The 57,671-nt window shown below is 57.5% G+C and carries 54 protein-coding genes and 1 pseudogene (1 of these 55 running past the window's edge); 32 read left to right on the top strand and 23 right to left on the bottom strand.

The features are described from left to right. On the top strand, positions 1-521 hold the end of the coding sequence (locus LIX91_RS19950) for an FdhF/YdeP family oxidoreductase (protein WP_226489023.1). 1,843 nt of this gene lie to the left of the window's left edge; 521 of the gene's 2,364 nt are visible here — the last part of the coding sequence; its start codon lies beyond the left edge, outside the window; the stop codon is at positions 519-521. A 68-nt stretch (positions 522-589) separates the two neighbouring features. Here LIX91_RS19950 and LIX91_RS19945 read toward each other — a convergent pair whose 3' ends face one another. Together LIX91_RS19945 and LIX91_RS19940 are read right to left on the bottom strand one after the other, a co-directional pair. After that, positions 590-1,477, bottom strand: coding sequence for a lysophospholipid acyltransferase (locus tag LIX91_RS19945; protein ID WP_226489022.1), 888 nt, complete (start codon positions 1,475-1,477; stop codon positions 590-592). A 38-nt stretch (positions 1,478-1,515) separates the two neighbouring features. After that, positions 1,516-2,067, bottom strand: a complete 552-nt coding sequence (locus tag LIX91_RS19940; RefSeq protein ID WP_226489021.1) for a DNA-3-methyladenine glycosylase I — start codon at positions 2,065-2,067, stop codon at positions 1,516-1,518. 80 nt (positions 2,068-2,147) lie between these two features. Here LIX91_RS19940 and glyQ point away from each other — a divergent pair, with 80 nt between their 5' ends. From glyQ to hopBF1, 5 genes are all read left to right on the top strand, one after another. After that, entirely contained in the window at positions 2,148-3,095 is a 948-nt protein-coding gene (gene glyQ / locus LIX91_RS19935; RefSeq protein ID WP_002551326.1) for a glycine--tRNA ligase subunit alpha, read from the top strand. Beyond that, the gene (glyS, locus tag LIX91_RS19930) at positions 3,092-5,146 is read left to right on the top strand and encodes a glycine--tRNA ligase subunit beta (protein ID WP_003413776.1); all 2,055 of its coding nucleotides are present in this window, start codon (positions 3,092-3,094) and stop codon (positions 5,144-5,146) included. Before glyQ ends, glyS begins: the two co-directional genes overlap by 4 nt. Before the next feature lie 12 nt (positions 5,147-5,158). After that, positions 5,159-5,701 carry a D-glycero-beta-D-manno-heptose 1,7-bisphosphate 7-phosphatase gene (gene gmhB / locus LIX91_RS19925; protein ID WP_003413774.1) on the top strand — a complete coding sequence of 181 codons (543 nt, stop codon included), beginning with the start codon at positions 5,159-5,161 and terminating at the stop codon, positions 5,699-5,701. Positions 5,702-5,766: 65 nt separating this feature from the next. Then, complete coding sequence (locus LIX91_RS19920) at positions 5,767-6,537, top strand: lysophospholipid acyltransferase family protein (RefSeq protein WP_003315938.1); 771 nt, start codon at positions 5,767-5,769, stop codon at positions 6,535-6,537. Positions 6,538-7,109: 572 nt separating this feature from the next. Continuing rightward, positions 7,110-7,715 (top strand): T3SS effector protein kinase HopBF1, encoded by a 606-nt coding sequence (hopBF1, locus tag LIX91_RS19915; RefSeq protein ID WP_003413772.1) that lies wholly within the window; start codon positions 7,110-7,112, stop codon positions 7,713-7,715. A 142-nt stretch (positions 7,716-7,857) separates the two neighbouring features. Here the strand turns inward: hopBF1 and gyrB are convergent, their stop codons facing one another. From gyrB to dnaA, 4 genes are read right to left on the bottom strand one after another with little or no spacing between them, the layout of a single operon-like run. Further along, complete coding sequence (gene gyrB / locus LIX91_RS19910; protein ID WP_003340175.1) at positions 7,858-10,275, bottom strand: DNA topoisomerase (ATP-hydrolyzing) subunit B; 2,418 nt, start codon at positions 10,273-10,275, stop codon at positions 7,858-7,860. 4 nt (positions 10,276-10,279) lie between these two features. Next, positions 10,280-11,383: a DNA replication/repair protein RecF gene (gene recF, locus LIX91_RS19905; protein WP_003340176.1), complete on the bottom strand. Its 1,104-nt coding sequence runs from the start codon at positions 11,381-11,383 to the stop codon at positions 10,280-10,282. Between the two features lie 22 nt (positions 11,384-11,405). Continuing rightward, a complete protein-coding gene (dnaN, locus tag LIX91_RS19900) occupies positions 11,406-12,509 on the bottom strand; it encodes a DNA polymerase III subunit beta (protein ID WP_003421522.1) in 1,104 nt (367 codons plus the stop codon). 38 nt (positions 12,510-12,547) lie between these two features. Next, complete coding sequence (dnaA, locus tag LIX91_RS19895; protein WP_003437057.1) at positions 12,548-14,083, bottom strand: chromosomal replication initiator protein DnaA; 1,536 nt, start codon at positions 14,081-14,083, stop codon at positions 12,548-12,550. Positions 14,084-14,667: 584 nt separating this feature from the next. On the opposite strand from dnaA, the gene rpmH reads away from it, so the two are divergent. The 21 genes from rpmH (at position 14,668) to glmS (ending at position 35,107) form a co-directional block, all read left to right on the top strand. Then, positions 14,668-14,802 carry a 50S ribosomal protein L34 gene (rpmH, locus tag LIX91_RS19890; RefSeq protein ID WP_002551315.1) on the top strand — a complete coding sequence of 45 codons (135 nt, stop codon included), beginning with the start codon at positions 14,668-14,670 and terminating at the stop codon, positions 14,800-14,802. Positions 14,803-14,818: 16 nt separating this feature from the next. Next, positions 14,819-15,220, top strand: a complete 402-nt coding sequence (rnpA, locus tag LIX91_RS19885; RefSeq protein WP_002551314.1) for a ribonuclease P protein component — start codon at positions 14,819-14,821, stop codon at positions 15,218-15,220. Beyond that, complete coding sequence (gene yidD / locus LIX91_RS19880) at positions 15,213-15,458, top strand: membrane protein insertion efficiency factor YidD (RefSeq protein WP_226489020.1); 246 nt, start codon at positions 15,213-15,215, stop codon at positions 15,456-15,458. The genes rnpA and yidD overlap by 8 nt, the downstream gene beginning before the upstream one ends. A 2-nt stretch (positions 15,459-15,460) precedes the next feature. Continuing rightward, complete coding sequence (gene yidC, locus LIX91_RS19875; protein ID WP_100073118.1) at positions 15,461-17,152, top strand: membrane protein insertase YidC; 1,692 nt, start codon at positions 15,461-15,463, stop codon at positions 17,150-17,152. 78 nt (positions 17,153-17,230) lie between these two features. Next, positions 17,231-18,601, top strand: coding sequence for a tRNA uridine-5-carboxymethylaminomethyl(34) synthesis GTPase MnmE (mnmE, locus tag LIX91_RS19870; RefSeq protein WP_226489019.1), 1,371 nt, complete (start codon positions 17,231-17,233; stop codon positions 18,599-18,601). A 576-nt stretch (positions 18,602-19,177) separates the two neighbouring features. After that, the gene (gene mnmG, locus LIX91_RS19865) at positions 19,178-21,070 is read left to right on the top strand and encodes a tRNA uridine-5-carboxymethylaminomethyl(34) synthesis enzyme MnmG (RefSeq protein ID WP_226489018.1); all 1,893 of its coding nucleotides are present in this window, start codon (positions 19,178-19,180) and stop codon (positions 21,068-21,070) included. After that, positions 21,067-21,711: a 16S rRNA (guanine(527)-N(7))-methyltransferase RsmG gene (gene rsmG / locus LIX91_RS19860; RefSeq protein WP_003367844.1), complete on the top strand. Its 645-nt coding sequence runs from the start codon at positions 21,067-21,069 to the stop codon at positions 21,709-21,711. The genes mnmG and rsmG overlap by 4 nt, the downstream gene beginning before the upstream one ends. Before the next feature lie 18 nt (positions 21,712-21,729). After that, positions 21,730-22,521 carry a ParA family protein gene (locus LIX91_RS19855; RefSeq protein ID WP_002555991.1) on the top strand — a complete coding sequence of 264 codons (792 nt, stop codon included), beginning with the start codon at positions 21,730-21,732 and terminating at the stop codon, positions 22,519-22,521. 9 nt (positions 22,522-22,530) lie between these two features. Beyond that, positions 22,531-23,403 (top strand): ParB/RepB/Spo0J family partition protein, encoded by an 873-nt coding sequence (locus LIX91_RS19850; RefSeq protein ID WP_003315951.1) that lies wholly within the window; start codon positions 22,531-22,533, stop codon positions 23,401-23,403. 146 nt (positions 23,404-23,549) lie between these two features. Beyond that, entirely contained in the window at positions 23,550-23,957 is a 408-nt protein-coding gene (locus LIX91_RS19845) for a F0F1 ATP synthase subunit I (protein WP_002555989.1), read from the top strand. A 16-nt stretch (positions 23,958-23,973) separates the two neighbouring features. Continuing rightward, the gene (gene atpB, locus LIX91_RS19840; RefSeq protein WP_003315954.1) at positions 23,974-24,843 is read left to right on the top strand and encodes a F0F1 ATP synthase subunit A; all 870 of its coding nucleotides are present in this window, start codon (positions 23,974-23,976) and stop codon (positions 24,841-24,843) included. 138 nt (positions 24,844-24,981) lie between these two features. After that, positions 24,982-25,239, top strand: a complete 258-nt coding sequence (gene atpE / locus LIX91_RS19835; RefSeq protein ID WP_002555987.1) for a F0F1 ATP synthase subunit C — start codon at positions 24,982-24,984, stop codon at positions 25,237-25,239. A gap of 57 nt (positions 25,240-25,296) precedes the next feature. Further along, a complete protein-coding gene (locus LIX91_RS19830) occupies positions 25,297-25,767 on the top strand; it encodes a F0F1 ATP synthase subunit B (protein ID WP_003315955.1) in 471 nt (156 codons plus the stop codon). A 12-nt stretch (positions 25,768-25,779) separates the two neighbouring features. Beyond that, on the top strand, positions 25,780-26,316 hold the full coding sequence (locus LIX91_RS19825) for a F0F1 ATP synthase subunit delta (RefSeq protein WP_003315956.1): 537 nt from the start codon (positions 25,780-25,782) through the stop codon (positions 26,314-26,316). A 21-nt stretch (positions 26,317-26,337) separates the two neighbouring features. Then, positions 26,338-27,882, top strand: coding sequence for a F0F1 ATP synthase subunit alpha (atpA, locus tag LIX91_RS19820; protein WP_003315957.1), 1,545 nt, complete (start codon positions 26,338-26,340; stop codon positions 27,880-27,882). Between the two features lie 50 nt (positions 27,883-27,932). Next, the gene (atpG, locus tag LIX91_RS19815; protein ID WP_003367855.1) at positions 27,933-28,793 is read left to right on the top strand and encodes a F0F1 ATP synthase subunit gamma; all 861 of its coding nucleotides are present in this window, start codon (positions 27,933-27,935) and stop codon (positions 28,791-28,793) included. Between the two features lie 27 nt (positions 28,794-28,820). Continuing rightward, a complete protein-coding gene (gene atpD, locus LIX91_RS19810) occupies positions 28,821-30,200 on the top strand; it encodes a F0F1 ATP synthase subunit beta (RefSeq protein ID WP_002555982.1) in 1,380 nt (459 codons plus the stop codon). A gap of 43 nt (positions 30,201-30,243) precedes the next feature. Continuing rightward, positions 30,244-30,669, top strand: a complete 426-nt coding sequence (locus tag LIX91_RS19805) for a F0F1 ATP synthase subunit epsilon (RefSeq protein WP_003413751.1) — start codon at positions 30,244-30,246, stop codon at positions 30,667-30,669. A gap of 125 nt (positions 30,670-30,794) precedes the next feature. Then, positions 30,795-32,162: a bifunctional UDP-N-acetylglucosamine diphosphorylase/glucosamine-1-phosphate N-acetyltransferase GlmU gene (gene glmU, locus LIX91_RS19800; protein WP_226489017.1), complete on the top strand. Its 1,368-nt coding sequence runs from the start codon at positions 30,795-30,797 to the stop codon at positions 32,160-32,162. A gap of 332 nt (positions 32,163-32,494) precedes the next feature. Then, positions 32,495-33,262, top strand: a complete 768-nt coding sequence (locus LIX91_RS19795) for a DeoR/GlpR family DNA-binding transcription regulator (RefSeq protein WP_100073121.1) — start codon at positions 32,495-32,497, stop codon at positions 33,260-33,262. Positions 33,263-33,271: 9 nt separating this feature from the next. Then, positions 33,272-35,107: a glutamine--fructose-6-phosphate transaminase (isomerizing) gene (glmS, locus tag LIX91_RS19790; protein ID WP_074955079.1), complete on the top strand. Its 1,836-nt coding sequence runs from the start codon at positions 33,272-33,274 to the stop codon at positions 35,105-35,107. A gap of 160 nt (positions 35,108-35,267) precedes the next feature. Here the strand turns inward: glmS and LIX91_RS19785 are convergent, their stop codons facing one another. From LIX91_RS19785 to LIX91_RS19725, 13 genes are all read right to left on the bottom strand, one after another. Continuing rightward, positions 35,268-36,248: an SdiA-regulated domain-containing protein gene (locus LIX91_RS19785; protein WP_226489016.1), complete on the bottom strand. Its 981-nt coding sequence runs from the start codon at positions 36,246-36,248 to the stop codon at positions 35,268-35,270. Between the two features lie 40 nt (positions 36,249-36,288). Further along, positions 36,289-37,818 (bottom strand): ArnT family glycosyltransferase, encoded by a 1,530-nt coding sequence (locus LIX91_RS19780; protein ID WP_226489015.1) that lies wholly within the window; start codon positions 37,816-37,818, stop codon positions 36,289-36,291. Further along, positions 37,815-38,099: a lipid-A-disaccharide synthase N-terminal domain-containing protein gene (locus tag LIX91_RS19775; protein ID WP_003367870.1), complete on the bottom strand. Its 285-nt coding sequence runs from the start codon at positions 38,097-38,099 to the stop codon at positions 37,815-37,817. Before LIX91_RS19775 ends, LIX91_RS19780 begins: the two co-directional genes overlap by 4 nt. Further along, positions 38,096-38,839: a glycosyltransferase family 2 protein gene (locus LIX91_RS19770; RefSeq protein ID WP_003408244.1), complete on the bottom strand. Its 744-nt coding sequence runs from the start codon at positions 38,837-38,839 to the stop codon at positions 38,096-38,098. Before LIX91_RS19770 ends, LIX91_RS19775 begins: the two co-directional genes overlap by 4 nt. Before the next feature lie 11 nt (positions 38,840-38,850). Further along, positions 38,851-39,846, bottom strand: a complete 996-nt coding sequence (locus LIX91_RS19765; RefSeq protein WP_226489014.1) for an NAD-dependent epimerase — start codon at positions 39,844-39,846, stop codon at positions 38,851-38,853. Beyond that, positions 39,843-41,171 (bottom strand): UDP-glucose dehydrogenase family protein, encoded by a 1,329-nt coding sequence (locus LIX91_RS19760; RefSeq protein WP_226489013.1) that lies wholly within the window; start codon positions 41,169-41,171, stop codon positions 39,843-39,845. Before LIX91_RS19760 ends, LIX91_RS19765 begins: the two co-directional genes overlap by 4 nt. A gap of 184 nt (positions 41,172-41,355) precedes the next feature. Continuing rightward, a complete protein-coding gene (locus LIX91_RS19755) occupies positions 41,356-42,399 on the bottom strand; it encodes a FecCD family ABC transporter permease (RefSeq protein ID WP_226489012.1) in 1,044 nt (347 codons plus the stop codon). Further along, on the bottom strand, positions 42,396-43,346 hold the full coding sequence (locus tag LIX91_RS19750; protein WP_226489011.1) for an ABC transporter substrate-binding protein: 951 nt from the start codon (positions 43,344-43,346) through the stop codon (positions 42,396-42,398). Before LIX91_RS19750 ends, LIX91_RS19755 begins: the two co-directional genes overlap by 4 nt. 1 nt (position 43,347) lies before the next feature. After that, entirely contained in the window at positions 43,348-44,127 is a 780-nt protein-coding gene (locus LIX91_RS19745; RefSeq protein WP_065088191.1) for an ABC transporter ATP-binding protein, read from the bottom strand. After that, positions 44,127-44,294 (bottom strand): hypothetical protein, encoded by a 168-nt coding sequence (locus LIX91_RS25920; RefSeq protein WP_371676490.1) that lies wholly within the window; start codon positions 44,292-44,294, stop codon positions 44,127-44,129. Before LIX91_RS25920 ends, LIX91_RS19745 begins: the two co-directional genes overlap by 1 nt. Before the next feature lie 423 nt (positions 44,295-44,717). Then, positions 44,718-44,840: a transposase gene (locus LIX91_RS25915; protein ID WP_143524634.1), complete on the bottom strand. Its 123-nt coding sequence runs from the start codon at positions 44,838-44,840 to the stop codon at positions 44,718-44,720. Positions 44,841-44,957: 117 nt separating this feature from the next. Continuing rightward, on the bottom strand, positions 44,958-45,512 hold the full coding sequence (locus LIX91_RS19730) for a hypothetical protein (protein WP_100073140.1): 555 nt from the start codon (positions 45,510-45,512) through the stop codon (positions 44,958-44,960). Beyond that, a complete protein-coding gene (locus LIX91_RS19725; RefSeq protein ID WP_024649875.1) occupies positions 45,509-46,522 on the bottom strand; it encodes a hypothetical protein in 1,014 nt (337 codons plus the stop codon). The genes LIX91_RS19730 and LIX91_RS19725 overlap by 4 nt, the downstream gene beginning before the upstream one ends. A gap of 193 nt (positions 46,523-46,715) precedes the next feature. Between LIX91_RS19725 and LIX91_RS19720 the strand changes: the two genes are divergently transcribed. Then, positions 46,716-48,569 (top strand): type VI secretion system Vgr family protein, encoded by a 1,854-nt coding sequence (locus LIX91_RS19720; RefSeq protein WP_103696158.1) that lies wholly within the window; start codon positions 46,716-46,718, stop codon positions 48,567-48,569. 92 nt (positions 48,570-48,661) lie between these two features. Here LIX91_RS19720 and LIX91_RS19715 read toward each other — a convergent pair whose 3' ends face one another. The 4 genes from LIX91_RS19715 to LIX91_RS19700 all read right to left on the bottom strand — a co-directional run bounded on the left by LIX91_RS19715 (position 48,662) and on the right by LIX91_RS19700 (position 52,373). Further along, positions 48,662-49,606, bottom strand: coding sequence for a methyltransferase (locus tag LIX91_RS19715; RefSeq protein WP_226489010.1), 945 nt, complete (start codon positions 49,604-49,606; stop codon positions 48,662-48,664). Continuing rightward, positions 49,603-51,054: an iron-containing redox enzyme family protein gene (locus LIX91_RS19710; RefSeq protein WP_226489009.1), complete on the bottom strand. Its 1,452-nt coding sequence runs from the start codon at positions 51,052-51,054 to the stop codon at positions 49,603-49,605. Before LIX91_RS19710 ends, LIX91_RS19715 begins: the two co-directional genes overlap by 4 nt. 203 nt (positions 51,055-51,257) lie before the next feature. Further along, entirely contained in the window at positions 51,258-51,455 is a 198-nt protein-coding gene (locus tag LIX91_RS19705) for a hypothetical protein (protein ID WP_046271058.1), read from the bottom strand. 36 nt (positions 51,456-51,491) lie between these two features. Further along, the gene (locus tag LIX91_RS19700; protein ID WP_226489008.1) at positions 51,492-52,373 is read right to left on the bottom strand and encodes a manganese catalase family protein; all 882 of its coding nucleotides are present in this window, start codon (positions 52,371-52,373) and stop codon (positions 51,492-51,494) included. Positions 52,374-52,801: 428 nt separating this feature from the next. Here LIX91_RS19700 and LIX91_RS19695 point away from each other — a divergent pair, with 428 nt between their 5' ends. From LIX91_RS19695 to LIX91_RS25905, 4 genes and pseudogenes are all read left to right on the top strand, one after another. Next, positions 52,802-53,026 carry a DUF6555 family protein gene (locus LIX91_RS19695; protein WP_003316018.1) on the top strand — a complete coding sequence of 75 codons (225 nt, stop codon included), beginning with the start codon at positions 52,802-52,804 and terminating at the stop codon, positions 53,024-53,026. Between the two features lie 426 nt (positions 53,027-53,452). Next, the gene (locus tag LIX91_RS19690) at positions 53,453-55,483 is read left to right on the top strand and encodes a methyl-accepting chemotaxis protein (RefSeq protein ID WP_226489007.1); all 2,031 of its coding nucleotides are present in this window, start codon (positions 53,453-53,455) and stop codon (positions 55,481-55,483) included. A 181-nt stretch (positions 55,484-55,664) separates the two neighbouring features. Further along, positions 55,665-56,684, top strand: a pseudogene (locus LIX91_RS25910) (methyl-accepting chemotaxis protein); the annotation flags it as partial. A gap of 39 nt (positions 56,685-56,723) precedes the next feature. Continuing rightward, positions 56,724-57,587: a methyl-accepting chemotaxis protein gene (locus tag LIX91_RS25905; RefSeq protein WP_370737590.1), complete on the top strand. Its 864-nt coding sequence runs from the start codon at positions 56,724-56,726 to the stop codon at positions 57,585-57,587. Positions 57,588-57,671 lie beyond the last annotated feature (84 nt).

Raw genomic sequence — 57,671 nt, 5'->3', positions numbered from 1 at the left:
TCCGTCTGCCCAATGCTGCCAGTGAGCGCAAGTGGGACACCGAGTCGGGCAAGGCCAACTTCCTCTTTCCCGAAGGCATCTACGACGAAGACGACACGCCGCCGGGCGCCGAGCATTTGCAGTTGATGACGATCCGCAGCCATGACCAGTTCAACACCACGGTGTATTCCAACGATGACCGTTATCGGGACATATTTGGCGACCGCATGGTGGTGATGCTCAACCCGCAGGACATCGAACGCCTGGGGCTGAAGGCAGGGGACTACATCGAGTTTCAGACGGCGCTCGACCCGACTACGGCGCGGCGTGCAGCGGGTTTCAAGGTCATACCCTACGACGTGCCGCAGGGTTGCTGCGCCGCGTACTACCCGGAAACCAACGGCCTGCTACCACTGGCCAACCGGGATAAACACGGCAACACCCCTGCGGCCAAATCCATCCCGGTGAACCTGGTGCGAATGAGTCCGGAAGGGACTCAGGTGGCGCTGGAGCGACGCGGATTGATTGCGGCGGCCAGTTGAGGGAAACACTATCGTGCCCATGCTCCAGCGTGGGCACGCCGTTCCGGATGCTCCGCGTCCGGTCTTTCCTAATACCAGCGCGCTTCGCCTGGCGGACGTTTCTTGAAGCGCTTCATGGTCCACATGTACTGGCTCGGGTACGCCCGCACGTATTTCTCGACCACTTTGCTCATCGCCGCTGCCGAGGTTTCGGTGTCGGTGCTGTACATGGCTTCCGGAGCCGCTTCGAGTACCACTTTGTAACCCGAGCCGTCCGGCAGGCGCATGGCGTGCAGGAATACGCCGACTGCCTTGCCACCGGCCAGCATGTTCGGTACGAACTTGCTGGTCAGGGCCATGGTGCCGCAGAAGGGCACGAAGATGCCGGCTGATTCGGCCGGCTCCGGATCGGCCGGAATACCCACCGAGCCGCCTTTGCGCACTTCCTTGATGACACTGAGAATGCCTTCCTTGGTTGACGCCGCCACGCGGTTGCCCAACTGCACACGCTGCTTGCGCAACAGGTCGTCCACGGCTTTCAGCTTGGGTGGACGATAGAAAATGATCGGCTTGCACTGGCTGCAGTAGAAGTGATTGAGCACTTCCCAGTTGCCCAGGTGACTGGTGATGCCAACCACGCCCTTGCCGGACGCCAGCGCGTCCTTGAGCACATCGAGCCCTTCGACTTTACGCACCAGGTCGATCGATTTCTGTGCCGGCCAGATCCACGCACAGGCGCTTTCGGTCAGGGTCTTGCCGATGTCCATGAGGCTGCGGCCGACGAGCTTTTCCAGCTCCGGCTCGCTCAACTCGGGAAAGCACTTGGACAGATTGATCCGCGCCACTTCCCGCGAACGGTTGGGCAGCTTCCACATCAGCCAGCCAATCGCGGTGCCTGTCCACTGCACCGCGCGCCACGGCAACAGCGCAAACAATCGCAACGCCCCGACCATTACGGCGCCTTTGAACTTATCCACAGATGACTCCCAGATTCTCGAGGCGGGTAGTGTAACCGTCAGCGGCTCAGGATCGCATACCGATCGCAATCGACAGTGTGGTCCATGACCATGCCGCTGGCCTGCATGTAGGCGTAACAGATGGTCGGGCCGACAAAGGTGAAACCGGCCTTTTTCAGTGCCTTGCTCATCGCTTCGGCCTCGGCGGTAATCGCCGGGACTTCGCTGCGGTCCTTGAAGTGATTGATCTTCGGTGTACCGCCGACAAACGACCAGAGCAGCGCGACCGGATCTTCCAGCGCCAGCCAGGCCTGCGCATTGGTGCGCACCGCCTTGAGCTTGAGGCGGTTGCGGATGATGCTCGGATCAAGCATCAGCGCCTCTATTTCAGCATCGCTCAACTGCGCCAGGCGCTCAACGTCAAAGCCGTGCAGCACTTCGCGATAACGCGCCCGCCGCTTGAGAATCGTGATCCACGACAGCCCGGCCTGGAACCCTTCGAGCAAAAGCAACTCGAAGAGCTTCTGCGCATCGCGCAGCGGCACTCCCCACTCCTGATCGTGATATGCGATGTACAGGGGGTCTTCGTTGCACCAAAAGCAGCGTGTCATAGGGCTCCCAACGAGTGGACGTGCGGCCGAATCGGGTATACTCCCGCTCTTTGAATCGCAGCCCAGCACAGGTGAAATTTGTGAGCCAGCCTACGCCAGCCGTGCGTACCTTCCAAGACTTGATCCTCGCCCTCCAGCAATACTGGGCAGAACAAGGTTGCGTGGTACTTCAGCCCTACGATATGGAAGTAGGCGCCGGCACGTTCCACACTGCCACGTTTCTGCGCGCCGTAGGCCCGGAAACCTGGAACGCCGCTTACGTACAGCCAAGCCGTCGCCCGACTGACGGCCGTTACGGCGAAAACCCGAACCGCCTGCAACACTATTACCAGTTTCAGGTGATTCTCAAGCCGAACCCGGACAACTTCCAGGAACTGTACCTGGGCTCGCTCAAGCACATCGGCCTCGATCCGCTGGTGCACGACGTGCGCTTCGTCGAAGACAACTGGGAATCGCCGACGCTGGGCGCCTGGGGTCTGGGCTGGGAGATCTGGCTCAACGGCATGGAAGTCTCGCAGTTCACCTACTTCCAGCAGGTCGGTGGTCTGGAGTGCTACCCGGTCACCGGCGAAATCACCTACGGCCTCGAGCGTCTGGCGATGTACCAGCAGGGCGTGGACTCGGTCTACGATCTGGTCTGGGCTGACGGCCCGTTCGGCAAAGTGACCTACGGCGACGTGTTCCACCAGAACGAGGTGGAGCAGTCGACCTACAACTTCGAACACGCCAACGTCGACAAGCTGTTCGAGCTGTTCGACTTCTACGAAAGCGAAGCCGCACGCCTGATCGAGCTGGAGCTGCCATTGCCCGGCTACGAAATGGTCCTCAAGGCCTCGCACACCTTCAACCTGCTGGATGCCCGTCGCGCGATTTCCGTGACGGCGCGTCAGCAATACATCCTGCGCGTACGCACGCTGGCCCGCTCGGTGGCTCAGGCCTACCTGCAGGCCCGGGCCCGTCTCGGCTTCCCGATGGCGCCGCCCGATCTACGCGATGAAGTGTTGGCCAAGCTGGAGGCAGCGCAATGAGTGCTCAAGATTTTCTGGTCGAACTGGGCACCGAAGAACTGCCACCCAAGACCCTCGTCTCGCTGGCCGATGCGTTTCTCGCCGGTATTGAAAAAGGCCTCGCAGGCGCAGGTCTGACCTACAGCGCCAAACAGGTCTACGCCGCACCGCGTCGTCTGGCCGTGCTGATTACCGCACTGGCCACGCAACAACCGGATCGCAGCGTCAACCTCGACGGCCCACCGCGTCAGGCAGCGTTCGATGCCGACGGCAACCCGACTCAGGCCGCCCTGGGCTTCGCCAAGAAGTGCGGCGTCGACCTGAGCGAAATCGATCAGAGCGGCCCGAAACTGCGTTACAGCCAGACCATCCTCGGCAAGCCGACGACGTCGCTGTTGCCAACCATCGTCGAAGACTCGCTGAACGACCTGCCGATTGCCAAGCGCATGCGCTGGGGTGCTCGCAAGGAAGAGTTCGTGCGGCCGACCCAGTGGCTGGTGATGCTGTTTGGTGATCAGGTCGTCGATTGCACGATCCTCGCCCAGAGCGCGGGTCGTCATTCCCGCGGTCATCGCTTCCACCATCCGCAAGACGTGCGCATTTCCTCGCCTGCCGGTTACCTCAGTGACCTGCGCGCCGCTCATGTACTGGCCGACTTCAACGAACGTCGCCAGATCATCAGCAAGCGCGTCGACGAACTGGCCACCCAGCAGGAAGGCACCGCCATCGTGCCGCCAAGCCTGCTGGACGAAGTGGCCGGTCTGGTCGAGTGGCCGGTTCCGCTGGTGTGCTCGTTCGAAGAGCGCTTCCTGGAAGTGCCTCAGGAAGCCTTGATTACCACCATGCAGGACAACCAGAAATATTTCTGCCTGCTGGATGTCGACGGCAAGCTGCTGCCGCGCTTCATCACCGTGGCCAACATCGAGAGCAAGGACCCGGCACAGATCATCGCCGGTAACGAGAAGGTGGTGCGTCCACGCCTGACCGACGCCGAGTTCTTCTTCAAGCAGGACAAGAAGCAGAAGCTGGAAACCTTCAACGATCGTCTGAAGAACGTCGTGTTCCAGGCGCAGTTGGGCAGCGTGTTCGACAAGGCCGAGCGTGTGTCGAAACTGGCCGCTTACATCGCACCACGCATCGGCGGCGACGCCCAGCGTGCTGCGCGGGCCGGTCTGCTGTCCAAGTGCGACCTGTCGAGCGAGATGGTCGGCGAGTTTCCGGAAATGCAGGGCATTGCCGGTTACTACTACGCCAAGGCCGACGGCGAACCTGAAGACGTCGCACTGGCGCTCAACGAGCAGTACATGCCACGTGGCGCAGGTGCTGAGCTGCCGACCACGCTGACCGGCGCTGCGGTGGCGATTGCCGACAAGCTCGACACGCTGGTCGGGATCTTCGGTATCGGCATGCTGCCCACCGGCAGCAAGGACCCGTACGCCCTGCGTCGTGCAGCACTGGGCATCCTGCGTATCCTGATCGAGAAGAAGCTCGACCTGAACCTGGTCGAAACGGTGAAATTCGCTGTCACGCAGTTCGGCGCGAAGATCAAGCCGGCCGGTCTGGCGGAGCAGGTGCTCGACTTCATCTTCGATCGTCTGCGTGCGCGTTATGAAGACGAAGGCGTCGACGTGGCGGTGTACCTCTCGGTACGTGCCCTGCAACCGGCTTCGGCGCTGGATTTCGATCAGCGCGTCCAGGCGGTCCAGGCCTTCCGCAAACTGCCACAGGCCGCTGCACTGGCCGCAGTGAACAAGCGTGTATCGAATCTCTTGAGCAAGGCCGAGGGCAGCATTGCCCAGACCGTCGAGCCCAAGTATTTCGACAACGCCAACGAGTTCTCGCTGTACTCGGCCATCCAGCAGGCCGATCACGCGATCCAGCCTATGGCTGCCGAGCGTCAGTACAGCGAATCGCTGGCGCGTCTGGCGATGTTGCGTGAGCCGGTCGATGCGTTCTTCGAAGCCGTGATGGTCAACGCGGAAGACGCCAACGTGCGTGCAAACCGTTATGCCCTGTTGTCGCGCTTGCGCGGCCTGTTCCTCGGCGTCGCCGACATCTCGCTGCTGGGCTGACAAGGAGTCGCTGTGAAACTGCTGATACTTGATCGGGATGGCGTGATCAATCATGACTCCGACACTTACATAAAGTCGGTGGCGGAGTGGCTGCCCATTCCTGGCTCGATCGAAGCTATCGCAGCGCTGAGCAAGGCCGGCTGGACGGTGGCCGTCGCCACCAACCAGTCGGGCATTGCCCGAGGTTATTACGATCTGGCCACTCTGGATGCCATGCACGTGCGCTTGCGCAAGCTGGTGGCAGAGCAGGGCGGCGAGCTCGGTTTGATCGTCTACTGCCCGCATGGGCCAGACGATGGCTGTACCTGCCGCAAGCCAAGACCCGGCATGCTGCAGGCCATCGCCCGTCATTACGCAGCGGACCTCAAAGGTCTCTGGTTCGTGGGCGACAGCAAGGGTGACCTGCAGGCCGCATTGGCCGTCGATTCTCAGCCTGTGCTGGTGATGACCGGCAAAGGACGCAAGACGATGGAAGGCGGAATGCCGGCAGGCACATTGATTTTTGACGATCTGGCGGCAGTTGCCGCAGAACTTATCCACAACAGCGCTCACTGAACAGTCAGCTCTTCAGGTTCAGGACGCTCAAGGAGCGGGCACCTGCCCGTACGGTAAACGTAACTATGTCGATCATGCAGGCAATCAGGACCTTCTTCTTTTACCTGTTGCTGGGCACCAGCTCGCTGTTGTGGTGCACGTTGAGTTTTTTCATTGCGCCTTTTCTGCCGTTCAAAGCCCGCTATCGCTTCATTAACGTCTACTGGTGCCGCTGCGCCATCTGGCTGACCAAGGTGTTCCTGAACATCAAGGTCGAAGTGACTGGCGCTGAAAACGTCCCGAAAACCCCTTGCGTGATCATCTCCAATCATCAGAGCACCTGGGAGACCTTCTTTCTGTCGGCGTATTTCGAGCCGATGAGTCAGGTCCTCAAGCGTGAACTGCTGTATGTGCCGTTCTTTGGCTGGGCGATGGCAATGCTGCGCCCGATCGCCATCGACCGCGAAAACCCGAAAGCCGCACTCAGGGAAATTGCCAAGAAGGGCGACGAGCTGCTCAAGGATGGCGTCTGGGTATTGATCTTCCCGGAGGGCACACGCGTGCCTTACGGCCAGGTCGGAAAATTCTCTCGCGGCGGTACTGCACTGGCAGTGAACGCTGATCTGCCTGTGCTGCCTGTCGCGCACAACGCAGGCAAGTACTGGCCTCGCGACGGCTGGGCGAAAAAACCAGGCACCATTCAAGTGGTTATCGGCGAGCCGATGTATGCAGAAGGCACAGGCCCACGCGCCATTGCTGCGTTGAATGACCGTGTACAGACCTGGAATGAAGACACACAACGCGCGATGGGTTCGCCTGTCGAGCCTGCAGCAACCCCCGAAAAAGTCCCGGCGTGATTTTGTGGATAACCTGTGTACGGATTTTGGAAAAACGGTTGAAACCAATGGTAAGCCTCTAATTACGCTGCTTATTTCTAAAAGCGATTAACACGTAAAAAACGTGCATAAGTTTTGGTGACGTATAAAAAACCGACCTTTTAGAGGTCGGTTTTTTTATTGGCGTGCGATTGACCACGGTCAGGGCAGTACCGGCGAACAGCAGTGGAATATGAGTCTGGATCAGGACAGCAAGCGGGCGTTGAGCAATAACTGCATCACCGAAGCACAGCTCGACATCAGCCAAGATCGACGGGTTGGTTTGCCGTTCGTCACCTCTATCTAAGCAGCATCGAGCAGAACGCTACTCACGTTTGAAGTCAGCTCAAAGGGGTGGTGTTATCGAGTCTCTCAACGGCCAGTAGTCTTGTTCTTAAGTGGCCGACCCTGCCAGACCCCACACACCGTATCTAATGTGTGCAAAAAACCCGGGAACCCAACTCACTCAATTCATCACTCACTGCAAAGGATCGCGAAGACTCCACTCGCGAATGCCATACACCCGTAAAGTCGTATAGAGAGCTGAGACCACCATGCCAAGTATTTCCAATGCTGCCTCCATCCAGCGACATCCCGGTATCCAGGATGTCACCGCGCCTGCTGAATTTACCTCAATCCCTTCCGTGGGCGAAAAGCTTGGAAGCGGAAGTCAGAAGGACGTTTATCATTCTCGGCAGGATCCACGGCAATGCATATGCCTGATCCGGCCAGACACAACCGGGATTATTTCCGGAAATGAATACGCAGCAAAAGAGCTAAAGATGACCAAACACCTGAAAAACCTCGGGTTTCCGGTCGTTGATGCACACGCCTTAGTCAAATACGATAACAAGGTCGGGATAGCGAAAGACTACATCCATCATGCGCTGGACTCCGAAGACGTTATCCATAACCGTAAACACATTCCAACCGACATGGCTTTCAATAAAAACGTTATGAAGGACTGTGATGAGATCATATCCAGACTCAGAACCCATAGCCTGCACATTGAAGACTTACAGTTCCTGATCGATGGGTATGGTCGGGTGCGAATCAATGACCCAAGAGATGTGATCCGGTCGTCGCCAGAAAAAAGCATCGCTAAAGTTCGAGACTTGCGCGCCATTGCGTTGAACAACCTGCTGGACGACAGTGATTAAAAGGCCCTGAATAGCCTCAGATGACGCAGGTTGCATTTTGTAGAAACAGGGAAGGGGGCAGCGCCGTCGACTGACGAGCAGGCCAAACTCCACAAACAAAAACCCCGGCTTTCGCCGGGGTTGGTGTTCGATCACGCTTTCATCAGAAGTCGAGGTTGGACACGGCCAACGCATTACTTTCAATAAAGTCACGGCGTGGCTCGACCGCATCACCCATGAGGGTGTTGAAGATCTGGTCAGCGCCGATGGCGTCTTCGATGGTGACTTTCAACATGCGGCGCACACTCGGGTCCATGGTGGTTTCCCACAGCTGGTCCGGGTTCATTTCACCCAGACCTTTGTAGCGCTGGATGGTGTGGCGCTTGGTGCTTTCGGCCATCAACCAGGCGAGGGCTTCCTTGAACTCGTTGACGGGCTTCTTGCGCTCGCCACGTTGCACGTAGGCACCTTCTTCCAGAAGCGTGCTGATCTGCGCGCCCAGAGCGGTAACGGTCTTGTAGTCGTTGCTGCCGAAGAAGTCGCGGTTGAAGGTGACGTAGTTCGACAGGCCGTGGGAGATCAGTTCGACCTCTGGCAGCCAGACATTACGTTCACGGTCTTCACGCAGGCTGGCCTTGTAGACCAGACCCGACTTCTCGCCGGTGCGCAGACGCGCGTCGAACAGTGCCAGCCAGGCTTGCATGCCCTCGTGATCCGACAGTTGCTCGAGGGTGATCGGCGGCAGGTAGACGAAGTGCTCGGTCAGTTCCTGTGGGTACAGACGCGACAGGCGCTTGAGGGTCTTCATGACCATGCGGAAGTCGTTGACCAGCTTCTCCAGCGCGGTACCGGAGATACCCGGTGCCGATTCGCTGAGGTGCAGGCTGGCGTCTTCAAGGGCCGACTGGGTCATGTATTCTTCCATGGCCTCGTCGTCCTTGATGTACTGCTCCTGCTTGCCTTTCTTGACCTTGTACAGCGGCGGCTGAGCGATGTAGATGTAGCCACGCTCGATCAGTTCGGGCAACTGACGGAAGAAGAACGTCAGCAGCAGGGTACGGATGTGCGAGCCGTCGACGTCAGCATCGGTCATGATGATGATGTTGTGATAACGCAACTTGTCGATGTTGTACTCTTCACGGCCAATACCGCAGCCAAGCGCAGTGATCAAGGTGCCCACTTCCTGCGAAGAGATCATCTTGTCGAAACGCGCTTTTTCAACGTTCAGGATCTTGCCCTTGAGCGGCAGGATGGCCTGAGTTCTACGGTTACGCCCCTGCTTGGCTGATCCGCCAGCAGAGTCCCCTTCCACCAGGTACAGTTCGGAGAGGGCAGGGTCTTTCTCTTGGCAGTCAGCCAGTTTGCCCGGCAAGCCAGCGATATCCAGTGCGCCTTTACGACGGGTCATCTCACGCGCCTTGCGCGCAGCTTCACGGGCACGGGCTGCGTCGATCATCTTGCCGACAACCGCTTTGGCTTCGTTCGGGTTTTCCAACAGAAAGTCGGAGAAGTACTTGCCCATTTCCTGTTCGACAGCCGTTTTGACTTCGGACGAAACCAGCTTGTCCTTGGTCTGCGAACTGAACTTCGGATCAGGCACCTTGACCGAAATGATCGCAGTCAGACCTTCACGCGCGTCATCGCCAGTGGTCGCGACCTTATGCTTCTTGGCCAGACCTTCCTGCTCGATGTAGTTGTTCAGGTTACGCGTCAGCGCAGAACGGAAACCCACAAGGTGAGTACCGCCATCACGCTGCGGAATGTTGTTGGTGAAGCACAGCAGGTTCTCGTTGAAGCTGTCGTTCCACTGCAGAGCAATCTCGACACCGATACCGTCATCACGCTGAATGTTGAAGTGGAACACTTCGTTGACCGGCGTTTTATTGGTGTTCAGGTACTCGACGAATGCGCGCAGACCGCCTTCGTATTTGAACAATTCTTCCTTACCGCTGCGCTCATCCTTGAGGACAATGCCAACACCGGAGTTCAGGAAGGACAGCTCACGAATCCGCTTGGCCAGAATGTCCCAGCTGAAGTGGATGTTCTTGAACGTTTCAGCGGAAGGCTTGAAGTGGATCTGAGTGCCTGTGCTGTCACTTTCACCGACGATCTTCATCGGTTCCTGTGGAACACCATGAACATAGGTCTGTTCCCAGATCTTGCCGCTACGGCGAACCGTCAGCAACAGAAGCTCTGAAAGGGCGTTAACCACAGAGACACCTACACCGTGCAAACCACCGGATACTTTGTAGGAGTTGTCATCAAACTTACCGCCAGCGTGGAGCACGGTCATGATGACCTCGGCTGCCGATACGCCTTCTTCTTTATGCACGTCTACCGGAATACCGCGGCCGTTGTCGCGCACGGTGATAGATTCGTCTGGATGGATGATGATGCTGATGTCGTCGCAATGGCCTGCCAATGCTTCGTCGATCGAGTTATCAACCACCTCGAACACCATGTGGTGCAGACCGCTGCCATCGTCTGTATCACCGATGTACATTCCGGGACGCTTGCGTACGGCATCAAGTCCTTTCAGCACCTTAATGCTGGACGAGTCGTACGTTTGGTTTTCGCTCATGCAATCACTCCCGATGGTCGTGGGTCTGGGTGATACGGCCTTGTTCCACGTGGAACAAAGCGACTGGCGTTTCCGTCTGCCAGCCTTCCCTCAAAAATTCTTGATCTACACAGGTGATAAACACCTGGCAGCGTAATTCTTCCAGCAAGCGGCAAAGCGCGCGTCGATGGTTGTCATCCAGTTCGGAGGGCAAATCATCTACCAGGTAAATACACTGGCCTCGACGAACCTGGCTGACCAGATGTCCCTGAGCAATACGCAGCGCGCAGACCACCAGCTTTTGCTGACCGCGAGACAGAATATCTGCCGCATTGTGCGCGCCTAATCTAAGGCGCAGGTCAGCTCGCTGTGGTCCGGCCTGGGTGTGGCCCATTTGCTGGTCGCGGTGGAGGGAAGAGGCAAGCACTGTACTTAGCTCTTTTTCCTTGTCCCATCCCCGGTAGTAGCTCAGGGTCAAACCTTCAAGCTCAACAAGTTCGCTCAAAGTCTGTTCAAAGACTGGCTTCAATGCCTTGATATAAGCCCGGCGGAACTCGTCGATCTCGTCACTTGCCGAGCACAGCTCACGGTCCCATGCCGCCTGTGAAGCGGCGTCAAGTGTACCATGCCGAAGCCACGAGTTTCGCTGCTTGAGGGCCTTCTGCAGGCGCTGCCACGTGGCCATAAAGCGAGGTTCCACGTGGAACACTCCCCAATCCAGAAACTGCCTGCGTATCTTCGGCGCACCTTCGAGCAATCGGAAGCTGTCGGGGTTGATAAGCTGCAGCGGCAGAATTTCTGCAAGCTGCGCGGCGCTTCTGGCGTTCTGCCCGTCGATACGAATCTGGAACTCGCCTTGGCGGTCACGTGAAACACCCAGATTGCTGTGTCCACCTTGCGCAAGATCGACCTGCCCGAAAACCGTACATGACGGCTGTTCGTACTGAATGACCGGAAGCAGGCGACTGCTACGAAACGAGCGCGCGATGCCCAGCAGATGGATAGCTTCCAGCACGCTGGTTTTGCCACTGCCGTTTGCGCCGTAGAGGATATTGATACGCGGGGAGGGGGAGAGGGTCACCGGGTGCAGATTGCGCACCCCGGTGACCGAGACGCGACTAAGAGACATCTAGGTTGCGCTGGACATGAAGTTACAGACGCATCGGCATGACAACGTAGGCGGAGTCGTCGTTATCGGACTCTTGCACCAGGGCGCTGCTATTGGAGTCGGACAGGATCAGGCGCACCTGTTCGGTGGTCATGACGCCCAGCACGTCGAGCAGGTAGCTCACGTTGAAACCAATCTCCAGCGAATCACCGTTGTACTCGACGCTGATTTCTTCTTCTGCTTCTTCCTGCTCAGGGTTGTTGGCCTGAATCTTCAATTGACCGCTGGCCAGTTGCAGACGGATGCCGCGGTACTTCTCGTTGGACAGAATCGCCGTACGGCTGAACGCCTCACGCAGTGCCTGACGATCACCGAGCACCAGCTTGTCACCACCTTTAGGCAGCACGCGCTCGTAGTCGGGGAACTTGCCATCCACCAGTTTGGAGGTGAAGGTGAATTCGCCAGTGGTCGCACGAATATGATGCTGGCCCAGAACGATACTGACCGTGCCGTCTTGCTCGGTCAGCAGGCGCGCCATTTCGAGAATACCTTTACGTGGAACGATCACCTGATGGCGATCGGCATGTTCGATATCGGCAGACATCGAGCACATGGCCAGGCGGTGGCCGTCGGTAGCCACTGCGCGCAAGATACCGGCGCTTACTTCCAGCAACATGCCATTGAGGTAGTAACGAACGTCCTGCTGGGCCATTGCAAAGCTGGTGCGCTCGATCAAGCGGCGCAGTTTGCTCTGCACCAGAGTGAACGTCAGCGAGCCCGGACCTTCTTCGACGGTTGGGAAGTCATTGGCAGGCAGAGTCGACAGGGTGAAGCGGCTACGACCGGCCTTGACGATCAGTTTCGAGTCGTCGAGCTTGATGTCGATGAGCGCATCGTTCGACAGGCTCTTGCAAATGTCCATGAGCTTGCGCGCAGGAACCGTGATCTCTCCAGGTTCGGCAGGCTCTTCCAGCTGGACGCGGCCAACCAGTTCGACTTCCAGATCCGTACCGGTCAGCGACAGTTGCTGACCTTCGACGACCAGGAGAACATTGGAAAGAACCGGCAAGGTCTGGCGGCGTTCGACGACGCCGGCGACCAATTGCAGGGGTTTCAACAGGGCTTCGCGTTGAATGGTGAAATGCATGGTCTAGTCCCTTGCCTTGATGAGCTGCACTGGCGTTATCACGTAGTCAGAGTGCGCAGCAGGTTCTTGTAGTCCTCGCGGATATCCGCATCGGATTCCTTGAGCTCGTTGATCTTTCGGCATGCGTGCAAGACAGTCGTGTGGTCACGGCCACCAAACACATCTCCGATTTCCGGAAGACTGTGGTTGGTGAGTTCCTTGGAGAGCGCCATCGCGACCTGGCGAGGCCGGGCGACAGAGCGGGAACGACGCTTGGACAACAAATCGGAGATCTTGATCTTGTAGTACTCGGCGACGGTGCGCTGAATGTTATCCACACTGACCAGCTTGTCCTGCAACGCCAGCAAGTCCTTCAGCGACTCGCGAATCAGCTCGATGGTGATGTCGCGGCCCATGAAGTGCGAGTGAGCGATGACGCGCTTGAGCGCACCTTCCAGCTCACGGACGTTGGAGCGAATTCGCTGGGCAATGAAGAACGCTGCGTCATGAGGCAGATCGACCTTGGCCTGATCTGCTTTCTTCATGAGGATCGCGACGCGGGTTTCCAGCTCCGGAGGCTCGACGGCAACTGTCAGGCCCCAGCCGAAACGCGACTTGAGTCGCTCTTCAAGGCCTTCGATTTCCTTGGGATAGCGGTCGCTGGTCAGAATGACCTGTTGCCCGCCTTCCAGCAGCGCGTTGAACGTGTGGAAAAACTCTTCCTGCGAGCGTTCCTTGCGAGCAAAAAACTGGATGTCATCGATCAGCAGCGCATCGACTGAGCGGTAGAAGCGCTTGAACTCGTTGATTGCATTGAGCTGCAACGCCTTGACCATATCCGCAACGAAGCGCTCCGAATGCAGGTACACGACCTTGGCGTTCGGATTCTTCTTCAGCAGGTGGTTACCCACAGCATGCATCAAGTGAGTTTTACCAAGACCGACACCGCCATAAAGGAACAACGGGTTGTAGCCATGCTTGGGGTTGTCGGCAACCTGCCAGGCGGCAGCACGTGCCAGCTGGTTGGACTTACCCTCAACGAAATTCTCGAACGTGAACGTACGGTTCAGGTAACTGGTGTGCTTGAGCGCACCTTCTACCTGGACGGTGCGCTGTTCTGCGCGAGCGGGCGCTTGTTGCGAGCTGGCACCCGCCATCGGATCAAAGCTGTCACGCGACGGCTCGTTGTGTGCTGCAACGTTCTGGACCGGTGCCGGCGTCGCTACGGCAGCAGCTGGCGCCGCCGTGGCAGGAGCCGGTGCCGAGACGCTGCTGACCGAATTGGCAGACAGCGCCTGGGAGGCTGCAGCGGCCAATGGCGCATTCGGAGCGGCACGGGGTGCGGAGCTGCGCTTGCTTCCTATTAATAAGGAAAGAGCAGGGGCCATGCCTTGACCGTGTTCGCCAAGAAGCTCGAGCAGACGACCAAGGTACTTTTCGTTGACCCAGTCGAGAACAAAACGATTGGGTGCATACACACGCAACTCGTCGCCTTCGGCTTCGACCTGTAGCGGACGGATCCAAGTGTTGAATTGCTGGGCAGGCAGCTCGTCGCGCAAAAGCTCCACGCACTGCTGCCAAAGTTCCACTGACACGGATATCCCCTGAGTTGAAAGCCGGTGAGGCAAAAACAGCCGCCATTGTAACGACCCAGAGGCGACTTATCCACATGTAGCTTGATCACAGAGAGCTATAAATCAACGATTTATGCATGAACCTCACGACAAACGGTCAACGCGTAAGCTCTGTGGATAACCCATCTTCAGCCCATTGCATAAGTCAGGCTTGAACTCTGTGCATAACTCGCCTGTGGATAAAACAGCGTTCCATGCACAGCTTTTCCGAAGGTCCGGCACAGGCAGGGCACCGTTTCTCGACAACCTTTCTGACCTCTGTACACATTGAATAACAAGGGCTGTGAGCTGTTATCCACAGAAAATCTCTGCGTAAGAGTTATAAGCTTTATAAAGAAGCTTTAAATACTCTCTTCTTTTTATTTCTATAACCGGAGCGGATTAGGGTAGCGGTGAATGAGAGGAAGAGGACGTTCAGCTATAAAAAGACGCCTATGAAGAAAAGCTGGTTGGAAATTGACCTGCGGGCCCGCTTTCTCTAGAATCCCCGGTCTCTTAAAACGGGGGCCATTCCGGCCCGTAGTGGACGAACCAGGTAACACGCCATGAAACGTACTTTCCAACCCAGCACTATCAAGCGCGCCCGCACCCACGGTTTCCGTGCACGCATGGCCACCAAAAACGGCCGCGCAGTTCTTTCGCGTCGTCGTGCCAAAGGCCGTAAGCGTCTGGCAGTTTGATAAATCGGCACAGGAGGTGAGTCGAGACTTCAGTCGGGAAAAGCGTTTGCTCACTCCCCGGCATTTCAAGGCAGTCTTTGACTCCCCTACCGGCAAGGTTCCGGGGAAAAATCTCCTGCTCCTTGCGCGCAACAACGACCTCGATCATCCCCGTCTGGGGCTTGTGATAGGTAAAAAGAGCGTGAAGCTCTCCGTCGAGCGCAATCGTTTGAAACGCCTGATGCGCGAATCATTTCGCCAACACCAAGACAGTTTGGTCGGTTGGGATATCGTGATCGTCGCGCGTAAAGGCTTGGGTGACGTAGAAAACCCTGAACTGATTCAGCATTTCGGCAAGCTCTGGAAACGTCTGGCGCGTAGCCGACCCATTCCGGAAGAAAAATCCGAACCTGCAGGGGTAGACAGTCCAGATGCGTAAACTGGCACTCGTTCCGATCCAGTTCTATCGCTATGCCATTAGCCCGCTGATGGCCAGTCACTGTCGTTTCTACCCCAGTTGCTCCTGCTACGCGTATGAAGCCATCGAAAATCATGGCCTTTCGCGCGGTGGCTGGCTGTCAATTCGTCGTCTTGGTCGCTGTCACCCATGGAATCCCGGTGGTTATGACCCGGTTCCAGCTGTCCCCACCTCCCGTTCTTCTTCGATGGCCGAGTAATCATGGATATTAAACGCACGATCCTGATCGTCGCCCTGGCAATCGTGACCTACGTCGGGGTTCTGAAATGGAACCAAGACTATGGCCAGGCTGCCATGCCGACCCAGAATGTTGCAGCCAGCACCGCCGCACCGGGTATTCCGGATACGGCCGCTGGTACTAATGGTTCTGCAAGTGCCGATGTTCCAAGCGCAAACGCTACGGCCAATACGGCTGCAGCACCTCTTGAAACTCCGGCCGTAGCCAGCAAAGACCTTATCCACGTCAAGACCGATGTGCTCGATCTGGCGATCGATCCGGTGGGTGGCGACGTCGTTCAGCTTCGTTTGCCTCTGTACCCGCGTCGTCAGGATCGTCCTGACGTTCCGTTCCAGTTGTTCGACAACGGCGGCGAGCGTACTTTTCTGGCACAAAGCGGCCTGACCGGGACCAATGGTCCTGATGCACGCGCTGCCGGTCGTCCGGTTTACACCTCCACACAAAAGACTTATCAACTGGCTGACGGCCAGGACACGATGGTCGTGGATCTGAAATTCTCGGAAAACGGCGTCAATTACATCAAGCGCTTCACCTTCAAGCGTGGTCTGTACGACCTGGTCATGACTTACGTTGTGGATAACCAGAGCGCACAACCCTGGTCCGGTAATCTGTTCGCGCAATTGAAGCGCGATGCCAGCTCCGATCCTTCTTCGACGACTGCTACCGGCACCGCTACCTATCTGGGCGCTGCCCTGTGGACTGCGGCCGAGCCGTACAAGAAAGTGTCGATGAAAGATATCGACAAGGGCCAGGTCAAGGAAACTGTCCAGGGCGGTTGGGTTGCATGGTTGCAGCATTACTTCGTGACTGCGTGGATTCCGGATCACAACGCAACCAACGCCGTTCAGACCCGCAAAGACAGCCAGGGCAACTACATCATCGGCTTCACCAGTCCGACTCTGTCGGTTGCACCTGGTGCACAAGGTGAAACCAGTGCCACCCTGTACGCAGGTCCGAAAAGCCAGGCGGTACTCAAAGAGTTATCCCCAGGCCTGGAGCTGACCGTCGATTATGGTTTCCTGTGGTTCATTGCCCAGCCTATCTTCTGGCTGCTGCAACATATCCACGCCATTCTCGGTAACTGGGGCTGGTCGATCATCGTTCTGACCATGCTGATCAAAGGCCTGTTCTTCCCGCTCTCCGCAGCCAGCTATAAGTCGATGGCACGTATGCGCGCAGTGGCTCCGAAGCTTGCATTGCTGAAAGAGCAGCATGGCGATGATCGTCAGAAGATGTCCCAGGCAATGATGGAGCTGTACAAGAAAGAGAAGATCAACCCGTTGGGTGGATGCTTGCCGATTCTTGTGCAAATGCCGGTTTTCCTTTCGCTGTACTGGGTACTCCTGGAAAGCGTGGAAATGCGTCAGGCACCATGGATCCTGTGGATAACCGACCTGTCGATCAAGGACCCGTTCTTTATCCTGCCGATCATCATGGGCGCGACCATGTTCATTCAGCAGCGTCTGAACCCGACTCCGCCGGATCCGATGCAGGCCAAGGTCATGAAAATGATGCCGATCATTTTCACGTTCTTCTTCCTGTGGTTCCCTGCCGGTCTGGTTCTGTACTGGGTTGTGAACAACACCCTGTCGATCGCTCAGCAGGCTTACATCACTCGCAAGATCGAAGCGGCTACCAAGAAAGCAGCTGCCTGATCTAACCTGTGAATAAGTTCTACAAGACGCCCCCTCGTGGGGCGTTTTGCTATCCGTCATTTGCCCGGGAGCCGGAGCATGAACGTTCCTCGTGAAACCATTGCCGCCATCGCCACAGCCCAAGGGCGTGGCGGTGTCGGTATCGTCCGGGTGTCAGGTCCTCTGGCGGGCAAGGCCGCCGAAGCCATTATCGGCCGGACCCTCAAGCCCCGATTTGCCCACTACGGCCCCTTTGTCGACGATGCCGGACAGGTACTCGACGAAGGCATCGCGCTGTATTTTCCGGGACCTAACTCATTCACCGGCGAAGACGTGCTGGAACTTCAGGGTCACGGTGGTCCCATCGTTCTGGACATGCTGCTGCAACGCTGCCTGCAACTGGGCAGCCGACTGGCTCGTCCAGGCGAGTTCAGTGAGCGCGCCTTTCTCAATGACAAACTCGATCTTGCCCAGGCAGAAGCGATTGCCGACCTGATCGAGGCAAGTTCTGCACAGGCAGCGCGTAATGCACTGCGCTCACTGCAGGGCGCTTTCTCGCGGCGTGTGGATAACTTGACCGAGAAATTGATCAGTCTGCGTATCTACGTAGAGGCTGCAATCGACTTCCCCGAAGAGGAAATCGACTTCCTTGCCGATGGCCACGTTCTGAACATGCTCGATGACGTGCGTGCCGAGTTATCCACAGTGCTGCGTGAAGCCGGGCAGGGTGCCTTGTTACGCGACGGCATGACCGTGGTGATTGCCGGACGTCCCAATGCGGGCAAATCCAGTCTGCTGAACGCTCTGGCGGGCAGGGAGGCGGCAATTGTCACCGAGATCGCCGGCACAACCCGCGATGTACTGCGTGAACATATCCACATAGATGGAATGCCCTTGCACGTCGTCGACACTGCAGGGCTGCGGGATACTCAAGACCAGGTGGAAATGATCGGCGTGCAGCGCGCACTCAAGGCCATCGGCGAAGCTGACCGGATTCTGCTGGTGGTGGATGCGACCGCGCCGGAGGCAGCAGACCCGTTTGCACTGTGGCCCGAATTCCTCGAGCAGCGCCCGGACCCGTCGAAAGTCACGCTGATACGCAACAAGGCAGATCTGAGTGGAGACCCCGTCGATCTGCAGACCAGCGTTGATGGCCATGTCACCATCAGCCTGAGCGCCAGGTCTGGTGGCGAAGGGCTTGAACTGCTGCGCGATCATCTCAAGGCCTGCATGGGCTATGAACAAACCTCGGAAAGCAGCTTCAGCGCGCGTCGACGCCACCTTGAGGCGCTGCGCCATGCCAGTGACTCGCTGGAACACGGCAGGGCTCAACTCACCCTGGCGGGCGCTGGAGAGCTGCTAGCCGAAGACCTGCGTCAGGCACAGCAAGCGCTTGGCGAGATTACCGGCGCATTCAGTTCCGACGACCTGCTTGGCAGAATCTTCTCCAGCTTCTGCATTGGTAAGTAAACCTCCTGGCATGGCCCGCCCTGGGTCATGCCTTCAAGCACCACAAGACGCCTCTTTCAGCGGCAGCGTTATCCACATACTCGGCCATTTCCTCCTTTAATTTTGCCTCGACACCTGAATTTGACGAGCAGACATGCCCGAGGGAGGGATTTTCTGTGCCTGATTTTTGCTGAATAGCCGCTTTTTTGTGGATTAAGCCCTGTGAATAACTGCCCTTCAGGTCGGTGGGTAAGCAGGGTGCAAACCTGAAGATAAATCCCCCTGTGGACAAGTGGCTATCTTATCAACAGGTTCAAGACGGTTATCCAACCCCCTCATTCCTACATGAACACAGACTTTTGAATCTCTGTACACATTGAAAATAAAGGCCTGTGGCGATCTATCCACAGAAAGGTGGCTCAGTAAGAATAAACATAAAAACAAGGCTTTATAAACTCTCTTTCCTTTTTATTTTCTTTATTCGCGAGTTTTCCACAGCTGGTTAAATTTTGTCCAACGGGTTTCATTCAGGTGGGGTAAGTCCCTATACTTGTCAGCTATCCCAATTTCTCATCGACAACAGGCACGAGGTGCGTGGTGGATTTCCCTTCCCGTTTTGAAGTGATCGTCATCGGTGGCGGTCATGCCGGTACCGAGGCCGCACTGGCGTCGGCACGTATGGGTGTCAAAACCCTGTTGCTGACCCACAACGTGGAAACACTCGGCCAGATGAGTTGCAACCCGGCCATCGGTGGTATCGGTAAAAGCCATCTGGTCAAGGAAATCGACGCCTTGGGCGGTGCCATGGCCATGGCTACTGACAAGGGCGGTATCCAGTTCCGCGTGCTGAACAGCCGCAAGGGGCCGGCCGTACGAGCCACCCGTGCACAGGCTGATCGCGTGCTGTACAAAGCAGCCATCCGCGAAACCCTGGAAAACCAGCCGAATCTGTGGATATTTCAGCAAGCCTGCGATGACCTGATCGTCGAACAGGATCAAGTGCGCGGCGTCGTGACCCAGATGGGTATGCGCATATTTGCCGAGTCCGTGGTGTTGACCACAGGTACGTTCCTTGGCGGACTTATCCACATCGGTATGCAAAATTACTCGGGCGGTCGGGCAGGTGATCCTCCCTCGATCGCACTGGCGCAACGACTGCGTGAACTGCCGCTGCGCGTCGGCCGCCTGAAAACCGGGACCCCACCACGCATTGACGGGCGTTCTGTGGATTTCTCGGTGATGACCGAGCAGCCAGGTGACACACCGATCCCGGTCATGTCGTTCCTGGGCAACAAGGAACAGCATCCGCCGCAGGTCAGTTGCTGGATTACGCACACCAACGCACGGACTCACGAAATCATTGCGTCCAACCTCGATCGCTCGCCGATGTATTCGGGTGTGATCGAAGGTATTGGTCCACGTTACTGCCCGTCGATCGAAGACAAGATCCACCGCTTTGCAGACAAGGAAAGCCATCAGGTCTTCATCGAGCCGGAAGGTTTGACCACGCACGAGCTGTACCCGAACGGTATTTCCACGTCGTTGCCATTCGACGTGCAATTGCAGATCGTCCAGTCGATTCGCGGCATGGAGAACGCACACATCGTTCGCCCTGGTTACGCCATCGAATACGACTATTTCGACCCGCGTGATCTGAAATACAGCCTGGAAACCAAGGTCATCGGCGGTCTGTTCTTCGCCGGCCAGATCAACGGCACGACCGGTTACGAAGAGGCCGGTGCCCAGGGTTTGCTGGCCGGGACCAATGCCGCGCTGCGCGCACAGGGCCGAGACAGCTGGTGCCCGCGTCGCGATGAAGCGTACATCGGCGTTCTGGTCGACGACCTGATCACCCTTGGTACGCAAGAGCCTTACCGGATGTTCACTTCCAGGGCCGAATACCGTTTGATCCTGCGCGAAGACAACGCTGACCTGCGACTTACCGAGAAGGGCCGCGAACTGGGCCTGGTCGACGACGCCCGCTGGGCTGCGTTCTGCACCAAGCGTGAAAGCATCGAGCTGGAAGAACAGCGTTTGAAAAGTACCTGGGTGCGTCCCGGTACCGAGCAGGGCGATGCGATTGCTGCACACTTTGGCACGCCACTGACCCACGAATACAATTTGCTCAACCTGCTGACCCGTCCGGAAATCGATTACGCCAGCCTGATTTCAATCACTGGCCAGGGCTGCATCGATCCGCAGGTCGCCGAGCAGGTCGAGATCAAGACAAAATATGCCGGTTACATTGATCGCCAGCAGGACGAAATTGCCCGTCTGCGCGCCAGTGAAGACACCCGTCTGCCGGAAGACATCGACTACGCCGCGATCTCCGGCCTGTCGAAAGAAATCCAGAGCAAGCTGGGGATAACTCGTCCGGAAACACTCGGACAGGCATCGCGCATCCCCGGCGTCACGCCTGCAGCGATATCGCTGTTGATGATCCATTTGAAAAAACGCGGCGCGGGCCGTCAGTTGGAGCAAAGCGCTTGAGTTCTATGGTCACCCCGCAACACGCCCAAGAGTTATCCACCGGTGCCCGGGAATTGGGGATTGACCTCAGCCCGGCACAGCACGAGCAATTGCTGGCGTATCTGGCGTTGTTGATCAAGTGGAACAAGGCCTACAACCTGACTGCGGTACGTAACCCGGACGAAATGGTATCGAGGCATCTGCTCGACAGTCTCAGTGTGGTGCCCTTCATCGAAGGTACGCGCTGGATCGACGTCGGCAGCGGCGGAGGGATGCCCGGCATTCCCATGGCTATCCTGTTTCCGGAGCGCAAAGTGGCGCTGCTGGACAGCAATGGCAAGAAAACCCGGTTTCAGACCCAGGTCAAACTTGAGCTGAAACTGGATAATCTTGAAGTTATCCACAGCCGTGCAGAAAGTTATCAGCCCGAAGTGCCATTCGACGGAATCATCTCCCGTGCGTTCAGCAGCCTGGAAGACTTCACCGGCTGGACGCGTCACATGGGCGACGTCAATACACGCTGGCTGGCAATGAAAGGGCTGCATCCTGACGATGAGCTGGTAGCATTGCCCTCGGATTTTCACCTCGATAGCGCACACGCCTTGACCGTTCCGGGTTGCCAAGGCCAACGCCATCTGCTGATACTGCGCCGCACGGCATGACTGGGAACACAAGCAAGAATGGCTAAGGTATTCGCGATAGCGAACCAGAAAGGTGGGGTCGGCAAGACCACCACATGCATCAACCTCGCCGCGTCGCTGGTCGCGACCAAGCGCCGTGTGCTGCTGATCGATCTCGATCCCCAGGGCAATGCGACCATGGGCAGCGGTGTGGATAAACACAACCTGGAAAACTCCGTCTACGACCTGTTGATCGGCGAATGCGATCTGGGCGAGGCCATGCAGTTTTCCGAGCACGGTGGTTATCAACTGCTTCCGGCCAACCGTGATCTTACGGCGGGCGAAGTGGTTCTGCTGGAAATGCAGATGAAAGAGAGTCGTCTGCGCAATGCGCTGGCGCCTATCCGCGAGAATTACGATTACATTCTCATCGATTGCCCACCTTCGCTGTCGATGCTGACCCTGAACGCACTGGTCGCGGCAGACGGCGTAATTATCCCCATGCAGTGCGAGTACTTTGCACTCGAAGGTCTCAGTGACCTTGTGGATAACATCAAGCGCATCGCTGAACTGCTCAACCCGCAGCTGAAAATCGAAGGCCTGCTGCGCACCATGTATGATCCGCGGCTGAGCCTGATCAACGACGTTTCGGCGCAGCTCAAGGAACACTTCGGCGAGCAGCTGTACGACACCGTGATACCGAGGAACATCCGCCTGGCCGAGGCACCGAGTTTCGGCATGCCCGTGCTGGCGTACGACAAGTCGTCTCGCGGTGCGCTGGCCTATCTGGCCCTGGCAAGTGAACTGGTTCGTCGTCAACGTCGCGGCGCAAAAACCGCTCAGCCAACCTAAGGAATTCCCATGGCCGTCAAGAAACGAGGTCTCGGACGTGGGTTGGACGCACTTCTGAGCAGTCCAACCGTCAGTTCGCTGGAAGAACAGGCCGTCAAGGCCCCGCCAAGTGAGTTGCAGCATGTGCCGCTGGACCTGATCCAGCGCGGCAAGTACCAGCCGCGCCGTGACATGGACCCGCAGGCACTCGAAGAACTCGCGCAGTCGATCAAGTCGCAGGGCGTGATGCAGCCGATCGTGGTGCGTCCTATCGGTGACAACCGCTTCGAGATCATCGCGGGCGAGCGTCGCTGGCGTGCCAGCCAGCAGGCGGGAGTCGAGACGATACCGGCGATGGTCCGCGATGTACCGGACGAAACCGCGATTGCGATGGCGCTGATCGAGAACATCCAGCGTGAGGACCTCAACCCGATCGAAGAGGCCATGGCGCTGCAGCGCTTGCAGCAGGAGTTTCAACTGACCCAGCAGCAGGTGGCTGATGCCGTCGGCAAGTCGCGAGTCAGTGTCGCCAACCTGTTACGGCTGATTGCCCTGCCGGAGGCCATCAAGACCATGCTGTCTCATGGCGATCTGGAAATGGGCCATGCGCGTGCTTTGCTCGGATTGGGCGAAGATCGGCAGGTCGAAGGTGCGCGACACGTTGTCGCACGCGGGCTTACCGTGCGCCAGACCGAAGCACTGGTCAGGCAGTGGCTGAGTGGCAAGGCAGAGGCCGCCGAGCCGGTGAAGACCGACCCGGACATCAGCCGCCTCGAACAGCGCCTGGCCGAGCGTCTGGGCTCTGCGGTGCAGATTCGTCACGGTCAGAAGGGCAAAGGGCAATTGGTCATCCGTTACAACTCGCTGGACGAGCTTCAGGGAGTGCTCGCTCACATCCGCTGAAACAATTGCTCTGTAGCGTATAGTCGGAAATCACTACCCGACTGTTGAATAGGGGCTTAACCGCCCCTATACTCTGCGCGCATTTTGTCGGCACAAATTATGCCAAGTTATTGATTATGGCGACCGACATCAAAGGAGCAGTTGCGATGGAATCCCGCATGCCAGACCGCTTGCCGTTCTATCGCCTAGCGGTTTTCCCGCTTTTGCTGGCTCAATTGATCGTGCTGCTCATGGCCGCATTGGTGCTGTGGCAGTGGCAAGGAGTCGTTGCAGGATATTCGGGACTCTGCGGAGGCCTGATAGCCTGGCTACCCAATTTATACTTTGCTCACAAGGCATTCCGGTTTTCCGGGGCCAGAGCAGCGCAAGCCATCGTTCGGTCGTTCTACGCCGGCGAGGCAGGCAAACTGATTTTCACGGCAGTGCTTTTTGCATTGACGTTCGCAGGTGTGAAGCCTTTGGCGCCGCTGGCTGTATTCGGCGTGTTCATGTTGATCCAGGTGGTCAACTGGTTCGCTCCCCTGCTTACGAGAACAAGACTTTCGAGACCTTAGGGCGTTTGAGGCAACCATGGCAGAGCAAACAGCTTCGGGCTATATCCAGCACCACTTGCAGAACCTTACATTCGGGCACCTGCCCAATGGCGAATGGGGCTTTGCCCACACCGCAGCGGAAGCCAAGGAAATGGGTTTCTGGGCCTTCCACGTCGATACCCTCGGCTGGTCGGTTGCGTTGGGTCTGATTTTCGTTCTGATCTTCCGCATGGCGGCCAAGAAGGCAACTTCCGGTCAGCCTGGCGCACTGCAGAACTTCGTCGAAGTTCTGGTCGAGTTCGTCGACGGCAGCGTGAAGGACAGCTTCCACGGCCGCAGCGCGGTCATCGCGCCACTGGCGTTGACCATTTTCGTCTGGGTATTCCTGATGAACGCGGTCGACCTGGTACCGGTGGACTGGATTCCACAGCTGGCAATGATGATTTCGGGTGACTCGCACATTCCGTTCCGTGCCGTTTCGACCACTGACCCGAACGCCACGCTGGGCATGGCCCTGTCCGTGTTCGCACTGATCATTTTCTACAGCATCAAGGTCAAGGGCATCGGCGGTTTCATCGGCGAGCTGACCCTTCACCCGTTTGGCAGCAAGAACCTGTTCGTTCAGGCGCTGTTGATCCCGGTCAACTTCCTGCTGGAATTCGTGACGCTCATCGCCAAGCCGATTTCCCTGGCTCTGCGTCTGTTCGGCAACATGTATGCTGGCGAGCTGGTCTTCATTCTGATCGCCGTGATGTTCGGCAGCGGTCTGTTGTGGCTCAGCGGTCTGGGTGTAGTGCTGCAGTGGGCGTGGGCTGTGTTCCACATCCTGATCATCACCCTGCAAGCGTTCATCTTCATGATGCTGACCATCGTCTACCTGTCGATGGCTCACGAAGATAACCATTGAGATTCGTCTCAGGACGCGTCTGATGACCGTCTCGCCAGTGGCGAGGCGGTGCCCGCAAGGGCTGATGTAGAAACGATTTTGTTTTACCGCTTCAATTAAAAAAACCTAACCAATACGACGTAAAAGTCGGGAGGAAAGATGGAAACTGTAGTTGGTCTAACCGCTATCGCTGTTGCACTGTTGATCGGCCTGGGCGCACTGGGTACTGCAATCGGTTTCGGCCTGTTGGGCGGCAAGTTCCTGGAAGGCGCAGCGCGTCAGCCGGAAATGGTTCCAATGCTGCAAGTTAAAATGTTCATCGTTGCGGGCTTGCTCGACGCCGTGACCATGATCGGTGTTGGTATCGCTCTGTTCTTCACCTTTGCGAACCCCTTCGTTGGTCAACTCGCTGGCTGATCACTCGAATTTTCGAGTTGATTGGTGTGATGGACAACGAACGAGCGAGGTGTTGGCGTGAACATTAATGCAACCCTGATTGGCCAGTCCGTTGCGTTCTTCATTTTTGTGATTTTCTGCATGAAGTTCGTGTGGCCTCCGGTCATCGCGGCTTTGCACGAACGTCAGAAGAAGATCGCGGATGGACTGGACGCTGCTTCCCGAGCAGCTCGCGACCTGGAGCTGGCCCAAGAAAAAGCGGGTCAACAACTGCGCGAAGCTAAAGCTCAAGCAGCCGAGATCATTGAGCAAGCCAAGAAACGCGGTACTCAGATTGTCGACGAAGCCCGTGAAACGGCACGCGTTGAAGCTGACCGTGTGAAGGCTCAGGCTCATGCCGAGATCGAGCAGGAACTGAACGGTGTCAAAGACGCCTTGCGCGCCCAGTTGGGTAGCCTGGCAGTCAATGGCGCAGAGAAGATCCTGGGTGCCACAATCGATCAAAACGCGCACGCGGAGCTGGTTAACAAACTGGCTGCTGAAATTTAAGCGAGGGCGATCATGGCAGAACTGACCACGTTGGCCCGACCTTACGCGAAGGCGGCCTTCGAGCATGCGCAGGCCCACCAGCAGCTGGCCAATTGGTCAGCCATGCTCGGCCTGGCTGCTGCGGTGTCACAAGATGACACCATGCAGCGCATGCTCAAGGCCCCGCGACTGACGAGCGCACAAAAGGCCACCACTTTTATTGAAGTGTGTGGCGAAAAGTTCGATGCCAAGGCACAGAATTTCATTCACGTCGTTGCTGAAAACGACCGCCTCCCGCTCTTGCCGGAGATCGCCGAACTGTTCGACCTGTACAAGGCCGAGCAGGAAAAATCGGTCGATGTGGATGTCACCAGTGCTTTCGCATTGAACCAAGAACAGCAAGACAAACTCGCCAAGGTTCTCAGTGCACGGCTCGGCCGGGAAGTGCGCCTGCATGCTGCGGAGGATGCCTCTCTTATAGGGGGTGTCGTCATCCGCGCCGGCGACCTGGTTATCGATGGCTCAGTTCGTGGCAAGATCGCGAAACTAGCCGAAGCATTGAAATCTTGAGTTTGAAGGGGCAGCAGAGCAATGCAGCAACTCAATCCTTCCGAAATAAGTGAAATCATCAAGGGTCGCATCGACAAGCTCGATGTAACCTCCCAAGCCCGTAACGAAGGCACAGTCGTCAGCGTGTCTGACGGTATCGTGCGGATTCATGGTCTGGCCGACGTAATGTACGGCGAAATGATCGAGTTTCCGGGCGGCGTCTACGGTATGGCGCTGAACCTTGAGCAAGACTCCGTGGGTGCCGTTGTACTGGGCGCTTACACGACTCTTGCTGAAGGCATGAGCGCCAAGTGCACTGGCCGCATCCTCGAGGTTCCGGTGGGTAAGGAACTGCTGGGTCGCGTTGTCGATGCACTGGGTAACCCAGTTGACGGCAAAGGTCCGCTGAACAACACCGAGACCGATGCGGTCGAGAAAGTTGCTCCAGGCGTGATCTGGCGTAAGTCGGTAGACCAGCCTGTACAGACTGGCTACAAGGCTGTCGATGCCATGATTCCTGTCGGCCGTGGCCAGCGTGAGCTGATCATCGGTGACCGTCAGATCGGTAAAACCGCTCTGGCCATCGACGCAATCATCAACCAGAAGAACAGCGGCATCTTCTGCGTCTACGTAGCGATCGGTCAGAAGCAATCGACCATCGCCAACGTTGTTCGCAAGCTCGAAGAAAACGGCGCACTGGCTAACACCATCGTCGTGGCTGCAAGTGCTTCCGAATCCGCTGCGCTGCAGTTCCTTGCACCGTACTCGGGTTGCACCATGGGCGAGTTCTTCCGCGACCGCGGTGAAGACGCGCTGATCGTTTATGACGATCTGTCCAAGCAAGCAGTGGCTTACCGCCAGATTTCCCTGCTGCTGCGCCGTCCACCAGGCCGTGAAGCTTACCCAGGCGACGTGTTCTATCTCCACTCCCGTCTGCTGGAGCGCGCATCGCGTGTTTCCGAAGAGTACGTAGAGAAGTTCACCAACGGCGCAGTGACCGGCAAAACCGGTTCCCTGACCGCACTGCCGATCATCGAAACCCAGGCTGGCGACGTTTCCGCGTTCGTTCCGACCAACGTGATTTCCATCACCGACGGTCAGATCTTCCTGGAATCGGCCATGTTCAACTCCGGCATCCGTCCGGCTGTGAACGCCGGTGTTTCGGTATCCCGTGTGGGTGGTGCCGCTCAGACCAAGATCATCAAGAAGCTTTCCGGTGGTATCCGTACCGCTCTGGCTCAGTACCGTGAACTGGCGGCATTCGCCCAGTTCGCTTCTGACCTGGACGAGGCGACCCGCAAGCAACTTGAGCATGGTCAGCGCGTTACCGAGCTGATGAAGCAGAAGCAATACGCACCAATGTCGATCGCTGACATGGCGCTGTCGCTGTATGCCGCTGAGCGTGGGTTCCTGACTGACGTCGAAATCACCAAGATCGGCAGCTTTGAACAAGCGCTGATTGCTTACTTCAACCGCGATCACGCCGATTTGATGGCGAAGATCAACGTGAAGGGTGACTTCAATGACGAAATCGATTCTGGCATGAAAGCCGGCATCGAGAAGTTCAAGGCCACCCAAACCTGGTAAGCCGCAGCGGGGGCCGCAAGGCTCCCGCTTGCTAACCTGATAGGTGTTACATGGCAGGCGCAAAAGAGATTCGCAGCAAGATTGCGAGCATCAAAAGCACGCAAAAGATCACCAGCGCCATGGAAAAAGTGGCGGTCAGCAAAATGCGCAAGGCTCAAATGCGCATGGCTGCTAGCCGTCCTTACGCGGAGCGCATTCGTCAGGTGATTGGTCATCTGGCAAACGCCAACCCGGAGTACCGCCACCCGTTCATGATCGAGCGCCCTGTTAAGCGCGTCGGTTATGTCGTAGTGAGCAGTGACCGTGGTCTGTGTGGTGGCTTGAATACCAACCTGTTCAAGACTCTGGTCAAGGACATGGCGGTGAACCGTGAAAACGGTGTAGAGATCGATCTGTGCGTGGTCGGCAGCAAAGGTGCGGCATTTTTCCGCAACTTCGGCGGTAACGTCGTCGCTGCGATCAGCCACCTGGGCGAAGAGCCGTCGATCAACGACTTGATCGGCAGCGTCAAGGTGATGCTGGATGCCTACCTGGATGGCCGTATTGATCGCCTGTCCGTGGTATCCAACAAGTTCATCAACACCATGACCCAGCAACCAACAGTGGAGCAATTGATTCCGCTGGTGGCAACCCCGGATCAAGGGCTCAAGCACCACTGGGACTATCTCTACGAACCCGATGCCAAAGAGCTGCTAGACGGCCTTATGGTTCGCTACGTGGAATCGCAGGTGTACCAGGCGGTGGTCGAGAACAACGCAGCTGAACAAGCAGCGCGGATGATCGCGATGAAGAACGCCACAGACAACGCCGGTGATTTGATCAGCGATTTGCAGCTGATCTACAACAAGGCGCGTCAGGCAGCGATCACCCAAGAGATCTCGGAAATCGTCGGCGGCGCTGCCGCGGTTTAACGGTTCAAATATTAGAGGAACCAGCTAATGAGTAGCGGACGTATCGTTCAAATCATCGGCGCCGTGATCGACGTGGAATTCCCACGCGATAGCGTACCGAGTATCTACAACGCGCTGGAAGTTCAGAGCGCGGCAGGAACCACCCTGGAAGTTCAGCAGCAGCTGGGCGACGGCGTGGTTCGTACCATTGCGATGGGCTCCACCGAGGGCTTGAAGCGTGGTCTGGAAGTAACAGACTCTGGCGCAGCCATCTCCGTACCGGTCGGTAAAGCGACGCTGGGCCGGATCATGGACGTGCTGGGCAACCCGATCGACGAAGCAGGCCCGATCGCCACCGAAGAGCGCTGGGGCATTCACCGTCCTGCACCGTCCTTCGCTGAGCAGGCAGGCGGCAACGACCTTCTGGAAACCGGCATCAAGGTTATCGACCTGGTCTGCCCGTTCGCCAAGGGCGGTAAAGTCGGTCTGTTCGGTGGTGCCGGTGTCGGCAAGACCGTAAACATGATGGAACTGATCCGTAACATCGCCATCGAGCACAGCGGTTATTCCGTGTTCGCCGGTGTGGGTGAGCGTACTCGTGAGGGTAACGACTTCTACCACGAGATGAAGGACTCCAACGTTCTGGACAAAGTGGCACTGGTCTACGGTCAGATGAACGAGCCGCCGGGTAACCGTCTGCGCGTAGCACTGACCGGCCTGACCATGGCCGAGAAGTTCCGTGACGAAGGTAACGACGTTCTGCTGTTCGTCGACAACATCTATCGTTACACCCTGGCCGGTACCGAAGTATCCGCACTGCTGGGCCGTATGCCTTCCGCAGTAGGTTACCAGCCGACCCTGGCTGAAGAGATGGGCACTCTGCAAGAGCGCATCACTTCCACCAAGAATGGTTCGATCACCTCGATCCAGGCCGTATACGTACCAGCGGATGACTTGACTGACCCATCGCCAGCGACCACGTTTGCCCACTTGGACGCCACCGTCGTACTGTCCCGTGACATCGCCTCCCTGGGTATCTACCCGGCGGTAGATCCACTGGACTCGACTTCGCGCCAGCTGGACCCGAACGTCATTGGCCAGGAACACTACGACACCGCTCGCGGCGTTCAGTACGTGTTGCAGCGCTACAAAGAGCTGAAAGACATCATCGCGATCCTGGGGATGGACGAGCTGTCGGAGACCGACAAACAGTTGGTTAACCGTGCTCGTAAGATCCAGCGCTTCCTGTCCCAGCCTTTCTTCGTGGCAGAAGTCTTCACCGGTGCTTCGGGTAAATACGTTTCCCTGAAAGACACCATTGCTGGCTTCAAAGGCATCCTCAACGGTGACTACGACCACCTGCCAGAACAAGCGTTCTACATGGTCGGCGGCATCGAAGAAGCGATCGAGAAAGCCAAGAAACTGTAATCCCGGCGCCCGGCAACGGGCGCTATTAGGTTGAGGCAAGCAAATGGCTATGACAGTCCATTGCGACATCGTCAGCGCGGAAGGGGAAATCTTCTCCGGTCTGGTCGAGATGGTGATTGCGCACGGCAACCTGGGTGATATCGGTATCGCTCCAGGCCACGCGCCGCTGATCACTGATCTGAAGCCGGGCCCGATCCGCTTGATCAAGCAGGGTGGGGAAGCCGAGGTGTTCTACATCTCCGGTGGTTTCCTTGAAGTTCAGCCGAACATGGTCAAGGTGCTTGCCGATACTGTGCAACGTGCTGCCGACCTGGATGAAGCTTCTGCTCAGGCGGCCGTACTGGCTGCAGAGAAGGCCCTGAACGAGAAGGGCGCAGATTTCGATTACGGATCTGCAACTGCTCGTCTGGCCGAGGCTGCAGCTCAGCTGCGCACCGTTCAGCAAATTCGCAAGAAGTTCGGCGGCTAACCCTGCTGCACTCGATGCGCGATTGAGAAAAAGGGTAGCCTCGGCTACCCTTTTTCTTTTTTCAGATTTCCTCTTTCAAGTCAGCCCGTCTTCGGTCCGGTTGCCGCTCAGTTGGTAGTCCTATCATGTCTCTCGATATCGTTATTCTCGCTGCTGGCCAAGGTACCCGGATGCGTTCCGCGCTGCCGAAGGTTCTGCACCCCGTGGCCGGCAATTCCATGCTGGGTCATGTTATCCACAGCGCACGTCAGTTATCCCCAAGTGGAATACACGTCGTGATCGGCCACGGCGCTGATGCCGTGCGTGAACAACTGGCAGCCGATGACTTGAATTTCGTGATGCAGGACAAGCAACTCGGTACCGGCCATGCGGTTGCTCAGGCGCTGCCCGCGCTGACGGCTGACACCGTGTTGATCCTTTATGGCGATGTACCGTTGATCGAAGTGGAGACGCTTTCTCGCCTGCTCGAACTGGTTAACCCGCAGCAACTGGGTCTGCTGACCGTTACGCTGGATGACCCAACCGGTTACGGCCGTATCGTTCGCGACGATCAGAATCGTGTCTGTGCCATCGTCGAGCATAAAGACGCGAGCGATGCGCAGAAGGCTATCACCGAAGGCAATACCGGAATTCTCGCGGTGCCTGCCGCTCATCTCGCTGACTGGCTGGGGCGGCTGTCCAACAACAATGCCCAGGGTGAGTATTACCTCACCGACGTGATCGCCATGGCGGCTAATGACGGCCTGGTGGTTGCCACAGAGCAACCCCACGACGCGATGGAAGTGCAGGGCGCCAATGATCGCAAGCAGCTTTCCGAGCTGGAGCGTCATTACCAGATGCGTGAAGCCCGTCGTCTGATGGCGGCTGGCGTGACCCTGCGCGACCCTGCACGCTTCGATGTGCGCGGTGAAGTCATTGTCGGGCGCGACGTGCTGATCGATATCAATGTGATTCTCGAAGGCAAGGTCGTGATCGAGGATGACGTGGTCATCGGTCCGAACTGCGTCATCAAGGACAGCACCTTGCGCAAGGGTGTCGTCGTTAAAGCCAACAGCCACATCGAAGGCGCAATTCTGGGTGAGGGCAGTGACGCAGGTCCGTTTGCACGCCTGCGACCAGGCAGCGTGCTGGGTGCCAAGGCGCATGTGGGTAACTTTGTCGAGCTCAAGAATGCGAACCTCGGCGAGGGTGCCAAGGTCGGCCACCTGACGTACCTGGGCGACGCCGAAGTTGGCGCACGCACCAATATCGGTGCCGGCACCATTACCTGTAACTACGATGGTGCCAACAAGCACAAGACCACGTTGGGTGCAGACGTCTTCATTGGTTCCAACAACTCTCTGGTTGCGCCTGTGGATATCTTGGACGGTGCGACGACTGCAGCCGGTTCGACCATCACCCAGAACGTGCCAGCTGAACAACTCGGCGTGGCCCGCGCTCGACAACGCAACATCGAAGGCTGGAAGCGGCCGGTGAAAATCGGGAAAGACTGAGTTATCCACAGTCCATGATGACCCGCGTGCCAAGCTCAACATTGGCACGCGTCCATAACTATCCACACCTGACACTCAAGCCAGGACGCGGAGCGTCCAGAACTGCATACCCACGCGGAGCATGGGTACGATGATCTTGAGATCACCTATCGTTCCTCACGCTCCAGCGTGGTAATGCCGTTCCTGACGCTGCGCGTCAAACCCCAGGCTCAAAAGCCGGTGTCACGAGTATCCGATAGAAATCGCGCCGCCCCATCCCGAAACCTTGACCAAACCCCAAAAATAGGTTTTGATTGCCTTCGTTATCTTTCGAAACGAAACTTAAGGCTGTCATGTCGAAGCGTAATACACCACAACGTCGCCACAACATTCTCGCCCTGCTCAACGAGCAAAGTGAAGTCAGTGTGGACGACTTGGCCAGACGCTTTGAAACTTCCGAAGTTACGATTCGAAAGGACCTCGCTGCGCTTGAAACTAACGGTCTGCTGTTGCGCCGTTACGGGGGCGCCGTGTCGCTTCCCCATGAGCTTATAAGCGATGGCAGTCAGCCGGTTTCCCGTTACAAACAGGCCATCGCCCGCGCTGCGGTTTGCAGAATTCGCGAGCACGCCAGAATCATCGTCGACAGCGGCAGCACCACGGCGGCATTGATTCCTGAGCTGGGCCAGCAACCCGGCCTGGTGGTCATGACCAATTCCCTGCATGTTGCCCGCGCCCTGACCGAGCTGGAACACGAACCGGTCCTGTTGATGACGGGCGGAACGTGGGACCCGCACTCGGAGTCCTTTCAGGGGCAGGTCGCGGAGCAGGTACTGCGCTCTTACGACTTTGATCAGCTGTTCATCGGTGCCGACGGCATCGATCTGGTGCGTGGCACCACCACCTTCAACGAGCTGCTGGGCTTGAGCCGGGTCATGGCGGAAGTCGCCCGGGAAGTGGTGGTCATGGTCGAAGCCGACAAGGTCGGTCGCAAGATCCCCAATCTGGAACTGCCCTGGAGCAGTATCCACACCCTTATTACTGATGATCGCCTGTCCAGTGAGGCACGCGATCAGATACAGGCCCGCGGCATCAATCTGATTTGTGCTGCTGTCAGCTAGGAGATAACCATGTGTGGAATCGTCGGCGCCGTTGCTGAACGTAATATCACGGCCATTTTGCTCGAGGGCCTCAAGCGCCTTGAATACCGCGGCTATGACAGCGCGGGCGTGGCAGTCTTCAGCAACGAAGGCATCCTTGAGCGCCGTCGTCGCTCGGGCAAGGTCAGTGAACTGGAACAGGCACTTGCCGGCGAGCCGCTGATCGGCCGTCTGGGCATCGCCCACACGCGTTGGGCGACCCACGGCGCCCCGTGTGAGCGTAACGCCCACCCACATTTCTCGGCTAACACGCTGGCAGTTGTCCACAACGGCATCATCGAGAATCACGAAGCGCTGCGTGAACAGCTGAAAGGCCTGGGTTACGTCTTCGCATCCGATACCGACACCGAAGTCATCGTCCACCTGCTGCACCACAAGCTCAAGGACACCGCCGATCTGGCGGTTGCCCTGAAGGCTGCGGTGAAAGAACTTCACGGTGCTTATGGGCTTGCGGTCATCAATGCCGCGCAGCCGGATCGCCTGCTGGCCGCTCGCAGTGGCAGCCCGCTGGTTGTCGGCATGGGCCTGGGTGAAAACTTCCTGGCCTCCGATCAACTGGCGCTGCGTCAGGTCACCGACCGTTTCATGTACCTGGAAGAGGGCGACATCGCCGAGATCCGTCGCGACAGCGTGCAGATCTGGAACGTCGACGGGGTGTCGGTCGAGCGCGAAGTGGTGCAATACCACGAAGGCGCCGAAGCCGCCGACAAGGGCGAGTACCGCCACTTCATGCTCAAGGAAATTCACGAGCAGCCCAAGGTCGTACAGCGCACCCTCGAAGGTCGTCTGGGGCAGCAGCAAGTGCTGGTCCACGCATTCGGCCCACAGGCTGCCGAGCTGTTCGCCAAAGTACGCAACGTTCAGATCGTCGCCTGTGGCACCAGCTACCACGCCGGCATGGTCGCGCGTTACTGGCTTGAAGGCCTGGCCGGCATCCCTTGCCAGGTTGAAGTGGCCAGCGAGTTTCGCTATCGCAAGGTAGTGGTTCAGCCGGACACCCTGTTCGTCTCGATCTCGCAGTCCGGTGAAACCGCCGACACCCTGGCAGCGCTGCGCAACGCCAAGGAACTGGGCTTTCTGGCCAGCCTGGCGATCTGTAACGTGGGCATCAGCTCACTGGTGCGGGAATCCGACCTGACCCTGCTGACCCAGGCCGGTCCGGAAATCGGCGTGGCATCGACCAAAGCCTTCACCACCCAGCTGGTTGCCTTGTTGCTGCTGACCCTGTCGCTGGGTCAGGTCAAGGGATCGCTGGAGGAGGGCGTCGAAGCGCAACTGGTCGAAGAACTGCGTCGCCTGCCAACCCGCCTCGGCGAAGCGCTGGCAATGGACGGCACGGTCGAGAAAGTCGCCGAACTGTTCGCCGAGAAGCACCACACCCTGTTCCTCGGGCGCGGCGCACAGTTCCCGGTGGCAATGGAAGGCGCACTCAAGCTCAAAGAGATCTCCTACATCCACGCCGAAGCCTACCCGGCGGGCGAACTCAAGCATGGCCCGCTGGCGCTGGTCGACGCCGACATGCCAGTCGTCACCGTCGCACCGAACAACGAACTGCTGGAGAAACTCAAATCCAACCTGCAGGAAGTGCGCGCACGCGGCGGCGAGTTGATCGTATTCGCAGACGAGCAAGCCGGCATGAAGAACGGCGAAGGCACCCACGTCATCGCCATGCCGCACATCATCGATGCTCTTGCACCGATTCTCTACACCATCCCGCTGCAGTTGCTTTCGTATTACGTGGCTGTGCTGAAAGGGACGGATGTGGATCAACCGCGGAATTTGGCGAAGTCGGTGACGGTGGAGTGAGTTATCCACAGGGGTGAGGTTTTGGCTTTTCAAAACTCAAAACCACCCCCTGTGGATAAACCCTCGCAACTCGCTGATCAACTCGACCAGCGATACTCCCAAAACAGTCCCTACCCCCCACTCCCCGAAAGTCACCCTCAAGGCCTGGTTTCTTCACTACCTATTCCGGCACTTTCGAAAACTTGTAAAACAGATTCGGCTCACTGACGACGTACAGGTTGCCTGCGCGATCCATGGTCAGGCCTTCGGGTTGGGGGGCGCTGTGCTTGAGGTCGGAGAAGGTCCCCAGCAGTGATCGAATGCTGACGAATCGTCCCTTGCTGTCCAGTTCCGTGATCGAGTGCGACTGGTCGCTGAGCAGCAGCAAATGGCCGGTTCGCGGTTCGTAGTAGCCGTCTGAAAGGTCGCGTGCAGCGACACTTTTCGTGATCCAGTCCAGCCGGTCGGCAATTTTGATCTGCAAACGGCCCTGATCGATGGAGCGCAGGACGCCGGAAACCTCGAACATCTGCCGTGGATCGCGTTCCTTGATCGCGAACAGGCGGTCGTTGGCGGGATCGTAGGTTACGCCTTCGAATCCCTTGTTATGAATACTGGGGTTGATCAGTAGCGCAATGAACTGAGCTTCCTCGACGTGGATGGGGCGTGCTTGCGGCGGCAACGTGATGATGTCCAGTTGCTGGAGATCTTCATCGCACAGCACGATGCGACCGTTACCCAGATAAGCCACACCCTCTGTGTCGTCGAAACCGATCAACGGGTAGCGGGCGATTATGTCGCCGTTCGCGTCCAGTGCCAGCAGCTGCATGGGGCCTTTGTTGGTTACTGCCAGCAGTCGGTCATTGTCGTAGTCGTAGGTGATCCCGGAGATATTGGCGACGTCCGGGGCAAGTGGTTTGGCGTCGATAACCACATGGAAATCCGGCAGCCAGATATTCTTGTCGGCTGCCGTATTGCCCTTTAACCAGGTGCGACTGTACTGGTACAGCTGCTGGTGGACCTGAAAGTGTGTCGACACGGCGTAGGCCAGGATCAGCAGCCCGAGAGCACCTGCACTCAGTACGAGTTGTGCGAGTGATACCTGCCTTCGAGCGACGTTCGACCACGTCAGGCGCTTTGCCTTGATCGTTTCCAGCTGCATGGCTTCATTCACTCTCGCGTGTTGGGCGGCTGGGCGGGGATTAATCAACATTTTGCTGCCAGGCGAAGCGATAGGCCTGCATCGGACTTTCCGGTTTACACAGGCCGTTGTCGGCATCGGCATCGACGATGAACCAGTCAGCTCTGGAGGTCTGACCCAGCGGCCGGGCTTTTTCCGGCAAGAAGCAATTGGCCAGTTGCTCGCCTGGCACCAGCGCAAAGGTGCCGGGGTGTTCTCTTAGCCAGCGGGCGGCCTGTTCGGTTGCCGACGGCTTGGCAAAACCGAAATGCACAATGGGTTGGCGTGCATAGAGCCAGTGCCCCTCGCGCCAGTTGACCAGCACCAGATCGGCACCTTGAGTAACGTAAGCGGCCTGTTCCATCAGTTCCTTGTGTGGGTTTTGGCCCTCTATGACGGGTTCGACGAACCCCCTGGCGAACCACAGACCAAGCCAGACAACCACCACCACCGGGACGATTCGCCGAGCCCTGACGCGGTCATGGAACCAGCGTTTCAACAGCCAGGGCAGCAAGGGGGCCGCTACCAGCACCAGACCAGGCAGCGCCGGAAAGATGTAGATCTTGCGTTTGCCACTGGAGAGGCTGAAGAACAGCAGCACCAGTAACACCCAGCCGAGCAGTACCAACACCCGGCCGTCGCGCTTGCTCAACTGTCGGCGCCAGGCCGGGATCAGCCAGGGCAGCACCAACACCAGCGGCAGCCAATACTGCGGGATGACTTTGACGAAGAAATACCAGAAGGGCTCGCGGTGGTCCCAGGCGCTGGCGTAGCGATTGGCCGTCTGGTGCAAGAGTATTTCCTGCACATAGGCGAAGCCTTCCGGGCCGCCGTCACGCACGACCGAAATAATCATCGGCACCAGCCACAGGCAGCAGGCCAGCAATAACACCAGCAGACCCAGCGCCCAGCGCGCGGCCTGTCCAGGCATGGCCACCACACCGTGCCAACCTTTACGCGCGGCATAGGCGTAAGGGATCAGCATCAACGCGGGAACAAAACCGACGCCCTTGGTGATAATACCCAGCCCCATCGCCGCACAGCTGAAATAGAACCAGCCCCAGGCCGGCCCGAGCAACACGTGGCGAACCAGACCGTAGAAGCCCAGCGCAATCCACAGGCACAGAAAACTGTCGATCTGCCCGGTGCGCAGGATGCTGTAGGTCTGATAGGTCGCCAGGAACAACAAGGCGGCGCACCGACCGATGCGTCGGTTCCACAGGCGTGTGCCCAGATCGTAGAGGACTGCGGTGGTCGCGCCTGCAGAGAGCAGCCCGGGCAGGTACAGCGCGACGTTCGGGCTGCCCGTCAGCCAAATGAAGAATGCCGTCGCCCACATGAACAGCGGCGGTTTGTCGGCATAGATCTGCGCGGCCCGGTGCGGGACGAACCATGAGCCGTTCTGCAGCATTTCCAGGGCAACGCCGAGAAAACGCTCTTCATCCACGTTCTGCGGCAGACGCAAGCCCAGGCCGCCCCCGACCAGTAAAACGGCCAGCGCGACCAGTAGCCATCCCTCGAGGCGAGGCGAAAGGTGAGTTCGCACCGTCATTGCTCCTCAGGTGTCTTGGCCTGTCGGCTGATCAGCTGCAGGTTGCGCATGTACACCAGCAGGCCAAAGGCCTGGCCGGCGATGAAGACCGGGTCCTGTCGGTAAATGGCGTAGGCCAGCAGGATCGTGCTGCCCAGCATGCTCAGGTACCAGAAGCCTACCGGGATGATGCTGCGCTTCTTGAATTCGCTGTACAGCCATTGCAGGACAAAGCGCCCGGTAAAAACCGCCTGCCCGACAAAGCCGAGGATCAGCCAGAAAGTCTCGTTATCCGGCTTCATGGCCGCAGTTCCTGTGCCTGAACATCCAGCCGAGTCCGGCGGATCAGCCACCAGACGCCGACCAGATCAAGAATGCCGACCAGCGCACGGTCCAGGTTGCCGTACTTGGACACGCCGGCCTGGCGATGACGGTGGTTGACCGGGTGCGTGACCATACGGCCGTTATGTCGCTGAATCAGCGCTGGAATGAACCGGTGCATATGGTCGAAGTACGGCAGGCGCAGAAACGCGGCTCGCTCGATCAGTTTCAGGCCGCACCCGGTGTCTGGAGTCGCGTCCTTGAGAAGCCGGCTGCGCAGCCCGTTGGCAAAGCGCGAGGCCCAGCGTTTGCTGGCGGTATCGCGCCGATTCACCCGGTGACCGGCCACCAGCTGTATCGCCCCGGAGCCGTTTGCGTGAGCGCGTACCAGCGCCAACATCCCGGGAATATCCGCCGGGTCGTTCTGACCGTCACCGTCCAGGGTCGCCAGCCAGGTGCCGTTGGCCGCCAGTGCTGCGTGATAGACCGAGGTGCTCTGCCCGAGTGATCGCTCGTGGCGCAGGATCCGCAACAAGGTCAATCCGCTGTCTTTGAGGTGAGTCAGCACTTTCAAGGTGTCGTCTGTGCTGCCGTCGTCAACGACCAGTATCTCGTAGCGTTCCCCGTCCAGCGCTGTGCAAATTTCTTTTATCAGGCTGGGCAGGTTATCGGCTTCGTTTTTGGCCGGGATCACGACGGAGAGAAAAGTGGGCGTGGTCATGGAATTCCTTGTTATTGAAGTGGCACACGGAGCCGGGCCTGGTAGTGCTCCCGATACCAGTCGACGAAGGCCCTGACGCCGGTGTCGACCGAGACCTGTGGTTGAAAGTCGATCCATTGGCTCAGCGCACTGACGTCAGCCCAGGTTTGCAGCACGTCGCCCGCTTGCAAGGGCAGGTAGCGCCGCTCGGCGCGCAGGCCTAGCGCGGCCTCCAGGCAATCGACGAACTCCAGCAGCTTGACGGGCTGACCCCGGCCGATGTTGAAGAGCTGATGAGGCGGCTCGCTGCCAACCGCATCGGGCGGCAGCAGGCGCAGGCGCAGGATGCCTTCGACAATGTCGTCGATGTAGGTGAAGTCCCGCGCCATTTCGCCGTGGTTGTAGATATCCACAGGCTGGCCGGCGAGCATGGCTTTTGTGAACTTGAACAGCGCCATGTCTGGCCGGCCCCAGGGGCCGTAGACGGTGAAAAAGCGCAGCCCTGTGGCGCGCAGGCCGTACAAGTGGCAATAGCTGTAGGCGGTGAGTTCGTTGGCGCGCTTGGTGGCGGCATACAGTGACAGCGGCCGGTCGACGGCATCTTCTACCTGAAACGGCATGCGCGTATTGGCGCCGTACACCGAACTGCTCGACGCGTAGATCAGGTGCGCGGGTCGATACTGCCGACAGGCCTCGAGCACGTTGATAAAGCCGACCAGATTGGATTGGGCGTAAACATTCGGTTGTTCAAGCGAATAACGCACACCGGCCTGCGCCGCCAGATGAATGACCTGTTCGAAGCCATTTTGCGCGAAGAGCGCGGACAGACCTTCGGCATCGGTAATGTCCAGCCTGTGGAACGTGAACCCTGGCAGGCGCTGGAGTATGGCCAGGCGGGATTGTTTAAGCTCGACGCTGTAATAATCGTTGAGGTTGTCGATGCCGACGACCTCCACACCCAGTTTGCACAAACGCCTGGCGACATGAAAGCCGATGAACCCCGCAGCACCTGTCACCAGCACCGTCATGCCGGAGTCGCCCGGCCACGACCAATGCCGTAGTAGGTAAAGCCTGCCTCACGCAGTTGCGACGGGTCGAACAGATTGCGGCCATCGAACACCACGCGATCACCGAGCTTTTCGCCGAGCTGGTTCAGATCCAGTACCCGGTAGTCCTGCCATTCGGTCACCACCACCAGAGCGTCCGCGCCTTCCAGAGCATCCTGCTTGCACTGCACCAGTTGCAGGTCGTTTCGCTCGCCGTAATGATGCCTGACCGCTTCCAGTGCCTGAGGGTCATGTGCCTGAACCCTGGCACCGGCTGCCCAGAGTGCTTTGAGCAGGGTATGGCTGGAGGCTTCGCGAATGTCATCGGTATTGGGCTTGAAGGCCAGTCCCCAGACAGCGAAGACCTTGCCCCTGAGATCACCACGGTAATGCGTGTGGATATTTTCAAACAGGCGGTGCTTCTGGCGGCGATTGACCTGTTCGACGGCGTTGAGCAACGCCGTTTCCACGCCGTGCTCGCTGGCTGTGCCGATCAGCGCCTGCAAGTCCTTGGGAAAGCATGAACCGCCGAAGCCGCAGCCCGGGTAAATGAAGTCATAGCCAATACGAGGGTCGGAGCCGATGCCAAGCCGCACCTGTTCTATGTCGGCACCTACTTGTTCAGCGAGGTTGGCGATCTCGTTGATGAACGAAATCTTGGTCGCCAGCAGGCAGTTGGCAGCGTATTTGGACAGCTCTGCGCTGCGCGCATCCATGACCACGAACTTCTCGCGGTTGCGACTGAAGGGCTGATACAACTCGCGCATCTGCTCCAGCGCCCGCGGGCTGGCCCCGCCGATGATAATGCGATCCGGACGCAGGCAATCGCTGACCGCGCAGCCTTCCTTGAAAAATTCGGGGTTGCTGATGACTTCAAAGCCGTCATCGCGTCGCGGACTGGCAGCGATCTCAGCGAGCAGGCGGTCGACGGTGCCCACTGGCGAGGTCGATTTGTTGACAATGATCGGGGCACTTTCGGCGTGTCTGATCACGCAGCGCAGTACGGCAAGCACCTGGCTCAGGTCCGCCTTGCCGTCGGCTTGCGCTGGCGTACCGACGGCGATGAATAGCAACTCTGCAAAGCGACTGGCGTGTACTTCATCGGTCGTGAAACTTAGTCTCTTGCAGTCCAGACCGTTGCGCAGAAGCTCGCCAAGACCGGGCTCGAATATCGGACATATGCCTTCGCGCAGCGCGTCGATGCGTTTGCTGTCGACATCCATGCAACAAACGGTATGGCCTACTTCCGCCAGGCAGGCGGCAAGGGTAAGTCCCACATAACCGGTTCCGAACACCGTCACTTTCAAGTGCCGCTCCTTCCGCTTCATGACATGAATGGATGAGCCAGTTTGTCTTCAGGTGCCTCGGCAGCCTGAAATAACCAGCGAAAGATAAATGTCATAAAGGTGTTAAGAAACGATGACACAAGTTTGTCATGTAGCCAGAAGTGCCGCGGGCAGTCCTGTTTGCCTGCAGCGAACTTGTTGCCGATTACTGACCGCGCTTCATCATGAAAATGAAAAACAGCCCTCCCAACAAGGCAGTCGTAATGCCTATCGGTAGGTCTTCGGGGGCGATCAGGGTGCGGGAGATGACGTCGACCCAGACCATCAACAATGCGCCCAGAAGGGTGGCGACGGGTAACAATCGCCGATGCTCCGAGCCCACCAGACGTCTGGCCATGTGCGGCACCATCAGGCCGACAAAACCGATGGAGCCGCACAGGGCGACCAGTACGCCGGTCATCAGTGAGGCGATCAGAAAAACCAGCAGGCGCACGTTGCGCACTTGCAGGCCAAGGCTCACGGCGGTTTGATCGCCGCCCATCAGCGCGTTCAGTGAACGACCCAGCCCTTGCAGCAGGACCCAACCGCACAGCACCGTGATAAACGGCACCGCAAGCAACTCCCAGCGGGCCAGACCCAGCCCGCCGAGCATCCAGAACAGCACAGAGGAACTGGCGCGGTGGTCGCCCAGAAACAACGACAGGTTGGCGATTGCCATCATCACGAAGGACACGGCCACGCCGCCGAGCAGCAGGCGCTGGCTGTCCAGGCGGCCTTGGTGACTGGCTAGCCACAGCACCAGGCACAGGCTGACCAGCGAGCCGACAAAGGCGGCCAGTGGCAATGTCAGCATGCCGAACACTTCGCCCACATGCATGACCACGATCACTGCGCCAAGCGTGGCGCCCGAGGTCGCTCCCAGCAAATGCGGATCGGCCAGCGGATTGCGGGTCGCGGCTTGCAGAACACAGCCAATCAGTGCCAGCCCTGCGCCTGCCAGCGCGCCCAGCAGTACGCGGGGTGTGCGTATCAGCCAGACGATGGTTTCCTGACCCGCGGTCCAGAGCGGTGGATGTTCGACAGTACCGGAGAGTTTGAACATCAGGATACCCATCACCTGACTCAAGGGCACAGGGGCCGCGCCGAAGGTGATGCACACCAGGCACGACGTCAGCAGCAAAAGCGTCAGAGCGATCAACAGGCCCAGGTAACGACGCGGCCGTTCGGTCAGCCACTGCGCCAGCGTCATCGCTTCACGTCATGAAATGCCGCTGCAAGCGTCTCGATGGCCGTGACATTGTCGATGCCGGGCGTCACCGCCACATAGGGCAGCACGACATAACGCCGGTTGCGGATCGCGTCGACGGCTTGCAGTGCCGGATTGCTTTCAAGAAAGTGCTGTTTCTGCGCAGCGCTGACTTCGCCATAGTCAACGATCACGATCACCTCGGGATTGCTTTGCACGACCGACTCCCAGTTGACGTGGGTCCAGCTGGCCGCGACGTCGCCCATGACATTGCGGCCGCCCGCAGCGCTGATCAGCGCCTGGGGAATGGCCAGGCGCCCGGCGGTCATCGGCCGGTCTTCGCCGCTGTCATACAGGAATACCCTGGGCGGCGATTTGCCTGCCACACTTTTCTCGACGTCGCTCACACTGCGGCGCATCTGTGCAACCAGCTTTTCGGCCCGGGTCTGCACATCGAATATCCGACCCAGATTGAGCAGGTCGTTGTAGACATCCTCCAGCGTCGCTTCGGTGCGGGGCATTATCTGGGCGCAGGATTCGGTCAGTTCGTAGGCCTGAATGCCCAGCGGGGCGAGACTTTGCGGCGTGACATCGCCACCCACGCGCATGCCATAGTTCCAGCCGGCAAAATAGAAGTCGGCGTTTGCATTGAGCAGCGTTTCCAGAGACGGATATTTACTGGACAGCTCGGGCAGCTTGCCCAGGTCGCGTAAGAGCGCCTGATCGGGTTTGTTCCAGCCGGTAATGCCGCTGTAGCCGACCATGTGCGATTGCAAACCCAGGGCAACCATCATTTTGGTGAGGTTCACATCGTTGCTGACGGCACGCTGCGGCGCAGCCGTGAACGTCACCGAGCGGTCGCAGCTTTGCACCGTGACGGGGTAGGCGGCATACGCCATCGGGCTACATAGCAACGCGGCCAAAGCCAGGCGGGCGGACAGGCAGTTCATGTCAGGGTATCCAGGTGATGCGTGGGTAGTCGCGCAGAGGGTGGCTGTCGACCAGCGCCTTGGCGCCGAACACGTTGAGCAGCATTTCCGGGGTCAGCACATCCCGGGGCGTGCCTTGCGCAATGAGCCGGCCGTGATGAATGACACACAGGCGATCACAGAATGCCGCCGCCAGGTTCAGATCATGGATACTGGCCAGCGTGGCCATGCCGAGCTGTTTGACCAGCCCGAGCAATTCCAGTTGATGGCGCGGGTCGAGGTGATTGGTGGGCTCGTCCAGCACCATCAATCGGGGTTCTTGCACCAGCGCCCGCGCCAGCAGACAACGCTGCTTCTCGCCGCCGGAAAGCGTGTCGAACCGATGCTGCTCATAGCCCGCCAGCCCGACGGCGTTCAGCGCGTTTTGTACAATTGCGCGGTCGTGATCACTGTCTGCGGCAAAGAACCCTTGATGGGGCGCGCGACCCATGTTTGCCACATCCAGCAGTGTCAGGCCGAATGCATCGGGAAACTCCTGGGCAACCACTGCCACGTGCCGGGCGCACCAGCGCGGGCTGCACGACCAGATATCGCGGGCATTGATGGCGACCTTGCCGCTGTGCGGGCGGCTGTAGCGGAATGCGCAACGCAGCAGACTGGTCTTGCCGCTGCCGTTTGGCCCGATCAGGCCGACGAACTCGCCTGCGGCGATCTGCAGGTCGATATCCTTCAAGGCAAAGTGTTCGTGCGTGCAGACTGACGTCTGTTCCGGTGCCCACGCGAGGCGTTCCAGCGCCAGCATCAGAAACTCAAGTCCGCAGTCACGTACAGCGAGCGGGGTTCACCCAGAATCCATTGCTGCCCTTCGTTGTACTGACTCGCTGCGTATTGCCGATCAAACAGATTGCTCACCTCGTCGCCATCGAGCGAGCTGGTGCCGGCCGGGGTCTGCAAGGCCGTCAATGACAAGCGAGAACCGGAATGGGTAACTGAACCGAGATGCTCTGCATCTTGCGACAGGGCCGTAGCCTTAATCGTGGACGGAGCAAGCCCTACCTGTTCGGAAGCGTTTGCGTAACCTGCGCCGCAGGCCAGCAGGCAGAGTGTTGTGACTGCACGGCGGGATTGAAAAAGAGGGCTGATCATGGATGAAGGGTCGCTTTGGGGGACTGCGTTTGATAACCTTTTATTGTTATAACATAACATTTATAGGCCGGTATACCCACTTACTAATCTTCAAAGGGTGGGAGCAGTTCGATCTATATCGCTGGCGAATGCAGAATCTCTTTCAGAAGAGCGGGGCCGCCAGGGAGGTGTTCGGGCATCGCTTCCATGACTTGAGTTAAGTCATGCGAAAAATCGTAGAGTCAAAACCTTGTGTGGACGGTTACGTCAGAAATCAAATCTATCCAGTAGCCAGTTAAGTTCCCGGACCGTCAACGTAATTGCCTCCTGCATCTCATCGAGAGAGGCGTTGAAACGCCCCGACTCAAGGTGCTTGGACCGAAGGCACAGGCCGTTGTGCTCTCAGCAAAGGATTTTCACGTGTTTACTGTGTCGATTCAGAAAAAAGCAAGGGATCGGACACAGCGACTTTAATGTCCACATTTGACAGATTTCGAAATCAGCACGCTAGCGACCATCTGCCTGAAGGCACATTTTTTTACCATCGACCACTTTACATGGCCAGTGATCATTAATATAAGTGTCGGGTTTGAAGCAGGCATTTTGATTATTTACCCAGAATGTTTGCCAGCCAGAGCCTGAAGGTCTCAGATCATTGCATAACGAGTAACCGGTCGATACGAGCCACAGGGTGGTTAATATAGGCAGAGGAAGAGATACATACAGAAGCGTTTTCAAGAAGAGCTTAAACATGACACTTTGAAATTTTGCTGCACAGGTACCGGGTTCTGGAGAAAAAACCTTTCGCGTGGTAAATGCCGCTATTGCAGCATATCCCATCAATATCGCAATAAACGGCGCGGCAAGAAGGGCATAGGCTATATATTGAACTTCTATGATCGGAGCGTTTCTCCAGAGGCGTCCATAGACGGGTGTCACGCCGTCGACTATTATATATACGGCGCTGGCCAGTAGCAGGATAGCCAGTAAAAGCCCCAACACGGTGATGAGGCGAAAGTATTTGGGGAGTGAGTCTATGGATGCACTTTTAATTTTTTTCATAGCTTAGGGAGCCTGAATTGTCCTAGGCGTGGGAGTTCAGGGACTGGTAAGTTGGGCATTATTTGATCGGTGACATTGCGTTTGAACCAGTCTTTGGCGGCTTTTTCCGCTTCGCTCATCAAGGCATCAATAAGATTGTCAGGAAGGCTTCTTATTGAGTTTCTTATGTTGTCAGGATTGATTTTTTTTATGGTTTCACCGAGCTCTTCTAAGTGGTTGATTGTATAGTCAGTGTAGAGGCGTACCTGTTCTTTTAAGCCGCTCTTGATTCCATTGTTATTGTCTATCACGTTTAAAAAATAACTGGCTGCGAAAACAAATGCTACGCCGATAGCGACAGGTATTATTGCTGAACCTATGAAAACACCGGCGATACCTGCCGCTGCATAGCCGACAGCCGTTGCGATACCCGCTTTGACCAACTCAACGCCGACGCCGACGAAAAGGTCAGACATGACACTTTCGTCAGAGAGAAAGTGCTCAAATAATTCTATTCCTACCGCGACATAGGCGGAAAGTTTGAAACCCTTGATGGCCTCGCCATTGAGGCTGTATTTACCAATACCTACCTCAATAAGCTTCGCATTTTGAGCTAAATATCGTGTTCCCTTGAGCACCGATCTTAGTCCTGGCCTGCCCGTGATGATAACGTATTCCTTACCATTAACTATTGTATACTTAAGTCGGGTCTTATAGCCTCCGATGCGCTTCCACAGTTGCCCTAACTTAAATGTATCACGGGCTGCCATTCCGGTAGGCACTACCCAGTTGGTATTAACCCACTGATGCGCAGTGCTCTGGTAAAGCGACTTGGTACAGCCCCACCCCCCATCCAGTAGTTCTTTATCAGTTCGTGGGCACAGCCAATGCGTTTGTGTGGATCCTTCGTGCGGGGAACTGATGCTTGCCGCTAGGCGATTGGCGTCCTGAAGGGTCAGCACTATCATTTCAGTATGATTTGTGTCTAGGTCATGCTCGAGCTTTTGAGCCTGTTCGTTGGTCAGTCCCATAATATCCTCCCTGAATTTCGCAAATGTAAACTCGGACAGCGTCCTGGTCAAACTGTGCCTGTGTTACAAATGTTACAAAAATAATTTCCTGCCGTCATCTGGCTCAAGTCACATCATCTCTCTGCGCAGCTTGACAGATAAGAGCTCAGACGGTCTCATTATTCACTTCCAGACTATATTGCAGGATGCACAGATGATTTTTAATGCACTGGAGCAGTTGACTCAGCAGAACAGTCGACTAATCACCTTTGACTCACCACTGCCTCCCGAGCAAGAGCTGCGTCTGGAAAATTTTTCAGGACGTGAAGCGATTTCTGAGCTTTTTGCGTTTGAGGCCACGCTGATATCAAGTGACGCTCGAATTGAGTTGAAAAAGCTTGTGGGCAAGAAGGTTTCCCTCGGTCTCACCCTTGCTGATGGAAATGTTCGTCATCTTAATGCTCACGTATCGGACTTCGTGCATTTGGGGGCCGATGGAGGCGTCGCCAGCTATCATGCGCGGCTGGTGCCGTGGGTCTGGCTGCTTAGCAGGCGCAGTGATTCGCGCGTGTTTCAGGACAAAACAGTAGAAGAGGTTGTAAGGGAAATTTTTTCCTATTATCAGAGCCTCGCAGTATTTGAGTTTCGTCTGACTCGTCCTCTAAAGAAAATGAGTTACTGTACTCAATATATGGAGTCAGACTTAAATTTTATTCTTCGTCTCCTCGAAGCTGAAGGTTTATTTTTCACGTTTCAACATTCCCAAGATGAACACTGCATGATGATCATGGATGACAGTCGCGATCTTCCTGCGCTGCCTGCTCAACCCGTCATTCGGTATCATCGCGCATCGGTCACCGAAGAGGCTGACTCGATCACCACGTGGTCATCCTCTCGGAACCTACAGCCTACTCAGTTGGCCATGAAGTCTTTCGACTATAAACAGCCCAGAGATCCGCAACTGGTACAGATGAAATCAATCGCCAAACAGGGCGAGGTGGGAGAGTTTGAAACCTTCGATTATGAGGGGGTGTACGGTTACACGGATCTTGAAGATGGCCAACAAAAAGCCCGAAACCGGCTAGAGGCGATGGAGGTATTAGGCAAGCAGTTTTCGGGTTCCAGTAACTGCCGTGTCATGGAGCCTGGTTATTTCTTTGAGCTGACGCAGCACTACGATCATGACCAAGATAGCCAGGAGGACAGGCAGTTTTTATTGCTGAGCGTAAATCACTCAGGCCAGAACAACTATCTCAGCCACGGTGAGCCCGGTTACCAGAATTCATTTGAGTGCATCCGCCGTAAGATCCCTTACAGGCATAGACTTTCTACACCGCGAGCTGCAATCCGCGGCCCGCAAACCGCCATCATCGTCGGCCCCCCCGGCGAAGAAATCTACACTGATGAAATGGGCCGTGTAAAAGTGCAGTTCCACTGGGACCGCTATGGCCAGTTCGACGACAAAAGCTCCTGTTGGGTCCGCGTTGCCCAATCCGGTGCCAGCGGCGGTTTCGGTAGCATTCAGATCCCTCGTGTCGGCGACGAAGTCGTAGTGGTATTCCTCGACGGTAACCCTGACCGCCCGCTGATCATGGGCAGTCTCTACAACAGCCAGAACACGCCGCCATGGTCTCTCCCGGCCAACAAGACTCAAAGTGGCTTCATGACCCGGTCGATGAAAGGCCATGGCGGTACAGCGAACTTCTTTCGCTTTGAAGACAAGGCCGGTGCTGAGCAAGTCATCATGCACGCCGAGCGCAACATGGACACCGAGATTGAATTCGATGAGACGCACAAAGTCGGTAACAACCGCTTGATGACAATTGATGGCATGCAAACCGAGATCATCAAGAAAGACGCTGTGATGAATGTTCAGGAAGGCTCACTGACGATTCAGGTTGATAACCAGTTCATCCAGGTCAATGCCAAGCAGCACATCATTCTTCAGGTAGGCGAAAGCAGCATCACCCTTACCCCGGACGGAATCGAGATCAAAGGCAACGCCATTACCACGGTGAGCAAGGGCACAACTCAAATCACCGGCGCGCCGGTCAGAGTCAATGACTGAGGTAGCGAGCTGATGACCAGCACCAGTATTTATGATCGTATTTCAGAAAGGCTTTTGGCGAAGGGTGCACTAGGCTGTATGGTTCTGGCTACTCAGGCCCGCCTTGTTACCACCAGCTCCACCGCTGCAATACGGTCCACGTCTTCGTAACCCTCTTCAAGCAGCTCTTCGCCGAAGACATCCGGGTCCAGTTCGCGGTAGGTCCATGCCAGTGCCGCATGGTCGATATCGGCCTGCACCGCCTCGAAAAACGGATCGTGCTCGCCCACCATGGCCACGCCGGTGTAAAGCACCAGCGAGCCGCCCGGCGTGAGGCGGTCCAATGATTCGCGCAGGATGCGCACGGACAGGTCCGCGCCCAATGCATCACCACCGTGGCGGTAGGCGCGGCGCTTGGTGTCTTTCATGTAGGGCGGGTTGGCGACGATCAGGTCGAAATTTCCGCTCAGGCCCGAGAGAATATCGCTGTGGCAGCACTCCATATTCTTCAGCCCGGCGACCGCGGCATTGGTCTGCGCGAAATGCAGCGCCTTGGGGTTGATGTCGACGGCATGCACCTGAGCCTGCGGACGGGCGACCGCGATCATCATGGCACCGGCACCCGTACCGCAGCCGATGTCGACGGCGCGGTTGATCGGGTGCGACGTGCCTTGCAGATGACGATTGATGGACTGCGCGAAGCGATAGGTATCCGGACCGAAAAATACCGAGTCTTCATCTGCGGTAGGAAACGCGGAATGCACCAGCAGCAGGTCATCCAGGCTGGAAAATCTCACCCGGCTTTTCAGGCCGTCTTCCTTGCGTTCCAGAATACCGGCAGCCAGCAGCCCTTGAGCCTCTTCGACCGGCAGCATGGACTCCGGTATCAGCCGGCTCCAGCCGAAGACATCGCGCAGTGAAGCGGCAGTACGATTTTCCGGGCGTTGATTGACGTGTCGATGAGTCAGGGGTGTTGGCGTGACAAAGCGATAGCCACTGGTCTCAAGGCGCTGCGCCAAGGCAATCAGCGCGGCGCTGTCGGGGAGGGAAAGACTCATGCGTGGGCTCCTGTCATGCGCTCGGCCATGCTGCTCACAAACAGACGCGTCGCGTGCAGGCCGGCGGCGGTCGCGTGTCTTGCCGGCGACATGCTTTCGATCAACGTGGACATCTTCTCCGAGGCGGGCGCAGATTCCAGTTTCATGTGCAGTTCGCGCACGTCCGGATCAGCATCCGCCGAGGCAGGCACCGCAAGCGCGGGGGAGGGCTGAGCGCCGTCCTGCAGGTTGCGAAAGCGCGCGCGAAAGGCTTCCGGAAGCCGTTTGCCGACCGTGGCTTGTGCACTGCCATCCGACAGCCACTCGCCGGCGATCCAATCGTGCACGAGTTGCTTTTCATAACCGTTGAAGACGCCGAACATCGGTGCACCGGCGCCTTCGAACAGTTTCCAGAAGCGACTGTGCAGAGGGTCTTCGTGACGCTTGATCCAGCCTCTGTTCTCCAGTACGGCAAGAAATTCCGGGATCTGATCGGGCTCGGCGAGCCACTCGTTGACGGTCTTGCCGTCGAGACGGCAGTAATCGGAATGCATGTGCTGACCGAACGTGCGCTTGCGCTCGAGCATGGCGATCACTTCCTGCTCCAGGTCGAACGACTGGATCACCTGAGTTGATCCCATGCCCAACTCATTGAGGCGATAACCACTGGCGACACGACGATAAAACTCGTCGCGCTCCTGGCCGACAGGCATCAGTTCAAGGACGCTCTGCGCAGCCTTGCGCGCATGACCGGTGCTGGCGTTATCGATCGTCACATGCAGGGTGAAGTAGTAAGGGTCAATGCCCAGTTCATTCAGCTCGAATGATGTGATGAGCAAGTGCAGTGGCAGCTGTTCATAGCCCAGGTTGTAACCAATGACCTCGGGAAGGTACTGCTCGCTCAACTGCCCCAGTGAGAGCTGAATTGCGCCTTGCAGGTAGGCGTCGTCTGCCAGTGGCGCGCTGGTGTCGCAGTCCAGATCCGCCAGCAGTTTCCGGTACAGAGAGACGTGATTCTGCGCCTGTTCGCCGTCACCGAGTTCTTCAAGGTAGGTCCGAATCAGGCCGTGAAAGCGGTAGTCTGCCCAGCGTGGCAGCAATCCGTATAGCCAGGCGCCGTCGACCATTTTGGTCGGTGCGACCTGCTGAATGAAATACATCGCGTGCGCTTTGCTCTTGAAAAACCGTCGTGGTTTTCCGGCGCGGCGTTGCTCGAGATAGAGCGCGTATTGATCAGCCACGACCCCTACGTTCTGCTCCATCCACTGTTCAAGCGCTTCAGGCTGTGCCGGAAGGTCGCAGTGTTCGCGCTCGGCCAGGGCCAGGCAGTGATTCAGAAACAGGACCGCATCGTGTTGATGTTCAGGAGCACGTTCATTCATCCATGATTGATAGACGGTTTTTGAACAGGCTTCTTCAACGACGGTTTTGACGACGGCATCGCCGGTCATCACTTGAAGAGACGTCATGAAAATCGTACCTCGGCAGTTGAACATCACGTTGACGCGGTCATTCGGGGCTTTCTATTTTTCTATGCAGCTTTTCTATGCAACGTAGATAAGTGAGTGCCGCGACCCGGGTAAATTCAGCGTATTTTTTAGGGCACTGATCGGCGGCACTCTTGGTTAAGGCCGTTATTTCGTGATGCAACAGCGATCAAGCGATCAAGCCATCAGCGCTTCGACGGGTCATTGTCAAGCGAGCTTCCAGTCCCGAAAGACCTTGTCGCCATCCCCGCTTCGAAACCTCGGCGTGCAAGCAGCGCCTGCGCCTCGAAGGCACGAAGTCCTTTTACAAACACCCTGTTGGTCAACGCGCTATCCAGCTGGTCGCGGGGCGTGAGAGGTTGACTGGAGCTGAGTTTTTTCATGATTCCATTCTCCTGATCAAAACAAGGGTTGCCGTTTCAGGCGTCTTTGCCCTGGACAAAACCAGAGCCCAGGTCGGCACCGGTAATCGGGTTGGCGGCCGGGTCGGACTGGGTCCGTTCCTTCATCATTTCCAGCACCTCGGTGTCCTTTTCATCCAGCATGACCGAGGCCGTACCTTCGCCGCCATCGACAGCCGCTTGTGGCGATTCCACATACTCCCAGTCACCGCCCTGATTCCAGGCGCCGCGTACATTGGGTTCGCCTGACATGTTGAAGTACTTGTTGGTGAATTCCGGCATGCCCGGCAGTTTGCCCTGCGGGAAGTTGGGCTGGATGGCGTGCAGGGCTTTTTCAAAAGACAACTGGTGTGCAATTTCGCGAGTCATGAGAAAGCCCAGCGCTTCTTTAACGCCCGGGTCATCCGTCACGTTCATCAATCGCTCGTAAACAATCTTGGCTCTGGATTCTGCGGCGATATTGGAACGGAAGTCCGCTGTCGGCTCACCGATCGTATCGATATAAGCCGCTGTAAAGGGCACGCCGGCAGAGTTGGTCAATGGCGCACCGGAGCCATAGAGCAGGCTGGTGATATGTGAGTCATTGCCGTTACCGTTGATAGAGCGATACAACTCGCCTTCTTCTTCGATGCCTTCAGCCAATTGACCTTTGGCGCCCTTATTGAGCATGACAATAATGGAACCCACAATTTCAAGGTGGCTCAGTTCTTCGGTGGCGATATCCATCAGCAGGTCTTTACGGCCTGGATCTTCTTCGCTCAACCCTTGAGTGAAATAGCGTCCGGCTGCAGCCAGTTCACCCTGAGCCCCGCCGAACTGCTCAAGCAGAAGGTTGGCCAGTCCAGGATTGGGTCTTGCTACACGTACGGTATATTGAAGTCGCTTGTTATACATGAACATGTCGTATCCTCAGGCTTTGATCTCTCGGGAAGCGTCAACCCATGTGCATGGGCTCGATTCAACGCAGTCACAGGTTATGAGGGACTGTGGAGCGTGATCGTTACTGCTAACTTTTTTAAAGAGGACCGACGGTGTTTAAACGGCAGTTCAATAGAATTTTATTATTCCCCTTGCGTGGTTGAATGTTCGTTCATCGTCGCGGAGAAGCCTGCTTGAACCGGCCTGGCGGCCGGCACTGTTTTACACGGGAAACAGACTGAAAAGTGCAGTTATAAACAAACTCTATCAATCACTAAACCCTAGAGTTCAGTTATAAGGATACATCAACATATGGCCACATGACATCATTTAGATGATGGCATTAATATTTTGAATTTTTTGAAACTGCTGCGATCTGTTTTGCGAGTCGACAAAGCAGGAGCACCACAATGGCTGATGAAAAACACTACCGTATCGATTACCTGCTGCATGGCAGTTACAAGACGTTCTACATAAGGGCAGGCGCCATGGATAATAAAGAGGCCTGGCACTGGGCTTCAGTGGATGCCGGGTTCGGTGCGATTCCCAAGTACCGTTCCGATCCGGTGCCGAAGCTGAGCAAGCCTCAGGCGGAAAAGCTCGGTCTGTCGAACGTGGAGTGGGCGAGGGCTTGAATAGCCCTCGATCACCTCGATACGACGCTTACCGTCGTGCGTCACGATGCCGCACGACGGTATTACCCTTTTGCAAAGTCTACGGTCGCCCGACTGTCAGATGAACGGTTGTTTCCAGCCTGATCGACCTTAACACCCTCATTCGAATCATGCCTGCCGCAAGCGTCATGCCGGCAAAGCGCTCTCGCCCGCGATTCGCCCGATGATTCTGACCTCACGTTAACCGTGGCTTGGTCGATAGCTCCAGTATCAGGCTATAGCACCCATTGAACTTCCTGATAGGCCACTGCTCTCAAGTGATGTCAATGTGCCTCTATCTGAATGGATGACCTCGTTCAGCACGGCACAGCTGCCCCGTACTACCCGTGATGCAAAGAAAGGAGCTTTTCCGCCCGGATCGGACACCCTAATTAAAAAGAGAACACTATGAACATCCTTTCGCCTGGTATCTACCTGACCAACCGCCTGCGTTTTCCTGCCAAGTTTGCCGTTTTAGCCATCATTATCGTTATCCCGCTGATTGTTCTCGGTCTTCGGGTTTTCAACAGCCTGAATGCAAGCATCGACACGGTCGCGCAAGAGCGCGTTGGCCGTGAGTACCTGCAAATGACCACGCCCGTTCTGCGACTTTCCATGCTCCAGCGCGCGGCCAGTAACCGTCTGCTGGCCGGCGATGCTTCTGCCGCTCAGGATATAACCAGCAACCGCGCTCAGCTCGAGACTGCTCTTGCTAACCTTGCCGACATGGATGCGCGACAAGGGCAGCAGCTGGAAACCGAGAACCGCGTACAGCGCCTGCGTGAAAGCAACCGCTCCCTGATGGACAGTATCAAGCCAGGCCTGTCGCAGGATGAAGTGTTCGCCCAGTGGAATGAGCAACTGGCCCAGACACTCAACTTTATCTACTACGTCTCGGCTACCTCGGGCATGGTGCTGGACGAAGATTACGCCTCGCTGTTTCTGATCGACCTGAGCACCATCCGTATGCCCCGGGAAATCAACGTCGCCGGTCAGATCCGTGGTATTACGGCAGGTTTGATAACCGGTCAGGGGCTGAGTGTATCGATGCGTGGCTCGCTGGAGAGCCTGCTGAAGATCGAACTGCAATTTCGTGCGGAGCTGGAGCAAAGCATTCGACTGCTCAAGCGCCGTTCGCCAGAACTGGCCGCGCGCATCAGTGATCCGATCACTGCCTCTACTGCAGCGATGGACAGCTTTCGCGGCGACCTGCACGCGTACGTAAAAGGCACAGAGTTTTCGGTGCAGCAGGGGCAGGCGCTGAGTGCGCGCGGCAACGTCGTTGTCTCGGGCCTCTACAAGGCTCAGGACGAAATTCAGACTGCGCTTCAGGATGAGTTGAATACGCGCTACGACGCCCTGGTGCTGCAACGCGAAATCGTCATTGCCATGTGCGTGGTTATGGGTTTGTTGCTGCTCTATGCGTTCTGCAGTATCTACCGCGCCTTGCGCCTGACCATCGACAGCCTGCTGGGCGTAACCCGCCGTCTGGGCGAGGGTGATCTGAGTGCACGCGTAGCGGTCGTCAGCAAGGACGAAGTGGCGGATATCGCCAACGGCCTGAACCTGATGGCCGACGCCTTCGCCAGCTCTATCTCGCACATGGACCGTACCTCTTACGAACTGACTGATGTCGCGTCCCGGCTGGGCGCATCCATCGGCCTGGCCAAGCAATCCATGAACGCGCAGCAGGCTGAAACGGAGCAAGTGGCGACCGCGATCAACGAGATGACCGCGAGCGTCGCCGACGTGGCGCAGAACACCGAAGGTGCCGCACTGGCCGCCGATGAAGCGAACACCGCGTCACGTAACGGTCTGCGCATCATGCACCAGGCACACTCGACCATTCAGGCGCTGGCCGAAGAAGTCGAAGTCAGTGCCCAGAAAGTCCAGGCGCTGGCCCTGCACAGTCAGTCGATTGGTGGCGTTATCCAGGTCATCAGCACCATTGCCGATCAGACCAACCTGTTGGCCCTCAATGCCGCCATCGAAGCTGCACGGGCGGGCGAGCAGGGTCGCGGGTTTGCCGTGGTGGCTGATGAAGTCCGCACGCTGGCTTCGCGCACTCAGGCGTCGACCGAAGAAATTCGCGGCATCATCCAGCAACTGCAAGGTGCGACCGATGCTGCCGTGCAGCAGATGCAGGCCGGGCAGCAGAAGGCGCATGCGTGTATCAGTGCCGCCAGCGATGCTTCGGGCAGCCTGTCGAGCATCAGTCAGGGCGTGGAGCGCATCGTCGAGATGAACACGCAGATCGCCAGTGCTGCCGTGCAGCAGCATGCGGTCTCCGAAGACATCAACCGCAATGTCATGGAGATTCGTAACAGCTCCGGGACGTTGATGCTGGGTATCGATAACAATGCGGTCACCGCCGATGAGCTGGCGCGGGTCGCCAGCGACATGCGCAATGTCGTGGCGCGTTTCAAACTGACTGCCTGATTGAATCGGGGGCTGTTCAGCCCCCGATTTCCCTCCCTAATCGGCGCGCTCGCGCGGATTGCCTTTTTCCGATCAAGTTTTGCTCTTCTGCGGCCGATAGCTCTGGCGCGCGGGTTTGCTGTCCATAAAAACAAATCTCAGCTCTTTCGTTGCGCACAAAAAAGCATTTTCAGGAGATTTTATGAACAGCAGATTTGCGAATATCAGCGTCAACATGAAGTTGGCATTGGGCTTTGGGACCGTTCTTTTCTTCACGGCTGTCCTCGCCCTTGTTGGCTGGACCAGCCTCGACAAGCTCATCTATCGCACCGACCGAATCGGCGATATCACCAGGCTGAGTGACAACCTGACCACTCTGCGAATCGCGCGTCTGCAATACATGCTGACGGACGGCGATGAAACCGCAGCACAGAACATGCAAGGCAAGCTGGATGTGTTCAAGGCGCAGCAGCAATCACTGCTCGTCAGCTTCAACAATCCGGTCAACCTCAGGCCGCTGCGCGAACTGGCCGATGTCACTCGCGACTATGAAGCATCCCTGAACAGCATGCGCGCGGCGTACCAGGCCGGGGCCAAAGTGCGCAACGAGATGACCGCCAATGGCACAGCGGCCATGCAGGCCGTCGAGTCGTTGAATAATGCGGTCATGCAGATCGATCCTTCTGACCCGGCACGCTTCGATCTGGCCCAGTTGGCAAACAGCGCTCGGCAAGACTTGGTTCTGGTGCGTTATGAAGTGCGCGGCTATACCGGCAATCCGAACGACAAGACCGAGACAGCAGCCTTCCAGCAGCTCGATAGCGCGATCAGTCATCTGGACAGGCTCAAAGCCGCTTTTGGCACTGCCAACCGCGAACAGATCGCACAGTTTGAAAGCGCTTTACGCAATTACCGCAGCTCGGTCGATGCCTTCAAGGCAACCACTCAGACAGCGGCGAGCGTGCGCAAGGATCTGACTACTCAAGGCGCCACCATCGTCAAGCTGGGCGAAGAGTTGTACGGCCTGCAGATGCAGATGGGCAAGGAAGACACTGCTCAGGCGCGCAGCCTGCAGACAGGTTGTGTGGTGTTGGTCATGCTGCTGGGCATTCTTGCCGCTGTGGTCATCACGCGTCAGATCACTCGCCCATTGCGCGATACGCTGGCCATCGTCGAACGTATTGCGTCCGGCGACCTGACCCATACCGAAGCGGTCACCCGGCGCGATGAACTGGGCGTCTTGCAGCAAGGCATCCAGCGCATGGGGACAACCCTGCGCGAACTGATCTCCGGTATTCGCGACGGCGTCACACAGATTGCCAGCGCGGCCGAAGAACTGTCGGCTGTTACCGAGCAGACCAGTGCAGGGGTCAACAGCCAGAAGGTCGAGACCGACCAGGTGGCCACCGCCATGCATGAAATGTCGGCGACCGTGCACGAAGTGGCGCGCAATGCCGAGCAGGCGTCCGTGGCGGCTTCCGATGCCGACAAGCAGGCGCGTGAAGGCGACAAGGTCGTCGGCGAGGCCATCCAGCAGATCGAGCGATTGGCCGCTGAAGTGGTTCGCTCATCTGACGCAATGAACGTGCTTGAGCAGGAAAGTGACAAGATCGGCAAGGTCATGGATGTGATCAAGGCGGTCGCCGAGCAGACCAACCTGCTGGCCCTCAACGCCGCCATCGAAGCCGCGCGCGCCGGGGAAGCCGGCCGGGGTTTTGCCGTGGTGGCCGACGAAGTTCGCGGTCTGGCGCAACGTACCCAGCAGTCCACCGAAGAAATCGAAGGGCTGGTGTCGGCATTGCAGAATGGCACGCGTCAGGTGTCGGGCATCATGCTCGGCAGCCGCACGCTGACAGACAGCAGTGTCGAACTGACGCGCAGGGCCGGTACGTCGCTTGAGAGCATCACCCGGACCGTCTCGAGCATCCAGGCGATGAACCAGCAGATCGCCGCCGCCGCCGAACAGCAAAGCTCGGTGGCCGACGAAATCAGCCGCAGCATCGTCAACGTCCGCGACGTCTCCGAACAGACCGCCGAAGCCAGCGAAGAAACCGCAGCCTCCAGCGTCGAACTGGCACGCCTCGGTGGCCAGCTGCAGATGATGGTCAGCCACTTCCGGGTGTGACGGTCGCGCCCACGCGGAGCAGCCGGACACCTGTCGTTGCGCACGCTCCAGCGTGGGGATGCATTTCGTGACGCTCTGCGTTAC

The sequence above is a fragment of the Pseudomonas sp. B20 genome (assembly GCF_020515755.1).
Classification (GTDB): domain Bacteria; phylum Pseudomonadota; class Gammaproteobacteria; order Pseudomonadales; family Pseudomonadaceae; genus Aquipseudomonas; species Aquipseudomonas syringae.
Note: the sequence above shows the minus strand (reverse complement) of the source record. Positions and strands in the feature narration are given on the sequence as shown.

What these genes read in the sequence shown, in the direction of transcription:
- LIX91_RS19720 (WP_103696158.1), top strand. Translation starts at nt 46,716, where the DNA reads ATGATTTTTAATGCACTGGAGCAGTTGACTCAGCAGAACAGTCGACTA.
- mnmE (WP_226489019.1), top strand. Translation starts at nt 17,231, where the DNA reads ATGAACGTTCCTCGTGAAACCATTGCCGCCATCGCCACAGCCCAAGGG.
- LIX91_RS19855 (WP_002555991.1), top strand. Translation starts at nt 21,730, where the DNA reads ATGGCTAAGGTATTCGCGATAGCGAACCAGAAAGGTGGGGTCGGCAAG.
- LIX91_RS19725 (WP_024649875.1), bottom strand. Translation starts at nt 46,522, where the DNA reads ATGGGACTGACCAACGAACAGGCTCAAAAGCTCGAGCATGACCTAGAC.
- LIX91_RS25905 (WP_370737590.1), top strand. Translation starts at nt 56,724, where the DNA reads ATGGGGACAACCCTGCGCGAACTGATCTCCGGTATTCGCGACGGCGTC.
- yidC (WP_100073118.1), top strand. Translation starts at nt 15,461, where the DNA reads ATGGATATTAAACGCACGATCCTGATCGTCGCCCTGGCAATCGTGACC.
- LIX91_RS19845 (WP_002555989.1), top strand. Translation starts at nt 23,550, where the DNA reads ATGGAATCCCGCATGCCAGACCGCTTGCCGTTCTATCGCCTAGCGGTT.
- LIX91_RS19940 (WP_226489021.1), bottom strand. Translation starts at nt 2,067, where the DNA reads ATGACACGCTGCTTTTGGTGCAACGAAGACCCCCTGTACATCGCATAT.
- LIX91_RS19785 (WP_226489016.1), bottom strand. Translation starts at nt 36,248, where the DNA reads ATGCAGCTGGAAACGATCAAGGCAAAGCGCCTGACGTGGTCGAACGTC.
- dnaN (WP_003421522.1), bottom strand. Translation starts at nt 12,509, where the DNA reads ATGCATTTCACCATTCAACGCGAAGCCCTGTTGAAACCCCTGCAATTG.
- LIX91_RS19745 (WP_065088191.1), bottom strand. Translation starts at nt 44,127, where the DNA reads ATGCTGGCGCTGGAACGCCTCGCGTGGGCACCGGAACAGACGTCAGTC.
- glyS (WP_003413776.1), top strand. Translation starts at nt 3,092, where the DNA reads ATGAGTGCTCAAGATTTTCTGGTCGAACTGGGCACCGAAGAACTGCCA.
- atpG (WP_003367855.1), top strand. Translation starts at nt 27,933, where the DNA reads ATGGCAGGCGCAAAAGAGATTCGCAGCAAGATTGCGAGCATCAAAAGC.
- LIX91_RS19805 (WP_003413751.1), top strand. Translation starts at nt 30,244, where the DNA reads ATGGCTATGACAGTCCATTGCGACATCGTCAGCGCGGAAGGGGAAATC.
- LIX91_RS19695 (WP_003316018.1), top strand. Translation starts at nt 52,802, where the DNA reads ATGGCTGATGAAAAACACTACCGTATCGATTACCTGCTGCATGGCAGT.
- LIX91_RS19710 (WP_226489009.1), bottom strand. Translation starts at nt 51,054, where the DNA reads ATGACGTCTCTTCAAGTGATGACCGGCGATGCCGTCGTCAAAACCGTC.
- LIX91_RS19850 (WP_003315951.1), top strand. Translation starts at nt 22,531, where the DNA reads ATGGCCGTCAAGAAACGAGGTCTCGGACGTGGGTTGGACGCACTTCTG.
- atpA (WP_003315957.1), top strand. Translation starts at nt 26,338, where the DNA reads ATGCAGCAACTCAATCCTTCCGAAATAAGTGAAATCATCAAGGGTCGC.
- LIX91_RS19700 (WP_226489008.1), bottom strand. Translation starts at nt 52,373, where the DNA reads ATGTTCATGTATAACAAGCGACTTCAATATACCGTACGTGTAGCAAGA.
- LIX91_RS19705 (WP_046271058.1), bottom strand. Translation starts at nt 51,455, where the DNA reads ATGAAAAAACTCAGCTCCAGTCAACCTCTCACGCCCCGCGACCAGCTG.
- LIX91_RS19765 (WP_226489014.1), bottom strand. Translation starts at nt 39,846, where the DNA reads ATGACGGTGCTGGTGACAGGTGCTGCGGGGTTCATCGGCTTTCATGTC.
- glmS (WP_074955079.1), top strand. Translation starts at nt 33,272, where the DNA reads ATGTGTGGAATCGTCGGCGCCGTTGCTGAACGTAATATCACGGCCATT.
- LIX91_RS19755 (WP_226489012.1), bottom strand. Translation starts at nt 42,399, where the DNA reads ATGACGCTGGCGCAGTGGCTGACCGAACGGCCGCGTCGTTACCTGGGC.
- hopBF1 (WP_003413772.1), top strand. Translation starts at nt 7,110, where the DNA reads ATGCCAAGTATTTCCAATGCTGCCTCCATCCAGCGACATCCCGGTATC.
- atpD (WP_002555982.1), top strand. Translation starts at nt 28,821, where the DNA reads ATGAGTAGCGGACGTATCGTTCAAATCATCGGCGCCGTGATCGACGTG.
- LIX91_RS19770 (WP_003408244.1), bottom strand. Translation starts at nt 38,839, where the DNA reads ATGACCACGCCCACTTTTCTCTCCGTCGTGATCCCGGCCAAAAACGAA.
- glmU (WP_226489017.1), top strand. Translation starts at nt 30,795, where the DNA reads ATGTCTCTCGATATCGTTATTCTCGCTGCTGGCCAAGGTACCCGGATG.
- gyrB (WP_003340175.1), bottom strand. Translation starts at nt 10,275, where the DNA reads ATGAGCGAAAACCAAACGTACGACTCGTCCAGCATTAAGGTGCTGAAA.
- LIX91_RS19780 (WP_226489015.1), bottom strand. Translation starts at nt 37,818, where the DNA reads ATGACGGTGCGAACTCACCTTTCGCCTCGCCTCGAGGGATGGCTACTG.
- yidD (WP_226489020.1), top strand. Translation starts at nt 15,213, where the DNA reads ATGCGTAAACTGGCACTCGTTCCGATCCAGTTCTATCGCTATGCCATT.
- rpmH (WP_002551315.1), top strand. Translation starts at nt 14,668, where the DNA reads ATGAAACGTACTTTCCAACCCAGCACTATCAAGCGCGCCCGCACCCAC.
- LIX91_RS19730 (WP_100073140.1), bottom strand. Translation starts at nt 45,512, where the DNA reads ATGAAAAAAATTAAAAGTGCATCCATAGACTCACTCCCCAAATACTTT.
- LIX91_RS19750 (WP_226489011.1), bottom strand. Translation starts at nt 43,346, where the DNA reads ATGAACTGCCTGTCCGCCCGCCTGGCTTTGGCCGCGTTGCTATGTAGC.
- LIX91_RS19690 (WP_226489007.1), top strand. Translation starts at nt 53,453, where the DNA reads ATGAACATCCTTTCGCCTGGTATCTACCTGACCAACCGCCTGCGTTTT.
- recF (WP_003340176.1), bottom strand. Translation starts at nt 11,383, where the DNA reads ATGTCTCTTAGTCGCGTCTCGGTCACCGGGGTGCGCAATCTGCACCCG.
- LIX91_RS19825 (WP_003315956.1), top strand. Translation starts at nt 25,780, where the DNA reads ATGGCAGAACTGACCACGTTGGCCCGACCTTACGCGAAGGCGGCCTTC.
- atpB (WP_003315954.1), top strand. Translation starts at nt 23,974, where the DNA reads ATGGCAGAGCAAACAGCTTCGGGCTATATCCAGCACCACTTGCAGAAC.
- LIX91_RS19920 (WP_003315938.1), top strand. Translation starts at nt 5,767, where the DNA reads ATGTCGATCATGCAGGCAATCAGGACCTTCTTCTTTTACCTGTTGCTG.
- LIX91_RS19715 (WP_226489010.1), bottom strand. Translation starts at nt 49,606, where the DNA reads ATGAGTCTTTCCCTCCCCGACAGCGCCGCGCTGATTGCCTTGGCGCAG.
- LIX91_RS19775 (WP_003367870.1), bottom strand. Translation starts at nt 38,099, where the DNA reads ATGAAGCCGGATAACGAGACTTTCTGGCTGATCCTCGGCTTTGTCGGG.
- atpE (WP_002555987.1), top strand. Translation starts at nt 24,982, where the DNA reads ATGGAAACTGTAGTTGGTCTAACCGCTATCGCTGTTGCACTGTTGATC.
- LIX91_RS19795 (WP_100073121.1), top strand. Translation starts at nt 32,495, where the DNA reads ATGTCGAAGCGTAATACACCACAACGTCGCCACAACATTCTCGCCCTG.